At 51.4% G+C, this 57,671-nt stretch carries 39 protein-coding genes; 31 read left to right on the top strand and 8 right to left on the bottom strand.

The window, feature by feature from the left end; translation table 11 throughout:
* Positions 1–282: 282 nt before the first annotated feature.
* A complete protein-coding gene (locus CZ787_RS07450; protein WP_087107750.1) occupies positions 283–1,596 on the bottom strand; it encodes an MFS transporter in 1,314 nt (437 codons plus the stop codon).
* Between the two features lie 82 nt (positions 1,597–1,678).
* Between CZ787_RS07450 and CZ787_RS07445 the strand changes: the two genes are divergently transcribed.
* Together CZ787_RS07445 and CZ787_RS07440 are read left to right on the top strand one after the other, a co-directional pair.
* Positions 1,679–1,948 (top strand): SelT/SelW/SelH family protein, encoded by a 270-nt coding sequence (locus tag CZ787_RS07445; RefSeq protein ID WP_087107748.1) that lies wholly within the window; start codon positions 1,679–1,681, stop codon positions 1,946–1,948.
* Entirely contained in the window at positions 1,945–2,832 is an 888-nt protein-coding gene (locus tag CZ787_RS07440; RefSeq protein ID WP_087107746.1) for a DMT family transporter, read from the top strand. The genes CZ787_RS07445 and CZ787_RS07440 overlap by 4 nt, the downstream gene beginning before the upstream one ends.
* Positions 2,833–3,066: 234 nt before the next feature.
* Here CZ787_RS07440 and CZ787_RS07435 read toward each other — a convergent pair whose 3' ends face one another.
* The gene (locus CZ787_RS07435) at positions 3,067–3,738 is read right to left on the bottom strand and encodes an arylesterase (protein ID WP_087107744.1); all 672 of its coding nucleotides are present in this window, start codon (positions 3,736–3,738) and stop codon (positions 3,067–3,069) included.
* On the opposite strand from CZ787_RS07435, the gene CZ787_RS07430 reads away from it, so the two are divergent.
* From CZ787_RS07430 to aspT, 5 genes are all read left to right on the top strand, one after another.
* The gene (locus CZ787_RS07430; protein WP_176372189.1) at positions 3,737–4,561 is read left to right on the top strand and encodes an ABC transporter ATP-binding protein; all 825 of its coding nucleotides are present in this window, start codon (positions 3,737–3,739) and stop codon (positions 4,559–4,561) included. The two genes, CZ787_RS07435 and CZ787_RS07430, sit on opposite strands and share 2 nt — an antisense overlap.
* Entirely contained in the window at positions 4,558–7,137 is a 2,580-nt protein-coding gene (locus CZ787_RS07425; protein ID WP_087107742.1) for an ABC transporter permease, read from the top strand. Before CZ787_RS07430 ends, CZ787_RS07425 begins: the two co-directional genes overlap by 4 nt.
* A gap of 380 nt (positions 7,138–7,517) precedes the next feature.
* Positions 7,518–7,688: a hypothetical protein gene (locus CZ787_RS18825; protein WP_176372188.1), complete on the top strand. Its 171-nt coding sequence runs from the start codon at positions 7,518–7,520 to the stop codon at positions 7,686–7,688.
* Positions 7,689–8,442: 754 nt separating this feature from the next.
* Positions 8,443–11,139, top strand: a complete 2,697-nt coding sequence (locus CZ787_RS07420) for a decarboxylase (RefSeq protein WP_087107740.1) — start codon at positions 8,443–8,445, stop codon at positions 11,137–11,139.
* A gap of 77 nt (positions 11,140–11,216) precedes the next feature.
* On the top strand, positions 11,217–12,908 hold the full coding sequence (gene aspT, locus CZ787_RS07415; RefSeq protein ID WP_087107738.1) for an aspartate-alanine antiporter: 1,692 nt from the start codon (positions 11,217–11,219) through the stop codon (positions 12,906–12,908).
* 448 nt (positions 12,909–13,356) lie between these two features.
* On the opposite strand, the gene CZ787_RS07410 is transcribed toward aspT, so the two are convergent.
* Positions 13,357–14,790: a phosphomannomutase gene (locus tag CZ787_RS07410; RefSeq protein WP_087107736.1), complete on the bottom strand. Its 1,434-nt coding sequence runs from the start codon at positions 14,788–14,790 to the stop codon at positions 13,357–13,359.
* Between the two features lie 193 nt (positions 14,791–14,983).
* Positions 14,984–19,591, bottom strand: coding sequence for an ExeM/NucH family extracellular endonuclease (locus CZ787_RS07405; RefSeq protein WP_087107734.1), 4,608 nt, complete (start codon positions 19,589–19,591; stop codon positions 14,984–14,986).
* Between the two features lie 338 nt (positions 19,592–19,929).
* On the opposite strand from CZ787_RS07405, the gene CZ787_RS07400 reads away from it, so the two are divergent.
* The 23 genes from CZ787_RS07400 to glyA all read left to right on the top strand — a co-directional run bounded on the left by CZ787_RS07400 (position 19,930) and on the right by glyA (position 52,910).
* Positions 19,930–22,269 carry a DUF4214 domain-containing protein gene (locus CZ787_RS07400; RefSeq protein WP_087107732.1) on the top strand — a complete coding sequence of 780 codons (2,340 nt, stop codon included), beginning with the start codon at positions 19,930–19,932 and terminating at the stop codon, positions 22,267–22,269.
* Between the two features lie 122 nt (positions 22,270–22,391).
* Entirely contained in the window at positions 22,392–24,152 is a 1,761-nt protein-coding gene (locus CZ787_RS07395) for a type I secretion system permease/ATPase (RefSeq protein WP_087107730.1), read from the top strand.
* A gap of 1 nt (position 24,153) precedes the next feature.
* On the top strand, positions 24,154–25,533 hold the full coding sequence (locus CZ787_RS07390; RefSeq protein WP_087107728.1) for an HlyD family type I secretion periplasmic adaptor subunit: 1,380 nt from the start codon (positions 24,154–24,156) through the stop codon (positions 25,531–25,533).
* A complete protein-coding gene (locus tag CZ787_RS07385) occupies positions 25,533–26,984 on the top strand; it encodes a TolC family outer membrane protein (protein WP_087107726.1) in 1,452 nt (483 codons plus the stop codon). The genes CZ787_RS07390 and CZ787_RS07385 overlap by 1 nt, the downstream gene beginning before the upstream one ends.
* 57 nt (positions 26,985–27,041) lie before the next feature.
* Positions 27,042–28,370 carry an undecaprenyl-phosphate glucose phosphotransferase gene (locus CZ787_RS07380; protein WP_087107815.1) on the top strand — a complete coding sequence of 443 codons (1,329 nt, stop codon included), beginning with the start codon at positions 27,042–27,044 and terminating at the stop codon, positions 28,368–28,370.
* Between the two features lie 24 nt (positions 28,371–28,394).
* Complete coding sequence (locus CZ787_RS07375; protein ID WP_140398977.1) at positions 28,395–30,230, top strand: DUF6311 domain-containing protein; 1,836 nt, start codon at positions 28,395–28,397, stop codon at positions 30,228–30,230.
* Entirely contained in the window at positions 30,227–31,201 is a 975-nt protein-coding gene (locus CZ787_RS07370) for a glycosyltransferase family 2 protein (RefSeq protein ID WP_254908587.1), read from the top strand. Before CZ787_RS07375 ends, CZ787_RS07370 begins: the two co-directional genes overlap by 4 nt.
* Positions 31,185–31,559, top strand: a complete 375-nt coding sequence (locus tag CZ787_RS07365; RefSeq protein ID WP_176372187.1) for a GtrA family protein — start codon at positions 31,185–31,187, stop codon at positions 31,557–31,559. Before CZ787_RS07370 ends, CZ787_RS07365 begins: the two co-directional genes overlap by 17 nt.
* 56 nt (positions 31,560–31,615) lie before the next feature.
* Complete coding sequence (locus CZ787_RS07360) at positions 31,616–33,052, top strand: mannose-1-phosphate guanylyltransferase/mannose-6-phosphate isomerase (RefSeq protein ID WP_087107720.1); 1,437 nt, start codon at positions 31,616–31,618, stop codon at positions 33,050–33,052.
* Positions 33,053–33,276: 224 nt separating this feature from the next.
* Positions 33,277–34,494: a glycosyltransferase gene (locus CZ787_RS07355; RefSeq protein WP_087107718.1), complete on the top strand. Its 1,218-nt coding sequence runs from the start codon at positions 33,277–33,279 to the stop codon at positions 34,492–34,494.
* Complete coding sequence (locus tag CZ787_RS07350) at positions 34,475–34,723, top strand: hypothetical protein (RefSeq protein WP_087107716.1); 249 nt, start codon at positions 34,475–34,477, stop codon at positions 34,721–34,723. Before CZ787_RS07355 ends, CZ787_RS07350 begins: the two co-directional genes overlap by 20 nt.
* Entirely contained in the window at positions 34,720–37,620 is a 2,901-nt protein-coding gene (locus CZ787_RS07345; protein WP_087107714.1) for a glycosyltransferase, read from the top strand. Before CZ787_RS07350 ends, CZ787_RS07345 begins: the two co-directional genes overlap by 4 nt.
* Complete coding sequence (locus CZ787_RS07340) at positions 37,607–38,416, top strand: ABC transporter permease (RefSeq protein WP_087107712.1); 810 nt, start codon at positions 37,607–37,609, stop codon at positions 38,414–38,416. The genes CZ787_RS07345 and CZ787_RS07340 overlap by 14 nt, the downstream gene beginning before the upstream one ends.
* 11 nt (positions 38,417–38,427) lie before the next feature.
* On the top strand, positions 38,428–39,753 hold the full coding sequence (locus tag CZ787_RS07335) for an ABC transporter ATP-binding protein (RefSeq protein WP_087107710.1): 1,326 nt from the start codon (positions 38,428–38,430) through the stop codon (positions 39,751–39,753).
* Positions 39,750–41,201: a methyltransferase domain-containing protein gene (locus tag CZ787_RS07330; protein WP_176372186.1), complete on the top strand. Its 1,452-nt coding sequence runs from the start codon at positions 39,750–39,752 to the stop codon at positions 41,199–41,201. Before CZ787_RS07335 ends, CZ787_RS07330 begins: the two co-directional genes overlap by 4 nt.
* The gene (locus CZ787_RS07325; protein ID WP_087107706.1) at positions 41,198–42,244 is read left to right on the top strand and encodes a glycosyltransferase family 4 protein; all 1,047 of its coding nucleotides are present in this window, start codon (positions 41,198–41,200) and stop codon (positions 42,242–42,244) included. Before CZ787_RS07330 ends, CZ787_RS07325 begins: the two co-directional genes overlap by 4 nt.
* Before the next feature lie 687 nt (positions 42,245–42,931).
* Positions 42,932–46,390 carry a DUF4214 domain-containing protein gene (locus tag CZ787_RS07320; protein ID WP_087107704.1) on the top strand — a complete coding sequence of 1,153 codons (3,459 nt, stop codon included), beginning with the start codon at positions 42,932–42,934 and terminating at the stop codon, positions 46,388–46,390.
* Between the two features lie 136 nt (positions 46,391–46,526).
* Positions 46,527–47,276: a SapC family protein gene (locus CZ787_RS07315; protein ID WP_087107702.1), complete on the top strand. Its 750-nt coding sequence runs from the start codon at positions 46,527–46,529 to the stop codon at positions 47,274–47,276.
* Between the two features lie 146 nt (positions 47,277–47,422).
* The gene (locus CZ787_RS18820; protein WP_176372185.1) at positions 47,423–48,004 is read left to right on the top strand and encodes a hypothetical protein; all 582 of its coding nucleotides are present in this window, start codon (positions 47,423–47,425) and stop codon (positions 48,002–48,004) included.
* A 79-nt stretch (positions 48,005–48,083) separates the two neighbouring features.
* Entirely contained in the window at positions 48,084–48,296 is a 213-nt protein-coding gene (locus tag CZ787_RS07305) for a DUF6447 family protein (RefSeq protein ID WP_087107700.1), read from the top strand.
* 284 nt (positions 48,297–48,580) lie between these two features.
* A complete protein-coding gene (locus tag CZ787_RS07300) occupies positions 48,581–50,080 on the top strand; it encodes a M14 family zinc carboxypeptidase (RefSeq protein WP_087107698.1) in 1,500 nt (499 codons plus the stop codon).
* 223 nt (positions 50,081–50,303) lie between these two features.
* Positions 50,304–51,554 (top strand): O-antigen ligase family protein, encoded by a 1,251-nt coding sequence (locus tag CZ787_RS07295; protein WP_087107696.1) that lies wholly within the window; start codon positions 50,304–50,306, stop codon positions 51,552–51,554.
* A gap of 90 nt (positions 51,555–51,644) precedes the next feature.
* On the top strand, positions 51,645–52,910 hold the full coding sequence (glyA, locus tag CZ787_RS07290; protein WP_087107694.1) for a serine hydroxymethyltransferase: 1,266 nt from the start codon (positions 51,645–51,647) through the stop codon (positions 52,908–52,910).
* A 141-nt stretch (positions 52,911–53,051) separates the two neighbouring features.
* On the opposite strand, the gene CZ787_RS07285 is transcribed toward glyA, so the two are convergent.
* Genes CZ787_RS07285 through CZ787_RS07275 form a run of 3 tightly spaced genes read right to left on the bottom strand, consistent with a single transcriptional unit; the run spans position 53,052 to position 55,482 of the window.
* Entirely contained in the window at positions 53,052–54,128 is a 1,077-nt protein-coding gene (locus CZ787_RS07285) for a glycosyltransferase family 9 protein (RefSeq protein WP_254908586.1), read from the bottom strand.
* Between the two features lie 24 nt (positions 54,129–54,152).
* Positions 54,153–54,740 (bottom strand): FlgO family outer membrane protein, encoded by a 588-nt coding sequence (locus CZ787_RS07280; protein WP_087107691.1) that lies wholly within the window; start codon positions 54,738–54,740, stop codon positions 54,153–54,155.
* Positions 54,741–54,744: 4 nt separating this feature from the next.
* Positions 54,745–55,482, bottom strand: a complete 738-nt coding sequence (locus CZ787_RS07275) for a hypothetical protein (RefSeq protein WP_328514775.1) — start codon at positions 55,480–55,482, stop codon at positions 54,745–54,747.
* A gap of 107 nt (positions 55,483–55,589) precedes the next feature.
* On the opposite strand from CZ787_RS07275, the gene CZ787_RS07270 reads away from it, so the two are divergent.
* Positions 55,590–56,621, top strand: coding sequence for an OmpA family protein (locus CZ787_RS07270; RefSeq protein ID WP_087107689.1), 1,032 nt, complete (start codon positions 55,590–55,592; stop codon positions 56,619–56,621).
* Between the two features lie 328 nt (positions 56,622–56,949).
* Here CZ787_RS07270 and CZ787_RS07265 read toward each other — a convergent pair.
* The coding region (locus CZ787_RS07265; RefSeq protein ID WP_254908585.1) for a methyl-accepting chemotaxis protein at positions 56,950–57,671 on the bottom strand (722 nt) is incomplete at its 5' end.

The following is a 57,671-nucleotide window of genomic DNA, read 5'->3' as shown; positions in this document are numbered from 1 at the left end:
GGCAGGCCGGCGTCACGATGGCTTCTTTTGAAAGAAGCGCCAAACGCTGTAGCAGCGCCTAGCCGCTATATAACGCTACATGGGCTTAAGGTCAAGAGCTAGCTGTTAATTAATGAGTCCTGTGCTTGATGAGCGGTGTTATCACTGCTTTGTCATTCAGCCAAAGCCAGTTGTGCCTCCACGCGCTCAGTAACATCTTTTTGTACGCCGATGAAATACACCAGGTGGCCTGTTTCATCAAAAACGGGCGTTGTGGAGAGCGTTGCATTGCAATTATGTTTGTTATTCCACTTCTGGAAGTTTCAGCGCACTAAGCACCGCCCCAGCCGCCGTAAGCGCCAAAAGCAACAGCAACGCCGCACTACCTAGCCATTGAGCCAGCCCGCCAATAACGCCGCCGACGACGAGCATGAGCAGGCCGGTTAAGGTATTGGAAAGAGCAACATACAGAGCCCTGTCATCCTGACTCGCCATATCTACAATATAGGTTTTGCGTCCCAGGCGGACACCGTGGTGGACGATCACCAGCAACGCATACACCAAGGCATATGGCCAAACACTCTGAGCCCAGGTGCCGGGCAGCCAGGCCAAGCCAGCGCCCAGTAAACAGCAAGTAACGGTGCCAATAGCCGCATTACGCATTACACGGCGGCTGGATTGGTCGGCTAATTTACCCCAGATAGGGCTTGCCACCATTGCTGCAAGACCCGATACCACAACAAGCAGGCTTAGCCCGCCTAAATTAGTACCGCTTTGCTGCTGGCCGAGTAGCGCAATGTAGGGTAGCGCTAGTGCGCTGGAGAGCAGCAATGCTCTGGCAACATTGAAATGTAGAAACGTACGATCCTTTTTTAAGAGCGATAAGCCAAGCTTAATGCTGTCCCAAGCGCTCTCTCCGCCTTCCACTGCTCCTGGCACTTCTTTAATACGTGCAACACAGAGCGCGTTTAGTAGCCAACTGAAGGCGGCAACACTTAAAAGTACAGCCAGAGCTAGGTTGCCTGGTTGATTACCCAGCAACATAAGCACGCCACCCGCCGCCAGGGTTGCGCCGCCCGCTATGCTACCGCTCCACCCCATCAAGGAGCCACGGCGGCGTTTGGCAATGGTTTTACCCATGACATCTTTGCTAGCAATCGACGAAAGCCCACGTGCTAATGAAAGCAGTATCAGTACGCCTAACACCGCAGCGCCGCCCATACTGCCACTGCCCGTTAGCGCTAATGCGGCCAGCGCAAGCGCAGCAATTGCCTGAAGGGCCGCGCCTAACACCCAGACGCCTTTACGTTTAGGTTTTAGACGAATAAAGCCCGCCACGAATATCTGAGGTAACAGGGCACCAGACTCACGAATAGGCACCAATAGCCCCACCATCCAGATGGGCGCGCCGATAATCCCCATTAGCCAGGGAAGCACCAAGCGTGCGCTGGATAGCTCGTCTGCAAGCTTATTCCCCAGGGAGGCCCATAGGTGCAGAAAAAAATTACGTGGTTGTTCGGCGCAGGCCTGCTCCGGAATATCAGCACAGAGTCGACTGTCCTCATCGCCCGTCAGCCACTCAAAAACACGCGCTTGAGAAATGTTGGGTCCAGCCATTACAGCTCCTTGGCGGTTATACTCCTGGAATGACAAAATGCAGCGACAGAATGCCACCATTATATGGGTAAGGAGACCGAAAGTGTCACGGATCCAGATTCGCTATTGCACGCAATGCCAATGGCTTTTACGCAGTGCCTGGTATGCTCAGGAACTACTCTCTACTTTTGGGGAGGATCTAGATGAGGTAGCCCTTGCGCCTGCGCATGGCGGTACCTTTGAAATTTGGTGTGATGACACATTAATTTGGGAGCGTAAGCGTGATAGCGGCTTCCCGGACAGCAAAATGCTGAAACAGCGCGTTCGCGACCAGATCGAGCCGCACCGTGACCTGGGGCATATCGACCGATGAACCAGGATCGTCAGGCTATTCTTTACGGGCTAGGTGCTGTGGCACTGTGGTCAACGGTGGCGACTGCTTTTAAAGTCGGCCTGGGTTTGATGGGGCCGGTTGAATTAATGTGGCTTGCTGCGTTGGTTTCCTGGCTTTTAATGGGCGCTCTGGTGCTTAAACAAGGCGCTATGAGGCAGGCGTTAACCAGCGGATGGAAAACCGCCTTATGGGCGGGGATCATGAATCCCGTAGCTTACTACCTGGTGCTGTTTGCTGCTTATGATCGCCTGCCTGGCCAGGAAGCGATGGCGCTTAATTATACGTGGGCGCTAGCGATGGCATTTCTGGCGGTTCCCATACTTGGGCAGCGGTTAACCCGGGTGGATATTTTGGCAGGTGTGGTGGCCTATGCGGGCGTATGGGTAATTGCTACGCGGGGCGCGGTACTCAATGTGTCGTTTGCGGACCCTATTGGCGTGCTGTTCGCGCTTTCATCGACCCTGTTATGGGCGCTTTACTGGTTACTTAATGCACGTGACCGTCGCAAGCCTATCGTCGGGCAGTGGCAGAACTTCACCGTTGGACTACCGGTGTTAACCGTTTTATTGCTTATGGGGCCTGGGCTTCAATGGCATGGCTGGAAAGGTGTTGGTGCGGGGGTCTATGTTGGGCTGTTCGAAATGGGGATCGCGTTTGTTCTGTGGCAAATGGCCGTTCATAAGGTTTCGCGCACAGCGAAAGTTTCGACCCTGATTTTTCTTTCGCCTCCGGTTTCGCTGATGCTGCTTTATTTAGTGGTTGATGAGCCTCTGCTTTTCTCTACGTTTATTGGATTGGGATTGATTTTATTTGGGTTGGCACTTCAGCAGCTGCAGGTGAAGCCTGTCGCCGTCGAGCAATAAGCCCCATTTTTTATCGCCCGCTGCGAATGGGTTGGGTGCAGGAAAATCATGATGCGCCATCGAGCCGCTCTGTGTGTCGGAGCCTCTGGGTCCAGCGTAGCTTTTCCTTGATCACCTGGGCATCGGTTCTGATCGGCCACCAGCGCTTGGAGCACCGCCATGGGTCGCTAGGAAAGCGCTGAAAGCCCTAATGGAGTTCTTGTCGCAACTTGAGACGGCGAAGACCATTTGTGATCAGTTGGCCGATGCCTGATAACCGCCGCCCAAAAGCGGTTCAAGCTCAGGCCACACGTTATCCAGAATCATTGGCTGTGCCTCGGCCGTGGGGTGGATGCCATCCTCCTGCATAAGCTGTTCGTTAAGCGCCACGCCCTCTAATAAAAACGGCAACAGCGGTACGTCATACTCTTCGGCCAGGGAGTGGTAAACGCCGGTAAAGGCATCCCGGTAGGCCTGGCCATAGTTGGGTGGGATATCGATACCTAACAGCAGTACCTGAGCATCAACCTCTTGGCTTTGCTCAATCATACTGGCCAGGTTAGAACGCATCTGATTGGGTGCCAGCCCACGCAAACCATCGTTGCCCCCCAACTCCAGTAGCACGATATCAGGCTGCTGCTTCTCCAAAATGGCGCTAAACCGCTGTAATCCACCTGAGGTGGTTTCGCCGCTAATACTGGCATTGACCACGTCTGCTTGGCCGCCCAGACGCTCTTCTAGCAGAGGAACCCAGCCTTGCTCGTGCTCAATACCATAAGCAGCACTCAGGCTATCACCCATAACGAGTATGGTGGGAGGCTCACTTGCGTTGAGCGCAGGAACGCTTAAGGTGACTATCAGAACCACCAGATAGCCGGTTACCATACGGTTACGTTTTTGCCATGTCACAGGGATGCCTCGCTTCATGCCTCACTCCTCAGATAAAGCTGCATACTCGTCCAGCGCTGATGCGTCGCCACAAGCAGACAGTCACTCTATCACTGACGGTATTGCGCAGAACAAGGTTCCCCATGCTGCGTTGGGTCGGCCTGTGCTGCATGCAGAAATGCTATCGAAGAAAGTGACCAGTGGCGAACGCACGCTAACTATTCTGGATCAACTGTCGTTAAGCGTAGCAGCCGGGGAAAGCGTCGCCATTTTAGGTAAAAGCGGGGCTGGAAAATCAACGCTGCTAGGCCTGCTCGCCGGGTTGGATACCCCCAGCGATGGCGAACTCATGCTGTTTGGGAAGGCGCTGAGCCGTTTGGATGAGGATGGCCGCGCGGCGTTAAGAGCTGGGCGAGTGGGCTTTGTGTTCCAGAATTTTCAGCTGCTACCCACCTTAAGCGCGCTAGAGAATGTGTTACTGCCTTTGGAGCTTTCACCGCGTGCGGGAGAAGACCATATTGCCCAAACATGGCTTGATAAAGTGGGGTTGGGTGAACGTGTAGACCATCTACCCAAGCAGCTTTCAGGCGGTGAGCAGCAGCGGGTAGCGATTGCCCGGGCGTTTGTCACCGACCCTGAACTGGTGTTTGCGGATGAGCCGACCGGCAACCTCGACCCTGATACCGGCGCTCAGGTGATCGACCTGCTGTTTACCTTAAATCACGAGGTTGGAACAACGCTTATCCTGGTCACCCACGACCACGCTTTGGCACGCCGCTGTGATCGATGCCTGCAGTTAACTCAAGGCAAGCTATTACCCTTTGTACCTGCTGAACCCGGTGTGGCAGGGGATGGGCAATGAGCGATATACCATGGCGGCTGGCCGCCAGAAGCTTAAGGCGTGACTTACGCTCGGCGGATGTTCGTGCGCTCTTTGTTGCCCTTGTGCTGGCGGTTGCCGCCTCCACTATGATCGCTTTTTTTCTCGACCGGTTAGAGCGCGGCCTTGAGCGTCAGGCTGGGCAAATGCTGGGAGGGGATATCGTATTGGAGCAGCGCTCCCCTTTTTCAGAAGAGCTACGCACGACGCTGGAAGAGGCAGGCTTTACGCTAAGCGACCAGGTCGGGCTGGTATCCATGATTAGCTTAGGGGACCGTTTTCAACCAGCTAGCCTTAAAGCCGTGGACGACGTGTACCCGCACTATGGCGTATCGCGTGTCGATTTAGGGGAGGGAGCCGAGCAGATAGCCTCCGGGCCACCAGCGGGAGAAGCATGGGCGGACCCACGCTTGGCGCAGCTCATTGAGATAGAGCTTGGCGACCGTGTAAAGGTAGGGCGAGCCGAGTTAACCATCAGCGGGATTATCGAACGGGAAGCGGATCAATCCGCGGGCTTTAGTAATTTTAATCCCCGTTTGATGCTCAATACGGCGGACCTGGAAGCAACCGGTCTTGTTCAGGAGGGCTCGCGTGTCGAGTTCGAATTATTGGCGGCTGGGCCTCCTCAAGCCCTCGACACTGTGCAGGGATTACTTAACGAGTTGCGCCAGCAAGGGGTCGAGGTGCGTGATGTTCGAGTGGACCGGCCGCAGCTAGGTAACGCATTGCAACGCGCAGACAGCTACCTGGGGCTGGCAGGGCTTGCCGCCGTACTGCTGGCCGGAGTCGCGGTCGCCATGTCAGCAAAGCGCTATGTTGAACGCCACTTGGACACGGCAGCGTTGCTCCGCTGCTTTGGCGCCAGCCAGCAACAGCTTGTCATGCTGTTTAGCCTACAGCTTATCGGGCTGGCGTTGGCGGCTTCTTTGCTTGGCGCACTGCTCGGCGTGGCGGGGCAGGCGCTGTTGCTGCACTTACTCGCCAGCTTTTTACCTATAACCTTACCGCCACCGGGCATTATGCCGCTATGGCTAGGCGTATTAACAGCGATGGCTGTGCTTGTAGGGTTTGCCGGACCAACGCTATTACGCATCAAACAGGTAAGTGCGCTGAAAGTGCTGCGTCGAGAGTTGGACCCTTTGCCTCCTGCCGCCTGGTGGGTAGCCGGTGTTGCCGCTACCGTATTTGGCGGCCTGCTATGGCTCTACTCCGGTAGTGTGCCTTTGGCGGTCGCCCTGCTTCTGGGGGGAGGTATCATGCTCAGTGCGCTCTGGGGCATCAGCGCGCTGCTACTCAATGGCATTCTTCATGGCATAAAAAAGCTAACAGGCACAAGCGAGTGGATGCAGGCGCTGCGCCTGGGCGGGCGCCAACTGGCGCGGCGCCGCCAGGCAGGCGTGGGCCAACTGCTGGCATTCTCTGTCACGTTCTTTGCCATGGCGATGATCGTACTGGTACGTGGTGACCTGCTTTCAACCTGGCAGGCCCAGTTGCCCGATGATATGCCCAACTACTTCGCCATTAATATCCAACCTGATGAGCGTGATCCTTTTGAGCAAGCCGTGGCGCCCCGTATTGATATCCAAAGCACGCTGTATCCCATGGTACGTGGCCGTATTACCGCTATTAATCAGCAGCCTCCCATGGAAGCGGTACCTGAGGATGCCAGAGGCGACGGCTCACTGCGCCGCGAATTGAACCTGACCTGGCAGGCCGAACTACCTGAAGATAACCAGATAGTGGCAGGGGAGTGGTTCTCAAGTGAAGCACCCGTTGATGAACTACCTGTTGATAAACCACAAGGCTGGCTAGGCGCGGTTGATGCGATACCGGCCGCTACCGTCCCTGTTTCCATTGAAGAAGGCTTGGCTGACCGGCTGGGACTATCACTCAATGATACGCTCACCTTTACTGTGGGCGGTGATGAGCTGATCACACGTATCACCAGCGTGCGCAGCCTCAATTGGGACACTTTTAAGCCCAACTTCTTTTTGATTTTCCCGCCGGGCGTGTTGGAGTCGTTTGGACATAGCTATATCACCGCGTTTCATCTGCCTGACGAGGAGCAAGGCCTAATTCGCCAACTGGTGAGCGACTTCCCTAGTGTATCGTTGATAAACGTTGATGCCATTTTAGGCCAGGTACGTGATGTGCTAACTCAGGTAACGCGTGCCATCGAGCTTGTACTGGTACTGGTGCTGCTGGCGGGTGTCAGCGTGCTCTATGCTGCCTTGACCGCAAGCCAGCCGGTACGCGCCCATGAAAGTGGCCTACTGCGTGTCTTTGGAGCAGGCCAGCGAATGATTTCCCACGTCCAAGGGGCAGAGTATGCCCTGTTGGGTTTTACCAGCGGTTTAATGGGCGCTGTACTGGCCGAAGTAGCGACCGCCGCACTCTATCTCTACTGGCTAGAGCTACCGCCGCGCTTTCACCTCACCTTATGGCTAGCGTTACCCCTTGGAGGCGCGCTACTGATCGGATTTATCGGCCATGCGTTATCGCGGGGGCTACGCCGTCAGGCACCCGCAGCGAGCCTGGGGTTGCTGGGTGAGGCATGATGTGACCTTGTAGAAACAGTGGAGAAGGCTGGAGACTCCTTAGGGTTGAACCACAACCCATCGCTGGCTAAAGCCTGCTCCCACAATGTTCGTCGGCTGCTGCAATTTTTATCTACTCTCAATGCTAGGTCATCCTTGTGGGAGCCCCGTTCCACTGGGCGAAGGGGCCTCCCCTGTGGTCTCATCACCCAATCCCATCGCTGGCTGAAACCTCCAGGATAGGGCAAGTCTTGAGATGTTCGCCACCATGGGAAATAAAGCGGTTTTGGCAGCTTTTTTTAAGATTAAAGTTAATTAGTGTTAAATTATAATTAATAACGAAATAAAAATTTCTAGCAGTGCCTTCGGGTGTTCGCCAAGCGTTTGCTGGGGAGGATGTGATGCCAATACCAGAAAAAGAAGCACTCATCCGTGAGCTTGTCGATGTGATGGAGCGCTTTCATGCAGAGATCGGTCAGAAACCTGATCAATATGAAGCCGTTGTGAGTTATCCAAACGACGGTCATTTACTGATTAGGCTGCAAGCTGTAGACCGAAATGCAAATAGCTAAATGCGCTAGCCATTATCATTTCTACCAAGCGCGTAATGCTTGTTGAAAGGAGGTATAGCCGAGACGCGCTTGGCTCTTACACAGCCTGTCCTGCCACCAACCGAATGATCCATTGAGCTATGCGATTCTAACTCTAAAACGCTCTTAAGGAAGCTCACGCTCTGAAAGCTTAAGAGAAGCACGGCTTTATTCAAGTGTTGGACATAGCCGCCTAAACCTGTGGGAGTTGAATGATGCCGGGCTTCATTCTTATCAAGACGTTCGTCATGAGCGGCATTCATACAGTGCCTGAAGCGGCAGCCGCTAAGCATTATCTCCGATCCATTAGCGAATACTCAACGTTTCTATATTTTTATTAGGATAGTAATGTTACCACTCGAGTATACGTCCGACGTTATTAAACCACTGCAGTGACTGCTTTTTACAGTGCTGAAGAGGAATTGCGCAAATTGAAAAGATCGTTTACTTTTAGCTAAATGTGAATTTTTTCTAATGTTTGTTAATGCTATGAGCTAGTAGCTGAAGCGTATTAAAAAAACAAGAACATAGTAATTTACGTATCAAAAAAAAAGACGGGTCTTGCTTGAAGGATCATAAAGTTCAGTAAGCGGTTGATAAGTTAGAGTAAAGTTTTTAGGTGACAGTGTTTGTCTTGTTTAAAGATTTCTTATTCTGACGGGTCACGGCTTTTCTAGTGCACCCAAGGCACGAAGCGTATCAATACCTCAAACAAAGCCAGTAAGGGGACTAGAAAATGCATACAGATGTTACATACTCAAATATTGATCAAATTTTTACACTGAGTGGGCTGCGATCAGACCACTGGCGCGAGTTACTCGCGGTAGCACGAAAGTGGTCATCAGAAAAAGCGAGTGTCGATCAAGTGAAACGTGTGTTTGATCAATTGCGCGCTATCGAAATGCTACATGCCTACCCTGGCGCGCAATTAATAGAAGCGCTGGCGGCTTATATAGAGACCGACCAAAAGGAAGCATTTAACGCGTTAGTCGGGCGGATCTCTTTTTCAATTTTAGCTCGATATTACAAAGAAGACCCCCACGAATGGGAGGTGTTACCTCACGCTGAGAAAGATATTGACCGGAATACATCGTCCACAACGACAGCGGATCGCCCCTATTTTGAAGTATTAGTGGTAGCGCCTGACAACGGCGATCTCATAAATCGTAATATCAGGCTGATGCGCAGCCAGCGCCAAAAAGAAGATGAATTTATTTACGAGCCACTCGTTGTCAATAATTTTCAAGACGCATTTTGTGCTATCGCGGTAAATAGTAATATCTGTGCAGTCGCTATTTTCGACGGGTTTGATTTCGCGAGCCACCAGCCTGTACCGCAGCTAGAAAGAATGATGTCAGACCTCAATATACATGAGGATGACGATCATTTGGCGCTACAGTTAGCAACAACGTTGTCAGCACATCGGCCAGAGCTTGATATTTATCTGATGTCGGATCAACGTCCCCAAAATATTGCAAGTGACCCTCGTTCAATCTGTATACGTCGCGTTCTTTATGCGGTCGAAGAGCCTATTGAGTTACATCTAGCCATTCTTGAAGGTGTGCGCGTTCGCTACGAAACGCCCTTTTTCGACAATTTAAAACGTTATGCCCAACGTCCTGTTAGCACCTTTCATGCGTTACCCATTGCACGAGGTAAATCGGTTTTTCACTCCGATTGGATTCGCGACATGGGGCAGTTTTATGGACGCAACTTATTTTTAGCTGAATCGTCGGCAACAACAGGCGGTTTAGATAGTTTGCTAGAGCCAACCGGTAATATTAAGCGCGCACAAGAAAAGGCAGCAAGGGCGTTTGGGGCGGATCACTGTTACTTCATCACGAATGGCACCAGCACCTCAAATAAAATAGTACTAATGGCCGTTGCCCAACCAAGTGACATCATTATTGTTGACCGCAATTGCCATAAGTCGCATCACTATGGCGCTGTGCTAGGCGGATTACTGCCCTATTATGTCGAAGCCTTTCCCATGAAAGAGTATTCGATGTATGGCGCTGTTCCGTTACGGACCATCAAACAAGCGCTGTTGTCATTAAAAGCAGAAGGGAAGTTAGACCGTGTTCGTGTCGTTGATTTGACTAACTGTACATTTGACGGTCACGTTTATAATACACGACGCGTGATGGAAGAGTGTCTCGCCATTAAGCCCGATCTTGTGTTCCTATGGGATGAAGCCTGGTTTGGTTTTGCTCACTGGTCGCCTTTCTTGCGCCCGCGCACGGCGATGGGAGCAGCCAGCAATATCGAAGCATGGCTGGACGATCCTGCTTCAATCACCGCCTACGAGCAACAGCAGGAGGCACTAGGAGAGCAACCTAATGATGAGGCGTTGCTCAATACGCGTTTAATACCTGATCCTCGTAAAGTGAAGCTGCGTGTTTATCAAACGAACTCTACGCATAAGTCGATGTCAGCGATCCGACAAGGATCCATGATTCTTGTTAAAGATGTTGATTTCTACGGAATTGAACCCCAGCTGCATGAAGCTGTGTTTACTCATTCGACAACAAGCCCCAACCAGCAGCTAATTGCATCAATGGACGTTGCGCGCAGGCAAATGGAGTTGGAGGGGTACGGGTTAGTCAGTAATTCGATTCAAATGGCGTTGGATATTCGCAATCAAATTAATAAACATCCGTTAATATCGAAGTACTTCCGCGTACTAGGTGCCGATGAAATGATTCCGAGCGAATTTCGCTCGAGCGGTTTTGAGGATTTTTTAGCCCAAGGCATCAATTGGAGCGATGCAGTACTCGCCATTCGCGACGATGAATTCTTTTTGGACCCTACACGTATCACTCTAATTTGTGGCACAGCTGGGTTCGATGGAACACAGTTCAAGAGTTTGCTGGCCGATAAATATGAAATTCAGGTTAACAAAACATCACGTAACTCGGTGCTTTTGCAAACCAATATCAATAATACGAGAAGCGATGTAGCTCAATTGGTACACGTATTACTTGAAATTGTAACTGAACTTGGGAAGAAGCTAAGTCATTTAGGGGAAGACGGTAAAAAAAGCTTTAACGAACGCGTCTATAGTTTGATGAGTGATGTGCCTGACCTGCCTAATTTTAGCTACTTTCACGAAACATACCGAAACGACGTTGCAGGTGTGGCGGTTGAGGGAAATATTCGTGATGCATTTTTCAAAAGCTGGAGCCCCGAGAATTGCGAATATGTCGGTTTATTCAGCGACGAATGTGACCGTCGTTTACAAGATGGCCCGCCCATGGTGTCAGCGAAATTGGTAATCCCTTATCCGCCTGGTTTCCCTATATTGGTTCCAGGGCAAGTTATTAGCAAAGAAACAATATCTTTCATGCGTAAGCTGGATGTTAAAGAGGTGCACGGCTATGAAGCCAACAGAGGTCTTCAGCTTTTAAAGCTTTCTTCATCTGATACCCCCTAATATTTCTTCTACGTATTTCTTTGACTACGCCCCTTTCATAATAGATGAAAGGGGCGAACTTTCGGAGCTTGTTTGATATGGCGACTTGGGAATGGGTAGTAGCTATTCTAAGAGGAAGTCCGGAGCTAGCAATATTTTTAGCCCTAGCAATCGGTTATTGGGTAGGTGGGATTAAGCTTGGTAATTTCAGCTTGGGCGCTGTCACGGGAACGCTGCTAGCGGGAGTGCTTATCGGGCAGTTAGGTATTGATATATCCCCACAAATTAAATCCATCTTTTTTATTATGTTTCTCTTTGCTGTCGGGTTTGGTGTTGGCCCTCAGTTTGTACGCGGTATTGCAAGTGATGGACTTCCCCAGGCAATTTTTGCCATTGTAATATCGATGCTGTGCTTAGCTTCTGTATATATAGCAGCTTCTATTTCGGGGTATGGCCCAGGCTTGGCAGCAGGCTTGCTTGCAGGAACACAAACTATCTCTGCCTCAATAGGTCTTGCGACTAATGCGATAAGTCAACTTGACCTTTCACCTGAGGAAATTCAGCAGCAATTAGATCTCATCCCCGTCGCCTATGCCGTTACGTATTTATTTGGAACAGTGGGTACCGGGTGGATCATCGCTTTTCTGGGTCCAAAGCTTTTACGTATTAACCTACAGGAAGAGTGTAAGCGCTACGAAAAAGAGATGTCAGTCGGCGCTTCCGAAGATGGTATGCATTCCGCATGGCATAAATACATCATTCGAGCTTATGAACTTACCACGCCCGGCTTGATTGCCGGTAAAACGGTATCAGAAGCAGAAGCCAGTGTTGATGGGCGCCTGTTCCTGGAAAACTTGCGCCGTGGAGAAAAGATTATTCCCTTTGATGGCGATACCGTTCTACAAGTAGGCGATATTGTTGCTGTCTCAGGTAATCATGAAGCGTTAGTTGAGTGGAGCAATCGGGCTAAGGAAGTCGCTGATCCAGAGCTTTTGAATATACCTGTTGAATCGGTTGATGTTTTTATTACCAATAAAAAAGCAAACGGGAAAAAACTCATTGAGCTTGCTCAGCAGCCTATGGCTCGAGGTGTTTACGTTACACGTGTTCGGCGAGGCTCAATGGGCGTAGATATCCCTTTATATGCGCAAACTAAAATACATCGTGGTGATATCGTAACTATTAACGGTACGAAGAAACATATTGACGACATAATTGGTGAATATGGCTTTGCTGATCGCCCTACCAGTATTACTGATATGGTGTTAGTGGGTGCAGGTATCGTTTTGGGCGGATTAATTGGTGCTATAACTGTTCCAATCGATGGAATTCCGATCACGCTTTCCGTTTCGGGCGGCGCGTTGATTGCGGGTATTCTTATTGGCTGGTTACGTAGTTTCATACCGAAGCTGGGTACAGTACCAAGTGCAACGCTTTGGTTTATGAACTCGGTAGGTTTGAATATATTTATTGCTGTGGTGGGGATTACGGCGGGCCCCACGTTTATTGCTGGGCTTCAACAAGTTGGGTTCGAGATATTCTTTTGGGGGCTATTTGCAACCGCTGTCCCGATGGTACTCGGCCCATTGATTGGTAAATATATTTTTCGTTTCGATCCTGCTATTAATCTTGGCTGCTGCGGTGGGGCAAGAACGAGCACGGCATCTGTCGCTATGGTATCTGAACAAGCAAAAAGCAATGTGCCCATGCTTGGATATACCGTGCCCTACGCTGTCAGTAATACGTTCTTAACACTGTGGGGCATGGTTATCGTTATATTATTATCATAGCGACGACGTGGCCCTGCGCAGGGGGTGTGAAAAGTAGAGCTATATCGCTGTCGGATCTGTTAGAAGGTGTTAATTTTAATTAATATGCGGTGCTGCCAAGGCGAGTGGGATCTTTTGGCGAGTAACATGAAACGTCAACAATCCATAGTAAGAGAACTGACGAAAGCTCAACCCAGCAAAGCAATTGATCTAGTCGCCATGAACGGCATTCATGCAGTACCTGACGCGGATGCGATGAAAGTCACCTCAGGCTGCGTTATGATAGCGGTCTGATTTCTTTCATGAATTGAATTGTGGGTGATAAAGAACGCGACAGTGGTGTGTGGTCGCTGTCGGCTTTATAAATCGCTATACTGAACAAATGGTTCTCCGGCTATGGATGGCCGCAACGCGCGGGAGGCTCTAAGGAGCCTCTCTCGTTTTGCTTTCTTACTGTAAATCGATTGGCTTAAGCAAGGGCAGCGAGGCTAGCCAGGCTTCTCTGAACCAAGGCAGATGCTTTTGCCTGTGAGTCTGATTCACAGTAGCATCGCAGTTCCGGGGCATTGCCGGAAGGGCGCAAGTGCACAATATCGTTGTTTTCCAGCGTTATGCGTAAGCCATCAATTGTAGTTATATCTTTAATGGGCGCTGCGAAGCCTAAAGCTTCCTGCATCTCTTTAGGGGCTTCACGCCACGTTGCTAACAGAGCATTGCTCTGCCAGGTAGGAAAGCCCTTAAGTCGGTCGCTGGCGGTATATCGCAAAGGAAGGTTGGCAAATAACTGCGACAGCCTGATACCTTGTTGGGCAGCTGTTATCATCAAGGTTAACGCGGGTAAAAGTGCATCGCGGGTGGGGAGTGCTGCTAGTGCACGATTGTCTACTTCCAGCTCACTACCTAGCAAGAAGCCACCGTTGGCTTCAAAGCCTGCGACTCGATCAAACTGCTTGCTGAGCGTTGCCATGCTGGCTAATACATAGGGCGAACCGATGCGTGTTCGTTTAACCTTTTTAAACGCACCGCACGCTTCAATGGCTGTGTTACAGCTTACTGGAACAGCAAGTGCTTCAATCCCCAGCGCTCGCGCGCACAGTAAGCCCACTACATCACCACGCTGCCAAGTACCTGTTTCATCGCCGACCAGAGGCCTATCGCCGTCACCGTCAGTAGAGAGCAGGGCATGCAGCTGGTACTGTTTTGCCCATGCGCTGCCCTTTGCCTGATCTTCTTCGCTTACTGCCTCGGTATCCACTGGAACAAAGGTTTCGCTACGACCGAGTATAACGACATCGGCACCTAGCTCGGCCAATATATGGACGTTTAAATCACGCCCAGCAGCAGAGTGCTGATATAGCCCTATGCGCCATCCTTTTAGCGGCTCGCCGGTAAACCACGAGGTAAAGTGCCGGGCGTATGTCTCGCTGGCTGCATCAGAAACGACATTGCGTACTGGATGCACCTCTGCTGGCATTCGCGCAGTTGAGGCAAAGATCGCATCTTCATCCTGTTTGGTAATTTCGCCATCAGGCCGATAGAACTTAATCCCATTACGATCAAAAGGTATATGGCTACCGGTAATCATTATGCAGGGAATACCATCTGCCATGGCCTGCAACGCAAGTGCAGGGGTGGGCAGTACGCCATAGTCATCAACTTCAACACCCATTGCGTGGGCGGCGCCAGTGCACGCTGCTACCATGGCTGGGCTGCTGGGGCGGAGGTCCATGCCGATTGCAATCCGTTTTACGTCAAAGCTCGACTGCATGGCAGAAATGAACGCCACGCTAAATGCGGCACATACCTCGTCAGTAAATTGCTCTACCAGTCCTCGTGCGCCGCTGGTACCGAAGGCAATGCCGCTGTCAGCAATAATGGCCGCTGCTAAACGTGTTGAACTCAACGTGTTTCTCCAGAATTAAAAGCCGGTGTGAAATAGTAAGCATAATAAGTTTACGCAATGAATTTAACACGCTGTAAAGCCGGAGCCATGGATTACCTTTAGTCGGGGAGCTATTCGAAGGCGTAAAAAAAAATGGCCCCGCAAGTGGAGGCCATCAATAATGAGCTTTTAAGAATGGTTGTTGTGGAACTCTTTAGGCTTCTGCCGCACTTAGGTTTAAGCCCACCAAAATAGGGTCATGGTCAGAGCTGCGGAATGGGTCCGGTGCGTACAAGTTCTCGACCTGGCGCTCAGAGGTGTACTCCGTGTTGTAATCCAAGGCAGTCGCTTCGTCTGCATTGATATGCCAAGTCGTGGTGCCGGTAACCTGCTGGGCCAGTGATTCGCTGGCCAATGCATGATCCAGCGACCCCCAGAAGCCATCAAAGACATAGCTATAGTCGTCATCGAGCAGCTCAAACCCTGCTTCTTTCAGCGCCGTGATAGGGTCTTCCATGGCATAAGCGTTCAAATCACCCAGGATGAGTACGTCTTGATCGTCACTGCCTGTTGGATTGCTTTCCAGCCATTCAAGGAGCTCCTTGGCTGCTTCAACGCGTGTCGGGTTGTTGTTGCCTTGACCGTCACCAATGGCATTTTCGCCATTGATCACACTGCCCTTTGACTTGAAGTGGTTGACGACTACGGAGAACTGCTCGCCGTTATCGTCGGTGAAGGTCTGCATGACCGGAGGGCGGCTGCCATAGGCAAACGCGCCGTCGGTCTTGGTGGCAGCGTCACCGGCAGGTGTCACCGCTTGGCTGTTATAAATCACACCCACCGCTATAGCATCAGTACCAGGGCTTGCAATATTACCTTCAGCATCCTTGGGAGTGCTATAGTCCCATGTGACACCGTCAAGACCTTTTAGCTGGGCATCGGCATTCAAGGCATTAACAAGGGCCGCAATGGCGCTGTTCTCCCCGAAGCCGTTGTTTTCGACTTCCATCAGGCCCACTACATCGGCACCGCTGGTATTGATTGCGTTAACGATCTTGGCTTCCTGACGGGCAAACTCTTCAGCATTGTTGGCGCCACGCGGTGAGTGCTCAGTGCCGTCAAGGGTGGTTGTTTTATTGTTGTTCTCATCCAGAGTATTGAAATAGTTAAGTACGTTGAATGACGCAACCTTGATTTCAGCATCGCCCAAAGCATCGGTATCCGGTGTGGCGGGGCGGTCGGGGCCGTAAAAATCCAAGCCATCGACGTTTTGCACTTTCCACTCCCCATGGCTGAAGTCCAGTATACCTTCCAGGGTGTCCAGCTTATCGCCGCCGCGCAGAGGATTGGAGGCTGAAAGCTCTTCACCGTTACGGCCATAGATAATCGGGTCCGGGTTTTGCGACGAGTTGGCATCGTCGATCTTGATCGTGTGGGCTTCTGCATCCTCAAGCCAGGCGCTATAGCCTTCCACGCTTGGCGCGTTAACCTCGGTAAATTGCTCTAGACGACCGTTGGCAGAGAGGGTGACTTCACCGTAACGGCCCAGCTCGTAAAGCTCAGTAACCACTAACGGCTCGCCATCGAGCGCTTTAATGGCGACACGCATGCCTTCAAACGCTTCCATACCTTGCTTGTTTGCAAAAGGCAGTTTGATGACTTGGCTCTGGGGCAGCGGTTGCTCGCGAGCCAGAATGTCGAGGCTGGAACGGTCTGCAGTAAGCTGAGTCTTGTCATAAAATTCTGAAACGGTGCCACCAATACGAATCTGGTCGCCCGCAGAGAGCTGCTCAAGCCATTCACTGCTGCCGCTTCCGGTATATACGAATATCCCTTCAGACGTCAGCGGGTTATCGTCGTTGTCCTCGTCTTCTTCTTGCAGGAAGAAGCCATCCATGTTGGGCGTCACCATGGTAACGATCGCCTCCAGCGAGACGTTCTCGCCGTTTAGCGCGCTGGTACCACCTTCACCCTGAACCGTTGAGATCAGCGTAATTTCGGGCTCCGGTTTAATTGCAACGCCAGGAGAGGCGAGGGCGGGTACGTCGCCACTATTACCCCCCGCGGAAGAAGAGCTAGCTGCACCTTCTTCATCTGTCTGGGTGAAAGCTTGACGGTCCACGTTCCACGAAGCGGCGTCGTTATCTGACGTGTCGGGGTAGGCTTCAAAAGCGACTTTGTTGCCATCAATACGCGGGTCGCCCTGCCAGAGGGTGACGGCATCGCCACCGCTGCCCAAACCGGCGGCATTGTCGGCAAAGCCAACTTTCAGGCTGTCGATGTTACTGATGTTGCTCCAGGCCTCACGGAACTGGGCCACGGCATCAATGCCACCATCGACGATCACAATGGCGGATTCGCCCGGTGCCAGCGTGGTCAGGCCTTCGATAAGCACGGCATCTTGCGGGTTGGCGCTGTCGTCGTCGTAGTAGAGCGGAGATTCAGCAAAGTCCAGGGTATCATCCGAGCGATTGGTGATTTCAAACCAGTCTTCGGTGATATCCGTACCGGCTTGTCCTGGCCAGATCTCGGTAATGACTAGGCCAATGTCACTTTCACCCGGCACATAAGGCGCCTCCATCGTGCCAATACGAAATTCCATCGTTGCGTTATCGGGCAGGGCATTGCGCTCGAAGGTCCAGTTATCTGGATTACCAATCGCCGCTAAAAGCGCGTCTGCCGTACCGTACCCATCAGCGGTAAACGCCGCATTCCGCGCACTACCTACGGCAATGGCCGTCGTGCCATTTTCCAGGCCCGGCGGCAGGGCCGAGTTATTGGAGTTTGTGGCGGTTTCCTGCCACTCACTGCTATTGGTTTGAATGGCATAGATAAAAGTAGGGTTTGTATCTTCGCCTACAAACGCAATGACCTGATCGCCACCCACAGCAAGATTGAAGCTGCCATTACCTACCGCCGCGCTGTTGGCATTAGAGAACTGGTCGGCGTTTTGCGTGTGAGAAATCACCGTACCTGGGGCAACCCCGCCAGCAGGCGCTGTCCATTTCACCGCACCTTCATTGGCTCGGAAGCCATCACCCGCCCAGCCGGAATCCGTAAAGGTAATTTCTGCCCCTTCGGCGATACCGTGTAGTGCAACAAACTGAAACTCTTTGTCACTACCGCTAACGGCCGTAACGGCGATATCGCCCGCACGTGGGGCCATATCCGGCAGCGCGTCAAACATAATATCCGTACCGATAAACTGCTGCTGGCTATCTGGAAGGTCCTTCGAAGACCGACCATCATCAAACCAGTCGACCGTACCGCTATCAAAAAGCACGCTGGCTGAAATACCTGCATCGCTCATTTTTACGTCAAAAAGCGCTTCGGGCTTCGCGGTCAGCGCATCGGGGATGGTGTTTAGATCGATGCCGTCAATTTCGCGAACAGCATGGTGTCCGTTCCATAAATAGAGTCCAAAACCAGCGTCATCGCCATCATCTACAGGACCTGCCAGAATCAAGTAACCCTCATCTCCAGCTGACTCAATGGCGCGCACGGCCCGGCCATCAAGATCCAGCCGCAGCGGCTCGCCAAATGACGCTTGGGGAGCGCTGCCATTTACCAGGTCGATAGCGTTAGTGACTGGTAGCAGTTGGGCGAAACCATCGTCCAACGGCGCCCGCAGGCCAAGGTAAAGGGTCTCGTCGATAAACATCGCGCCTTCAACATTTATCCCCAGCTCCAGTTTGAGCGCGTTTTCCCCTAAACCGTGCTCGTTGTTCGCATCCCAGGCAGCGAGCTGTTTGGCTAGATCGGTAAACTGGCCGGTCACGCTGATATCGAATGTGTCAGCGCTATCACCGGCCACTTCTGTAGAGAATATCATCGAGCGCTGTCCGCTTTGATGCGAGCCTAGCCAGTACTGAACCCCCTGGTAGGTGGCTACGGCTTCGAGGTCCACTTCCTGGCTATCGCTGAGACCCAGCGCATCGTTTAGATTAATTGCCACAAGCGGCGCGCCGCCCGTTTCGCGGTCATAAAGGCGTAGGGTCTGATCTTCATCGTCCGCGACCAGCATTAGTTGCTCGTCAATGGCAACGGCTGCTGATGCGTCTGATGCGCCCTGGTAGTAGCGCTCGCCAAGCTGAAAATCGGGTTGGGGTGTTTTTCCCGGCTCAGGCTCTTGGGGCTGCTCCGGCTCTTGGGGCTGTTCCGGCTCTTGGGGCTGTTCCGGTTCTTGGGGCTGTTCCGGCTCTTGGGGCTGTTCCGGTTCTTGGGGTTCAGGCTGGGCTGCCTCGTCCTCAATTCGGTTAATCAGATTGCCTAGCAATGTATCGAAACTAGTACCAGCTGTATTGCTATCTTCACCCATGAGGGGTTGCAGCATCTTGGACGGCGCTAACTGTTGACTTTCGTTGCTCGCCTCAATGGCTTGTAGAATCTTTTCACGCGAAGCGCCAGTGGAAAGTACTCCCAGCCAGTAGTCAGCGCCAGCGGGCTCCGGCACGCGCCCCAATACCCCCTGATACGCCTGAGTAAGCCAGGCTGTATCGTCATACGTAGCAATCGTTTGGAACTCGGCAGAAGTCTTGAAGCTTTCAGTCGCCTCCTGCAGCGTTAATCCTTCACGCAGCGTGTTGGCCCAGTAGGTGAGGCCCTCTGTATCGGCAGGTCGCAACAGGTAAGTGGTATAAAGCTGGGTGATCGGTTGAATCACTTCGTTAAACTCGGCGCTGGCCAGCAGGTTGCGTGCAACGCCCTCGGCATCTATTTCACGGCTATCCAGTAAACCCGCCCAGTAACGCTGTCCTTGATCATCGGGTTGGCGTAACAGCAGCGTCTGGTACAACGAGCTAACAATGATCTGGTTATTCATGTCCATTTTCCGTCCGGGTAAGCAGTCATTCGTTTGTGGTTTGGGTCATGTATGCGCATGTTGCAAGCGACATGCATGATAAGGCCCTGTCAATATGCGGCGTCCATCGTTCGCAATATCACGTGATTACCTAACCTAACGTCTGGGTGTGTCATGATTATGACGTTTTAGATATCCAGATTGATGCTGCGATACAGGCCGTTGCCTAGGCATTGGCCTCTTGGATAAAACGATTTTTTGCGCGAATTTATTCAAAGTGTCATATAGCCGTCACTGTTAGCTCAGTAACATCCCTCATTGCTTGAAGGGTCGATTACTCAAAAAAGAAGGGGATTTCAATGAGCAACTTTCAGCTACAGCTTCTGCACGCCGCTGATATGGAAGGGGGTGGCGGGGACTTACTGAACGCACCCAATTTCGTTTCCATCGTCGACCACTTGGAAAACCAGTACGCCAACTCATTGTTTGTTAGCTCGGGTGATCTGGTGTTACCTGGGCCCTATTTAAGTGCCGCGTCTGAAGAGAGTCTGCAAGCTGCGTTCCAGACCGCCGTAGAAGATATTTACGGGCTGGAAGCGGGCTCCATGAGTGGCATTACAGCCGCCTCGGGGCGGGTTGAAGCGCTGCTGATGGATCTGGTCGATGCCGCAGCGGTGACGCTGGGCAATCATGAGTTCGATCTGGGAACCGACCTGATTGCCGACATGCTCGCGCCCGTGGTCAATGGTGAAAGTGCCGCCGACGTAGCGTGGCTGGGCGCCCAGTTCCCGTATATATCTGCCAACCTGGACTTCTCTGGGGATTCAGCGCTTAGCGGTCTGGCCACCAACGAGATATTTTCACACGATGCATTTCAGTCGACGCTTGAAGAAGTGCTGGCTGACGCGAACAAGCCCAAGCTTGCCCCGGCAGTCATTGCCGAGCGTGGCGGTGAAAAGGTTGGCATCATCGGTGTTACCACCCAGATTCTCGAGAGTATTTCATCGATTGGCGGTGTAGACGTGCTCTCAGGTGGCAGCAATGATATGCAGGCCCTAGCCGCTATCATTCAGCCGGTGATTGATGATCTGGAAGCGCAAGGCGTCAACAAAATCATCCTGAGTGCGCATTTGCAGCAAATTCAGTTTGAAGAAGAGCTGGCGACCCTGCTGGACGGCGTCGATATCATTATCGCCGGTGGTTCGGATTCGCTGCTAGCAAATGAAAATGACATTGACCGCGGCCTGTTTCCTGGCGCGGGCGAGCCGTATGACACCTACCCGATTCTCACCAAGGATGTTTCCGGTAATGACGTGGTAATCGTGAACACCGATGCCGGCTGGCGCTATGTCGCTCAGCTAGTGGTCGAGTTTGACGAAAATGGCCACGTCGTCACCGACTCGATTGAGCAGGCTACTTCAGGCGTTTACGCCTCGACGGATGAGCAGGTAGAAGCCCTGTGGGGCAGCCTGGAAGACGCTTTTGCTGACGGAACCAAAGGCCAGATTGCCCAAGATCTTGTTGGTGCCGTGGGTGAGTTCGTGGCCGACCAGGATGGCAATATTCTTGGCCTGTCCGATGTATATCTGGTGGGAGAGCGCGGCTCGGTGCGCACCGAAGAGACCAATCTCGGGAATCTCACCGCCGACGCTAACCTTTGGTATGCCCGCCAGCTGGATGGCGAGGTCATGGTCTCGTTCAAGAACGGCGGCGGCATTCGTGAAGCGATTGGCGAAGTCGTAGTGCAAGGAGGCGATAGTGAGCCCAGCTACCAGGCACCGCCTGCAAACGATGCCATCGGTAAACCGGCAGGTGGCGTGTCTCAACTGGACGCCGCTTCGGCACTGCGCTTCAACAATGACCTGACCATCCTGACGGTTAACCGCAGCACGCTGCTTGACGTGTTAGAGTACGCCGTAGCTGCTGCTGGCCCTGATATCAGTGCAGGCCAGTTTGCCCAGGTGGGCGGCGTTCAGTACAGCTACGATTGGGAGCAGCCCGCAGGGCAGCGCATTCAAAGTGCTGCCATTCTCAACGAAGACGGCCAGGTTCATGACGTGCTTGTAGCCAATGGGCGCTTGGTCGGCGATGCAGACGCGACCGTGAAGGTCGTTACCTTGGGCTTCATGGCCGACGGCGGCGACGGTTATCCGCTAGGGGAAGGTCGGTATCTTGAGCGTGTTGATCTGCTTGAAGCCTATGAGCTGGATGGCAAGTTCGACTTCGCTGAGAAGGGTAGTGAGCAAGACGCCTTCGCCGAATACATGGGTGCCATGTATAGCGAAACACCGTTCAGCGAAGCTGAAACGTCGATTAGCGAAGACCTGCGCATTCAGAACCTGGCATTCCGTGATGACGCCGTGCTCAGCGAGGCGGTTGATCCTCTCCTACGATTGTATGATGCGGCCTTTGATCGCGATGCCGATGGTACGGGGCTGGGCTACTGGCTGGACGTAAGCCAGAGTGCAAGCATTGACACTATTGCCAACAGCTTTATTGCCTCTGATGAGTTCAGCGAGCGCCATGCAGGCATTCAGGATGACGCCTTTGTTGAGCTAATGTATTCCAACGTGCTTGAACGAGCGGCAGATGCGGCAGGTAAGCAGTACTGGCTTGATGAAATAGCCAACGGCGCCGAGAAAGGTGCGGTAATGGTTGGTTTTTCCGAGTCTGACGAGAGCATGTTGCTATTTGGATGATGTTTTCGTTCTGAATATATAAATCCTGCTCTTGTAACGCCCCTACCCTTGGCAGGGGCGTTTCTGTTATGCTGCCGCGATTAATCTTCGCGTGACTTCTTTGATTCAACGGTGACCCCTCCATGGCAAAGCAACAGGAAGCAACGGATCTGCAGCGTGCATTGAGCGCCTGTAAGGGTTCGTTTGTATCGGTGGGTTTTTTCAGCATGTTTGTAAACCTGCTGATGCTTGTTCCCCCGATGTATATGCTCCAAGTATATGACCGCGTACTTACTACCCAAAGCCTCGACACTCTTGTCATGCTCACCTTGGTGGTTGTGTTCCTTTTTATGGTGATGGGCGGACTAGAGCTTGTAAGGTCGCGGATGCTGGTCAGGATTGGGAACCGGCTGGATACCACGATTAATCAACGCCTGTATAGTGCAATGTTTCGCCGCAGTATTGTTGCTCCAGGCACGCAAAGCGCCCAACCGTTAAATGATCTAACAAGCTTACGCCAGTTTCTCACGGGAAACGGCCTGTTTGCCTTTTTTGATGCTCCATGGGTGCCTATCTATCTTGGTATTTTGTTCATTTTTCATCCATGGCTGGGCATATTTGCCACCTGCGCTGGCATCATTTTATTCGTACTTGCCTTGGTCAATGAAAAATCAACAAAAGGCCTGTTAGCAGAAGCCAATAGCGAGCAAATCCAGGCGCAAAACCTGGCTAACTCCAACTTGAGAAACGCAGAAGTACTGCATGCCATGGGCATGTTGCCGGGCATCATGGGCCGCTGGTCCAAGCGCCACCATGAGTTTCTTGCCAAACAGTCCCAGGCAAGCGACCGCGCCGGTGCATTAACGAATACATCTAAAGTGATGCGTCTTCTATTCCAGTCCTTGATTCTTGGCTTGGGGGCACTGCTGGTGCTCAATGGTGATATGACGCCAGGCATGATGATTGCAGGCTCTATCCTTATGGGCCGTGCACTGGCACCTATCGACCAGATGATTGGTGGCTGGAAAGGATTTGTTGCCGCACGAGGCGCCTATAGTCGGCTGAATGATTTACTTACCCAAATACCTGATGACCAACGCCGCATGTCGCTACCGCCACCTCAAGGTATTATCGATATTGAAAACGTGGCTGCAGCGCCTCCGGGCACGCGTATGGCAACTATTCGTGGTATCAACTTCAGTGTAGCCAAAGGCGAGCATGTTGGCATTATTGGTCCTAGTGCGGCCGGTAAGTCCACCTTGGCTCGCGTGCTGCTGGGTATCTGGCCAACTCAAGTTGGCGATGTACGCCTTGATGGCGCTGAAATTAATCACTATAACCGAGACGAATTAGGTCCTTATATTGGTTACTTGCCTCAAGACATTGAATTGTTTGATGGCTCTATTAGCGAGAATATCGCTCGATTTGGCAATATTGATTCTGCGGAAGTAGTTGCAGCTGCGAAAAAAGCCGGCGTGCATGAGATGGTGCTGGAGCTTCCCAACGGGTACGACACTATTATCTCTTCTACTAGTGGCGCACTGTCTGGAGGACAGCGTCAGCGACTTGGTTTGGCTCGAGCGCTTTATGGCCGCCCCGTCTTGGTTGTGCTGGATGAACCCAATGCCAATCTGGATGAAGCAGGCGAGCGCGCACTAGGCCAAGCGATTTCTCATTTGAAAGCCGAAGGCACAACACTGTTTGTGATTAGCCATCGTACCAGTGTCCTCAAATCCATGGATAAGCTACTGGTCATGAAAGAGGGCCAGGTAAGCATGTTCGGGCCTAGAGACCAGGTGCTCGCCCAGTTTGCCAAGAAATCACGCCCCCAGGTCGCGCAGCAGAATGCAGCTCGCCTTTCCGCTATTTCCGGTGGCCGTAGCGGCGGCAGTGAGGAGTCGTAAGATGAGCAACCGTAAAGACCAACTTCCGGCTAAAGACGAAATAGATGTGACCCCGCAAGGCCCCGCCACCATTGACGGTGAAGCCCAGGAAGTGTTGCCTACCAGCGATAAAGGCTATCGCAAGCTGGGCTACGCGATTTTGGGTATTGCGCTAGGTGGCTTCATATTGTGGTCGGTGACCGCCTCCCTGGCCGTTGCCGTGGTTGCTCCAGGTAATGTATCGATGGAATCGTTCAAACGCACCGTTCAGCACCTTGAAGGTGGCATCGTACGCGAGCTGCTGGTGTCTGACGGTGACAAGGTAGAAGCCGGCCAGCCGCTGGTCGTGCTGAGCGACACCCAGGTGCGTTCACAGTTGGAAATTGCTCAATCCCAGTATTACATCAACCGGGCGATGGAAGTGCGCTTGCTGGCAGAGCAGCAAGGCGCCTCGTTGCTGGAAATGCCCGAAGAACTCAGCTCTGTCGACAACGAGCGTGTTCAGCAGGTGACCGCCGTGCAGCAAGGTCTCTTTCAGGCTCGCCGCCAGTCGCTTATCAGTACCTTGGAAGCCATGGATGAGCAGATCGTCCAGATGCAAGAGCAGATCGATGGCTTGGAAGCTCGCACTCGGGTTAATAATCAGCGCATCAGCTCGCTGCGCTCTGAAGCCGAAGACTTCCGTTCGCTCTACCGTGAGGGGCTGGGTGATAATCAGCGCCTTCGCGAGCTTGAGCGCCAGATATTGCAATACGAAGGTGACAACGCCGAGTTTCAGGCCAATATGGCGCAGTTGCGCTCGCAAATAAGCGAAAACCGCATGCAGAAAGAGACCACTCAGCAGGAGTTTCAGGCTGAAGTGGGTGAGCAATTGCGTAACGCTCAGTCGCAGATCGCCGAAGCGGAAGAGCGCATTACCTCACTGACCGATCAGGTAAATCGCACCGTGGTAAGCGCGCCCGTATCGGGCACCATTGTTGGTCAACAGGTATTTACCGTGGGTGCCGTTATTCGCCCAGGTGACTCTATCATGGACGTTGTGCCTTCCAATGACGGGTTTGTGGTCGAAGCTCGCGTGCCCACGCGCGATATTGATAACCTCTTTTTGGGGCAGCTTGCCGAAATTCGCTTCTCTGCTTTTAACCAGCGTCTCACCAACATTATTGATGGCGAAATCATTCACATAAGTGCCGACAGCTTTGAAGATGAGGCGACTGGGCAGCGCTATTATAAAACGCGCATACGTGTTACAGACGAAGGCCGCGAAGATATGACTGAGCAGATGCAGTTACTGTCTGGTATGCCTGCCGAAGTGATGATCCGTACCGGTGAACGTACCTTTGCCAGCTACATCGCCAAGCCTGTTACCGATATGCTGGCTCGCGCTATCCGGGAGGACTAATGACACGGACGCCACGCTTTACCTTAAGTGCGCTAAGCATTGCGGTTGCCTTGTTTAGCCATACGGTATTCTCACAAAGCGACGTGCCTGTTGATCAGCAGTCGCTGAATGAATTTGAAGCGCTAAACGATGCAACTGGCGAGCCTCAAACGCTGCCTTCGCTGCCGGGCTTGTTCGTTCGTGCCTTGGAACACGACTCTGATTTGTCACGCCAGCGGTTTGAGCTTGAAGGCACGCGGGAAGAGATTCCCATGGCGCGCTCACGGTTGCTGCCTCAGGTAACCGCTACGGGCGGATACATGTGGCAAGACTCAACCAATATTCAAACCGTTGAAGAGATAGACCAGTTTGGTAACACCCAGCGTCCCGGTGAAATAGACGAAGCATATTGGCAGGTCCAGCTACAGCAGCCGCTCTTTAGTCTTGAGCGCTGGCGTAGCGTCGATGTCGCGGGCGCCCAGGTAAGCGCCGCTGAACTTCAGCTAGCCGTTATTGAGCAAGAGCTTGCGATGCAAGTCAGCGAAGCGTACATAAAAGCTTATCTGGCAGCCCAGCGTTCAGGCTTGCTCGAAGCCCAGCAGGAGTCTCTCGATTTGCAGGTGCGCCAGGCAAGCCGCGCCTTTGACTTGGGCGTGGGGAACCGCGTTGACTTGCTGGAGGCTCAAGCCCGTTACGACCAAGCGGTGTCAGACGCGGTAGAAGCGGAAAACGAATTGGACAATGCGCTTAGTGAGCTAGAGCGCCTGACCGGAGTGATGCCTTCCTTTGCAAGCAGCCCGCCGAGCGAGCTATCCAGCGTAACGTTGGATGACGAGATGGGGGAGGCTGAGCAATGGTTAGCGCGTACAGGGCAAAATCTTAATGTCCTGCTGGCGACCGAGCAGCAAAAAATTGCCCAAGCGGATACCGGCGTCAGGCGTGCAGGTTACTATCCGGAGCTTAACCTGAATCTCAGTTACTCTGACCGCGTTAGTGATGATCTTTTGCGCGAAAGTGAGGATTACCGGGCCGGCGTTGAGTTAAGCGTGCCGATTTATCGCGGTGGTTATACCAATGCCAGCGTGCGCCAAGGCGAAAAACGCATCGAAGCAGGCCAGGCAACGGTTGATAACGAACGCAATCTGGCCATGCAGGAAGTTCGCCGCCGTATTCGTGCACTGAACGGCGGGCAGCGTCGGCTGGAAGCACTGAATCAGGCAATTGCCTCAGGCCAACTCTTCCTGGAGGCGGCTGAAAGGGGCGAGCAGCTAGGTCTGCGCGACTTGGTCGATGTGCTAGACGCACGGGCAAGCTTCTACGACCAACGTATCCAGTATGTCGATACGGTAGGCAATTATGCGCTGGACATGTTGGCGCTGCAATCAGCCGTGGGCAGTCTAGAGAGCCAAGACTTGGATCGCATCATGGCGCTACTGGCCTCGATGTCTACGTCAGTGCAGGTAGCCCGGTAGTCAGCAACTATGGCCGTTATAAAAACAAGTCAAAGCAACGAATGGTTGCGACGTGCCATGCGTTGCTTCGATGCAGCGATCGCTATAGGCGTTGCCCTCACCATTCTGTGGCTAATGCCACATGTTGTTGTAGAAGGCAACGACTATCTTTTTCTTATTCTGGTTGGCAGCTTACTGCTACCCGCAGTTGGGGAATTAATAGGACTCTATCAGCCTTGGCGCGGCCGCAGTCTTTACAACATGCTGGGTATTTACTTGGCCGCTTGGGCAGCCACTTTAGGGCTGCTCAGTCTGCTATTAGTGGCTGTTCAAGAAACTCAAAGCTACTCCCGGTTATGGATGGGCGTTTCGGCCTTGGCGATACTCACCGTCGGCAGCACAATGCGCACCTTGCTTTACATCTACTTAAAGCGCCTGCGTGCCAAGGGCCATAACCTTAAGCGCGTGTTATTAGTAGGTAAAAAAGACAATATTGCACTGCTGGAAGAGATGATCGTCAAAACGCCTCATGCGGGATATATCGTAATGGGCCATTATGTTGACGAAAATGACCCTGCCTTTTTTCACAAAATGGCGGTGTTTGCTAAGGCCAATATCTTTCAGCGTGAATTTGATGAGATATGGCTTGGGTATCCGCTGGTTCAAAGCAATCGGGTTCGTCATCTGATGCGGTTACTTGCCGGGATCCCAGCCAGTATACGATTTTTTCCTGACTTAACGGATATTCGGTTATTAAATCACCGGATCACGCAAGTTGCGGGACTCTATTCCTTAGAGCTTAACTACACTCCATTGAGTGGCCCCATGCGGCTTTTCAAAGCGCTGGAGGATCGCTTGCTGGGGTTCGCGCTGTTTATTGTGTTCAGTCCTGTCATGCTTGTCGTGGCGATTGCCATTCGCTGTACCATGGGCGGGCCTATTCTTTTCAAGCAGGAGCGTCATGGCCTGGATGGTAAACGTTTCAGAATTTATAAATTTAGAACGATGCACCTACATGAAAGTTCGGTCACCAAGCAGGCTTCACACTTCGATAGTCGTGTGACTCGTGTTGGCCGCTTTTTACGCCGCACTAGCCTGGATGAACTGCCTCAGCTCTATAATGTGCTTCAAGGCCGCATGTCGCTGGTAGGGCCAAGGCCACACGCTATGGATCATAACGACCATTATAAAGACCATATCGATATCTATATGCAACGACACCGCGTTAAGCCTGGTATGACAGGCTGGGCACAGGTAAATGGCCTACGGGGCATCACGGAGGATGTCAAGCTGATGGAAAAACGTGTGGAGTACGACCTGTATTATATTGAGAACTGGTCGTTGGGGTTTGATCTCAAAATTTTAGCGATGACTGTAGTGTGCGGTTTCGTGAATCCACAGCCCTGACAAGACAAGCGCTAAAGGAAGTATATGAAAAGGATGACTTGGAAACATTCGGCGCATGTGCCTGAGTGTTTTCCCGCGATTGTCGCTGGAGTACTGCTAGGAGGATTCGCCTGGTACCTTCATAATGGAATGATTGACCCACTTAACACGTACTGGTTATTACGTGAGGGTGATTCTTTTCAGCATTTTATAGGTTGGCATTTTTATCGCCAAGAGGCCTGGCAATGGCCATTAGGCGCTATTAGCACACTGGCAACAGATCTGACAACCAGCATTGTCTATACAGACTCAATTCCACTTTACGCGATACCGTTAAAATTAGTTAATAGTTGGTTGCCTCCATTATTTCAGTACTTGGGCTTAGCGCTGTTTATTAACTATATCCTAAACGGTTATTTTGCATGCCGTTTGCTGCTCAAGCTCAATGTGCCTGCAGTGGCGGCAGTAATGGGCGCAGTTCTAATGGGTTGTTTACCTATAGTAACTGCTAGAGGGTTAGGGATTCATGGCCATGAAGCGCTAACGGCCCACTGGCTGATTTTTATCGCGCTTGAATATACCTTACTGATAAGAAATACAACTTTTCGCTCGGTTCTGAGTTGGCTTGCGCTACTGCTAATTGCTGTTTTAATGCATTTTTATCTGTTTTTTATGGTTGGAGTGTTTTGGACGGCATGGTGGTTGCGACAGGCTTGGTGGCAATGGCAGCGTAGTAGCAGTCTAGAGCAACTCGTAAAGGGAAATGTTTTAGGCTGGGGAAATGCACTAGTTACGCCGGGCATCGTTCTGCTATGTATGTGGAGTGTCGGTTATTTCCACTTGGGCGAGCAAAGTGCTGCATCGGGGGGTTACGGTTATTATTCTGCTGAGCTACTGACCTTTTTGAACCCCAGTTCGTCGGCATGGTTTTTTGACGATAACTTCCCTTCGATGTCATCACTTTTTTCTGGTTGGACGCCTGCCATTGAAGGGCAGTATGAAGGCATGGCTTACATGGGAGCAGGTCTATTACTTCTGTGTAGTGTCGCCGCTGCGCTGTATATCAAAGGCCTGTTTGAGGAGGCCCGTCAAGCAGAAAGGCCATTTCATGCTAACGTTCAACGGCCTGATTGGACCCCGGTCGTCATTGCATCAGTAGGTTTATTTCTATTTGCATTGGCAGGGCAGGTAGCGTTTGGAGGTGAAGGGGTAGCGCTACATTACGATATTCTATTTGCTCCATTTCGAGATTACTTGCGTTCTAGCGGACGCATGGTTTGGCCATTGCAATATGTACTGATTATTGCCGCTTTAATAATAGTCACGAAACGATTAAAGACAGGTATTTGGTTGCCACTGTTAGTGCTTACCGTGATACTTCAGCGCGAAGATTTACGTGGATGGCATGAATTTATACATGATACGGTGGCAGACCGGCTGGCCATAAGCTACCAGGAGCCACTTCCTTACGGTGTGCTTAGAGATGATTCTTTGATACCTGTTTGGGAAAATAGTCAACGATTTATCGCATTTCCTGCAACGTATTTTAACCCGCTAAGGCCCTACCTGTGGACCGCTGCGGAGTATCAAATCCCGGTGAACGTTGCATATTTAGCGCGTGCTAATGATGCGTTGATTGAAAATGTAACGGCAGCACATCAGCACGCCCTCGAACAAGGCCGACTATTTCCAGGTAACACCTATTTAATTACTGATAATGAATTGGGGCGGCAAGCCTGTATATTGCAAGAGTGGTCATGTAAGAGGCACCAAGACGTCACCATTGTCTGGCATAGCAGCCTTATTGAGGCGAGCTCACAAGCAGATGGACGAAGCCATACACAGAATGATCTGAACGCGCTTAACGAGAGTACGCTGTGAAACAAAAAACGCCAACTGATATTGCTAAGGTCGAACTCGCACTTGTCGTTCCGGTGTTTAACGAAGAGCAGACCATAGAATTGTTTGTCCAGCACGTACATCAAGTATTGGCAGACGTGGAATGGCAGTGGAATGTTCTTTTTGTTGACGATGGTTCATCAGATCAAACGCTTACGATTCTTAAACAGATAGTTGAGCGCTATCCCCGCGTGGGCTATATAGCGTTAAGCCGTAACTTTGGTAAAGAGGTGGCGCTCTCTGCAGGATTGCTAAATGCCCGTGGAGAAGCAGCAGTTCCCATGGATGTGGACTTGCAAGATCCACCAGAGCTAATCATGACCTTTGTTCAATGTTGGCGTGAGGCTCAGGTTGATATGGTCTATGGTGTGCGCACTAACCGCCCTGAGGATACGGGGGCCAAGCGCCGTTCAGCCAGCTGGTTTTACCGTCTTTTCAATCGAATTACAGAAACTCCTATTCCTGAAAATGCTGGTGATTTTCGATTAATTGACCGACGTATGATAGAAGCGCTGCGCCAATTACCCGAAAGAAATCGCTTTATGAAAGGCCTGTACGCATGGGTGGGTTACACAAGCTTAAGCGTTCCCTATAGTCGGCCTGCTAGGGTCGCGGGGGATTCAAAATTTAATTATTGGCGGCTCTGGAACTTTGCACTAGACGGCATTTTTAGCTTTAGCACCTTGCCCCTGAGGGTCTGGTCCTATATTGGTGCTCTTATTGCAGGTATTTCCTTTTTATATATTATTGTCATTATTACTCAAGTGATATTTTTTGGGCGCGATGCCCCAGGCTACGCCTCTTTGATGTCCGCCATTCTTTTTTTTGGCGGTATGCAGTTGCTATCTATAGGCGTTTTAGGAGAATACGTAGGCCGGCTGTTTATCGAAAGCAAACAGAGACCGCTCTACTTTGTCATTGACACTAGCGATGACTATGTTGACATTCGCTGAGTTGTGGCAAATCACCCGTTTTGGGATTGTTGGCTTGACAGCCAGTGCGGTACATATTGCCACTGCGGCAGTGCTTCTGAAGTTATGGCCAGCAACGTACGAACTTTGGGCCAATTTAGTGGCCTATAGTATAGCGTTTACGACTTCGCTGCTGGGGCATCAATATTTTACATTTCGGCGACGTGCGCACTTGTTACGTTTTCTGGTGATGTCCCTGTGTGGTTTCGTGCTGAATAATGGCGTGTTGGTTATTGCATTATGGGGTGGGTTGGCCGGTATGTGGGCAATAATCCCAGCTGTACTGGTGGCCGCTACTAGCAGCTATCTTTTGTCGCGCGTTTGGGTATTTAGCAAATAAAAGTTCACTGCATTAGTGAGCATAAGTTTTTATCTAGCAGCCCTTTTGGGGGAAGAATGATTATTCCGGTTATTTTATCCGGAGGTTCTGGTTCGCGTTTGTGGCCGGTATCTCGTGAGCACTACCCAAAGCAATTTTTGAATTTGCATAATGAAAAACTCAGCTTGCTTCAAGAGGCTGCGCTCAGGTTATCCGATATTGACGTACAGCCCCCTTTGATTATTTGCAACGAAGAGCATCGCTTTCTCGTTGCAGAGCAAATGCAACAGGTTGGTATTAATAAGGTTGGCATTATTTTAGAGCCTTGCGGTCGTAATACGGCGCCAGCCCTTGCTCTAGCAGCGTTAGCTGCTGTCGCGGATGGTCGTGCAAACGCTCAACTGCTCGTTATGCCCGCCGATCACGTAATAAAAGATACTCATGCCTTTTCTCAAGCCATTGTTCTTGGAAGCAAGCTGGCTGGTTCAGGCAAGCTAGTTACTTTTGGTATCGAGCCTAGTGTTGCGCATACGGGTTACGGTTACATTAAACGGGGTCAACCTCTGGCTGCCGGGTTTATCGTGGATAGCTTTGTCGAGAAGCCTGACCTTACCCAAGCCCAAGAGTACCTAGCAACTGGCCAATATCTCTGGAATAGCGGTATTTTTCTAGTGGAAGCAAAAGTGTACCTGGAAACGTTAGCTACCTATGCCAACGACATACTAGAGGAGTGCCAGACAGCGTTTGCTAATCGCAATGAAGACCTTGATTTTATTCGTGTTGATGTTGAGGCTTTCAGTCGGTGTCGCAGCGAATCGATTGACTATGCAGTGATGGAGCATACTGATCAAGCAGCAGTGGTTCCCATGTCGCCAGGCTGGAGTGACATTGGTGCATGGGACGCATTACACGAACTGTCGGCAGGGTCCAGCATCGACGGCAATGCGTTAAGAGGCGACGTCCTTCTTCATGATACGCATAATAGCCTTGTGCATAGCGAATCGCGTTTAGTGGCTACCGTTGGTGTTGAAAATCTCGTTGTGATTGAAACCGAGGATGCCGTTCTTGTTGCGAGTCGGGAGCATGCACAGGCTACCAAGCAAATAGTCAATGCCCTCAAAGCAGGGGGGCGAAAAGAGTATCAAAGCCATCGGCAAGTTTATCGCCCCTGGGGACACTACCGTACACTGGTGCTAACCGGTGGCTTTCAAGTGAAAGAAATCGTGGTGAAGCCAGGTTGCAAACTCTCCCTGCAAATGCATCATCATCGTGCAGAACATTGGGTAGTCGTTAATGGGACAGCTCAGGTAACGCTAGGGGACGGTTACGCCAATACTGACAATTTGCGCAGTTTTATACTAGCCGAAGACCAATCGACCTATATTCCGCTAGGCACGATCCACCGCTTGGAAAACCCGGGAGCTATCCCTCTTAAGCTAATTGAGGTGCAAACCGGCGCCTACCTTGGCGAAGACGATATCGTCCGTTATAGCGACGATTATGGGCGTCAGTAAGCGCGCATGGTAAGCAAGGTCAGGCCAGTTGATGTGCACGCGTGGCTTTGTTCACGGGTGATTGACTCACTGGAGCCAGCGGAACAGTTGCTTTAAGCTATGCCGTCTTATGCAACAAGTGCCAGCCAAAAGCCCGGTAGATAATTTTACGTATTTGTGCGTAATGCCTGGACATCATTAGGTGTATCATGCTTTTGGCTGGCTCTCTATTAGAGTCTTAAAAGATGATGCCAGGAAATTCTCTTGCTGCACTGCACACGCGCTATCAATCCCAGCGGGTTGCCATTGTTCATGACTGGTTAGTGGTGAACGGGGGCGCTGAGAAAGTGCTGCATGCGCTGGTAAAGGCGTTTCCTCAGGCTGAGCTGTTTACAACTGTTGATTTTATGCCCAGGGAAGCAGCTCCCTGGTTAACATCGCACCCCATACACACCAGCTTTCTTCAGCGCTTGCCGTGGGCGCGTCGTTATTATCGCCACTATTTACCGATGATGCCCTACGCGATTGAGCAGTTTGATTTGCGTAGTTTTGATCTGGTAATTTCCTCAAGTCATGCGGTTGCCAAAGGTGTACATACACACCCAGATCAAACTCATATTTGCTACTGCCACACCCCGATGCGCTATGCCTGGGACATGAAAGAATCATATTTGGAAGACGCTAATTTTCGCATACCGTTCATGGAGACCTGTGTCAGAGTAATGCTCAAACGCTTGCGTCAATGGGACTATTTCAGCGCCACTCAGGTCGATCACTTTATGGCTAACTCGCATAATGTGGCCAAACGAATTGCGAAATACTACCAGCGTGAAGCCAGTGTTATTCATCCACCCGTGGATATAGAACGCTACCAACTCAGTAAACAACCACGTGAAGACTACTATTTGGCAGCGTCGCGCCTTGTGCCTTATAAACGCCTTGACTTGATTATTAACGCCTTTTCCGCAATGCCCCAGCGTAAGCTAAAAGTCGTTGGTGATGGTCCTGAAAAAGCCCGGCTGGCTCAGCTGGCGGAGGGGTGTCCCAATATTGAGCTTTTAGGTTACCAGACCGATGTTCAATTAACGCAGCTAATGGCCAAAGCTAAAGGCTTTGTATTTGCGGCCAATGAGGATTTCGGCATTCTTCCCTTGGAAGCCCAAGCCTGCGGAACACCCGTCATTGCCTATGGAAAAGGCGGTGCGCTTGAAACTGTGCGCGGCGATCCAGACAGCCCTTATGCCACAGGCCTCTGGTTTAAAGAGCAAACTGCCGCCAGCTTGCAAGCGGCTATCGAACATTTCGAGATGCTCACGTTTTCACCCGAGGCATGTCGCCAACATGCTGAGACGTTTAGCTATCAACAGTTTTGGTGCGCGTTAGCTTATGAGCTAGACAAGCGATTCAACAAGGATGGTCAGCCACTGGCAAAGGAGAAGCAACGTGATCAAGGCCCTGATTAAAAAAACGCTGCGTTATGTACTTAAAAAACTGGTTGTTTACCCTGGCATTCGCCGGCTTGGGCATAAGGTGTTGGCACCTTTTCCAAACCTCAAAGGGCGCATTATCCGCTTACTTCAGGCAGGTCGGTTCATCAATTTCACCGTCGAAAACCCCGTCGAGGGGTATGGTGAGCACCAACAGCGTATAACGAATGGGCTCCAGCAACGCTGGAAGCGTGATAGTCAATGACCACACTTTATTTAATCGATAAGCGTAATGCTCACTTGCCCGCTGACGTACAGCAATGGCGAGAGGGACTAATTCATCAATTGAAGGATAAATCACACGCGCTCAGCAATATCTACGTGCTATTGGTTGGATTCAATGAATGTGAACTAATCGAGTGGCGGCGCATTCTGCATACGCAAGGAGTAGCGGAAGCTCATTGCCATAGTGTACTGCCGCATACTGCTCAAACGTTGACCGAGTACGATACAACACTGGTCGACTTGCTTATTGAGCATGCTGTCCAGGCTCACGCACCTGCCACAATAGTAGAAATAAGTAATGGCTTAGCAGCACGAAAAATTGAATGTAGAGGAGTAGTTTTAAGCGAGCGCCCCACCCTTGCTTTTGTATCGCCCATGCCGCCTCAGCCCACTGGAATTGCCAGTTACAGCGCCGAGTTGCTGCCTTATCTGGCCATATATTTTGATATTACGGTGGTGGTCGATCAGCCAATAGTTTCGCCAGACATTACCGAGCACTTTAAGGTCATTAATGCCGCCACGTTTAGCCAGCAAGCTGAGCAATACCAATTCACGCTCTATCAAGTTGGTAATTCGCTTTATCATGCTTATCAGTTCGCACTGATGCGGAGCTACCCAGGCACGGTCGTGCTGCATGATTACTACTTATTCGACGCAGTCTGGTGGCTGCAGGAAAGTAACTTGCTGCCTGAAGCGCTACCCAAAAGGCTTTATGCTGACCACGGTTACCCGGCGCTGATTGCTCTTGAGCATGCAGATCCAAGCTCGCGCGGTCCAGAGTACTATCCGGTCAATGGCTTAGTAACGGACCTGGCCGGAGGGATCATTTATCATTCTGAGCATGCACGAAGCTTGGCTAGCCAGTGGCACAAGGGAAAGCTTGAACCAACCTGTATTATTCCGCACCTGCGAGAACTGCCTCCATGGCCAAATAAACAAGTGGCACGTCATGCGCTAGAGCTGGATACACATAGTCATGTTGTGGCCAGTTTTGGTGGGATTAACCCCAAAAAACTGACGCATAAGCTAGTCGAAACCTTTCTGGAAAGCGAGCTGGCCACACAAAATGTCAAATTGGTTTTAGTGGGGGCTCAGCATGGAGGTGACTATGGGAGTGAGCTTAACCGCTACATAAAACAGCATCAAAATGGCCGTGCCATTATTATTACAGGCTACGCTGATCGAAGTACCTATACACATTGGCTGGCTGCTGCCGACCTGGCAGTGCAATTACGCACCCAATCCAGAGGGGAGACCTCCGGTGCTATTTTCGATGCGATGGCCTACGGCTTACCGGTAATTGCCAATGCACATGGCAGCAGTGCTGAGCTGCCTAAGCAAACGCTGCAGCTTCTACCTGACAGGTTTACTCACGAGCAACTGCTTGATGCAATGCGTGAGCTCATCAGCTCCCCGGCCAGTCGTCAAAAACTGAGTCGTGAGGGGCGCGACTATGTCGACCAGGTGCTTAATCCTGCGCATATCGCACAACAGTATGCTCAGGCAATTACGCACGCTCCAGCCCTGTCAATGCGCTATCGCTTTGAAGGATTATTGGATCAGTTGGCCAGCATACCTGCGTTAAAGCACACCCTGGCAGCGCCAGATACGCCGCAATCCCATGCATTGAGTAAGGCGTTGGCTGATGCTGACTACACACCGACCGAGCAGCTTCCGAGGCTACTAATAGACGTAAGTACGATCGCCTGGGAAGACTTGAAAACCGGCATTGAAAGAGTGACAAGACGTATTGCTGACCACTTATTACGTCACCCCCCTGAAGGGTGGCGAGTAGAGTTGATTCGTTGGGGAGGCGATGACTTCTACCTGGCGCGCGGCTTTGCTAGTCAGCAGTTGAATATTTCTTCTCCTGGGCCCGACTGCCCAGTAGAAGCAAGGGCAGGAGATTGCTACGTAACGCTTGAATGGGCACCTAACTTGCTGAAGCAAGCAGGCCACATTATGCAGCGTATGCGGGCGCAAGGCGTACGCTTCTACTTTACGGTACATGATTTATTGCCGCTTTCTTTACCAGCGTGTTTTCCAACGGAAACGCCACAGGTCATGCGCGAATGGTTTGAAGCCATCATTCCCCTGGCGGACGGGATTACCTGCGTATCACGCTATACCGCAAGTACAGTAGAAGCCGAATTGGATGCCATGGCGCAGCAAGCTTGCTTGCACCATCGCCCCTGGGTAAAGCATTTTCATTTAGGTGCTGATTTCAAACCTGACAATTCAGCGAGTGCCCAACCCTACACGAAGGATAATAGCACTCAGCAAATCGTCAAGCTGGCTTCGCCAACGCTACTTATGGTAGGCACACTAGAACCCCGCAAAGGCCATCAGCAAGTGCTTGATGCGTTAGAACAGTGCTGGGCCAACGGAGAGCGCATCACATTGGTAATCGTTGGAAAGAAGGGGTGGCAGGTTGAGAAACTGGCTCATCGAATAGAGCGCCACCCGCAGTTTGGGAAGCAGCTGTTTTGGAAGCAGGGCGCTAGTGACGAAGTGCTCAATACGCTTTATCAACATAGTGATGTGTTAATCGCCGCTTCTCAAGGCGAAGGGTTTGGACTGCCGTTAATTGAAGCCGCACACCACGGAATAGCAATACTGGCCCGTGATTTGGCGGTATTTCGTGAAGTGGCAGGTCAACATGCCCGTTACTTTCATGCTGACAAGGCCGAACAGCTCGCCACTGCTATCCGTGAGTGGGTGGCCGCTTGGGAGCAAGGAGAGATAGCATCGTCAGCCAGCATGCCTTATTTAAGCTGGCAGCAAAGTGCTCAGCAATGGCTTAACTGTGTACTGGAAGATCAGCCAGGCACCCATTCGTACGCCCCATGGATAAGGACGCTATATGACGTTGGGTAATTTACCAAAAAAAATCAAAGCACAGTTGCCGCTTATATTACTACTGACCCGACAAGAGCTGGTTGACCGGCATAAAGGCTCTATCCTGGGGCGCTTATGGACCATGTTAGCGCCGCTCATCAACATTCTGGTTTTTGTGCTGATTTTCTCGACCATAATGGGCGCCCGTCTGGAAGGCTTCGGCGTTGAGGTCGATCAGTACACCTATAGCATTTACCTTATCAGCGGCATACTTGCCTGGACAGCGTTTGCAAAAAGCATTAGTACGATCACTAACCTGTTTATTGAACGCGCTTGGTTAATAACAAAAGTACGTCTTTCGCTGCCGCTATTGCCGTTTTCGGTATTGCTGGCTGAAGGTGTCATTTATGCCATTGGAATGCTGTTTTTTGCCGTTTTTCTAATACTGGTGGCGTTTCCGATTACTGCCTGGTGGCTATTTCTGCCCCTCATCTTTGCCCTACAGCTGATGTTTACCTATGCCTTGGGATTGGTGCTAGCCGTATTAGCGGTATATCTCAAGGATGTGCGTGAGGGCGTTGCAGTGTTGTTGCCGGTATGGTTTTGGTTAACACCAATAGTCTACGTCAGCGATATTATCCCAGCTAGTGTGCTCCCGTGGATGCAGCTTAACCCTCTCTTCCAGATCATCAACGCATACCGTGAGTTGGTGTTGTACCAGCGTATGCCTGACCTGGGAGGATTGGCTGGTGTTATGTTACTCAGCTGCATACTGCTAGCGATAGCGCGGTGGTTAATTTTACGTACTGAAAAAGACCTGCGTGACGCGCTATAAGGAGGCATCCAATGAAATCGAATGCATCTACATCATCCCTTTCGGCGTTGGACCCTGCCGTATTAAGTAGCGATGCTGTGTCGCCTCAGCCGCTTGCCATTGATGTTCAGGGGCTTGGTAAATCGTTTAAGCTTTTTGCCAAGCCTGCTGATCGGCTACGTGAAGCCCTAACCGGAAAAAATCGCCATACGGCCTATCAGGCATTAAGTGATGTCAGTTTCAGTGTTGCGGCAGGAGAAGTGCTCGGCGTACTAGGTAAAAATGGAGCGGGTAAATCCACGCTGCTTAAACTGCTAACCGGCGTGATTATGCCTGACAGCGGCAGTATGGCCATCAATGGCCGGGTCACAGGGCTGCTGGAGCTTGGGACTGGTTTTAATCTTGAGCTAAGCGGCGCAGATAACATTACTGCCAATGCTCTGATGCTAGGCATGACGCACGCCGAAATCGAGCAGCGGCGTAATGCGATGATCGAGTTTTCTGAGCTAGGCGATTATATTCACGAACCGCTGCGTACCTACTCATCCGGAATGGTGATGCGCTTGGGGTTTGCCATTGCCATACATGCAGACCCCGCCTGCCTACTGGTAGACGAAGCGCTGTCGGTAGGCGATGGTTACTTTCAGCAAAAATGTATGCAGCGCATTCGCGAGTTCAAACAGCAGGGCGGAGCAATCCTGTTTGTTTCCCACGATCTCAACGCCGTGAAAATACTCTGTGACCGTGCCATCGTGCTAGACGGTGGTAAGGTTGTGACACAAGGCTCACCGGAAGATGCGGTTAACATTTACAACCACATCATGGCCAGGCAGTCCGAAGAAGAAGAAAACCGTCATTTGGCCCGCCATGCCAATGTTGCAGGTACGCATCAAGTCGTTGTAGCTCATGCGCAGGCCAAAGGAGAGTTGAGCCAAGCGGAAGTGATTACCAGTGGCGAAATGCTGTATCTCACTATCACGTTAACTGCCCAGGAAGCGGTTGATGATATGGCGCTAGGCCTGCTGATACGCGACCGTTTCGGACAAGATATTTTCGGTATTAATACCTATGAGCGCCATGGCCCAATCCAAATGGATAAGGGGGAAACCCGCACATTCGACGTTGCTATTCATGCAGTAATAGCACCCGGAAAGTATACCGTCACGTTAGCAATGCACCCTGGCAAGGATCATCTTGATGCCTGCTATTGGTGGCAGGACGGTGCTTTACAGTTTGAAGTGGCTGGTTTCATTGGGCCTACGTTCTCAGGTATTTGCGAGCTTCCCTACACACTCACGCCTCATTCAATTCAATGCGAGCCTGGCGTATCAACAAGTGCAAGCAAGGAAACCCCATGAATAACGTCCCGGAGAGCGGTATTGCCGAACTAGAAGCGCGGCTGCGCCAGGCGGCCGCCGAAGGCAGCTCACAGCCGTTAGGCGAACCGCTGGGCGATTGGCGGCATCGGCTGCTCAAGCATCAAGTCAGGTATCAACATGCTCCCTACCTCATACTCTTAAATCCTGGTGCGCCCAGTATGATTGAGCTGCTGGCCTACGACCAGGATGATGAACACTTTCTAGCCGCGCTGTACCATCACTTGCTAGGCCGCGAAGCCGACCCCGAAGGGCAGCTCTACTATCTTCAGGAAGCGCAGCAATTTGGGCGTCTCTTTGTGCTGCTTAATATGCTCAATACAGAACCCGCTAGCGCCTACCTAAATGAGCAGAAGGTTCAGATATCACCGCGCCTGCACCGATTGGCAAACCTGCATAAAAAAGCTAATCGAATGAAGTGGTGTAATCGGCTATGGCAAAAACTACTTCCTAAATGGGAGCGCTGTTGGCAGCACCGATTCACGCACCATGCCGAATTCCGGCGTGCTATTGCCCTACAGCGTAGCCAAGCGATGCGCCAACACCTGTTAATTGATGCCGTGGCGGAACTCGACCAACGCCAAATGCAGCTGCAACAGTGCCAACAGCAGATGCTCACCAGGCATCAAGGTATAGGGCAGCAGTTGGCCCATCTGCATCGCCAGCAAGCGCAACCGGCTGGCGCCCCAGTGAATGATGCGTCATCCCTGGAGCAACAAGATGATGCTCCAGGGATGACATCGACCATTAATGGCCAGCTGGACGCTTATTATTTAGCATTTGAAGACACCTTTCGCGGTGAAGAGTCAACAATTAGCGCCCACCTGGAACGCTACCGCTCAGTATGGGTAAGCGCGCGCCAAGCGGGGGATAGAGCGCTGGACTTGGGCTGCGGCCGAGGAGAATGGCTGCGTATGCTGACTCAAGCAGGCTATCAAGCCTGCGGTATTGACTTAAATTCTACCATGGTTGCGCACTGCCAAGAGCAGGGGTTTAACGTAACCCACCAGGACGCCCTGGCCGCGTTGCGTGCACAACCTGATAACAGCCATGCCCTGATTACCGGCTTTCATATTGCTGAACATCTACCGTTTAGCGTTCTATTTGAGCTAGTGGGTGAAGCTTACCGAGTATTGGCGCCCGGCGGCCGTTTAGTGCTGGAAACCCCAAACCCGGAAAATCTCATTGTGGCCAGTTACAGCTTCTACCACGATTTGACCCACCGTAACCCACTAACGCCGGTCACACTTGAGTTTCTATACCAGTTCCATGGGTATGCGCCGGTAGAAATAAAGCGCTTCAATCCACCACCTGAAGAAACGCGCATCCCCGAGGAGACACCCACTGCAGAGCGTCTTAACCACATGCTATGCGCGCCCATGGACTACGCGGTGATAGGGGTCAAAGCGCCGATGAAGGTGGCGGTATGAAAATACTGTTAACGGCCAACCAAACTCCCTTTATTGCGGGGGGGGCCGACCATCATGTGCAAGGGGTATTGAAAGCGCTATGTCACCATGGCTACCAGGTTGAATTGATGCGTTTGCCTTTCCATTATGGGGAGCAGCATATTATCCACCAAATGCGCTACGTTGAGCAGCTGAATGTGCAAAACCCGAATGATGTTTCTGTGGATCGAGTTATCAGTCTGCAGTTTCCTGCCTACGGCGTCGCCCACCCAGAGCACGTTGTATGGCTAATGCACCAGCACCGCGCTTGCTATGAGCTATTTGACCCTGCGACTGCCAGCCCTGCGCAAGCCGAGTTGAAGGCCCAGGTCGAGGCTTTCGACAATCGGCATTTACGCCAGGCAAAAAAGTGCTTTGCCAACTCTGCGCGCGTAGCCGAGCGGCTGAAGCACTATAATCAGCTAAACGCCGAGCCGCTGTATCATCCGCCTTACCAGGCTGAGCGTTTTACCTGTGCCGATGATTGGGGATACATTTTCTACCCTAGCCGGTTGGAGCCGCTAAAACGCCAGGCACTGCTGATTGAGGCAATGCACTACACGCGCACGCCAGTAAGCCTGCTGCTGGCTGGCGAGGGAAGCCAGTACGAATCGTTGGCCGCTCTAATTGAGCAGCATGGCCTGCAAGACCGTGTGCGCCTGTTGGGCTACTGTAACGAAAATGAAAAGCAGGCACTGTACGCTCACAGTCTTGCAGTAGCTTTCCCTGCCTTTGACGAGGATTATGGCTATATTACCTTGGAAGCGATGCTGGCGGCTAAGCCAGTGATTACCTGCACCGACAGCGGCGGCCCAACGGCCTTTGTTGAACCAGGCCAAACGGGGTGGATCGTACCTCCAGAAGCGCAGGCATTGGCCGATGCGATGGATGCAGCTTATGCTAACCGGAAAAAGGCACAACAGTGGGGGCAGGAAGGCCGTATACACTACCAGCAGCAACATATTTCATGGAACAGGGTCGTAGAAAAGCTTATGGGCGCGTTTGAGGGTAAAATGGCGTCGTAAACCAGAGCAGCGAATGATAGCGACGTTTATCACATGATGTGCCATACAGTAATGAGCAACGATCCCTTTCTAACCATCAATGAGGGCGAGCTTTCGCCAAGTAGCCTGTCAAGGCTTTTCTACGCTTTGACCACAGCCTGTCGCTGAACGCCAATCAATGCATGCCAAGCTTGCTGGATGATGGGGGTAAAAAAAACGCCACTTTACGGCGTTATTCTTGTTCAGGCGCGCTCCTTGGGTCGAACCACTTCTGGTCTTGGGAACGGCTTATTTACTGTCAATAGAATAATTGTTAACGCCCGTTTCTTTGTAAGAGATTTCTTACAAAGCATGTCATGGCTGACAAGATGTGTTTTGTAAGTCATTGAATTATAGGTTTTTTGAAGACTTTCTTCAAAAAAGGATTGCAGTGGACGAAGAAAAACAGGCCAATCTTCTTTGTGTCCTCTGTTAATCATGTTTAATATGTTGATAGATGGTAAGAATGTTGACTTATGATCAACGCTGCTATTACATTACCCTTGTTCCAGCTAGGTAATGTTAATACGTGTTGTTAGCTAGCCACCTAATGCGAACTAACGACTGTATTGCATTGAGGGAACAAGAAAGATTACCTTGAGCGCTCAAGGTCGCTAAGAGCCATCCACTGTGGGTGGTATCTTTTTTAAGCAAGGAGACTATAGTCCCATGGCAACACAAGAGAATTTAGATCTGGCTCAAACACTTTACGTAGCCTATTACGGTCGTCCGGCCGATAAAGCAGGCCTCGAGTTTTGGGCGGATGAAATTGAAGCTTCTGGCGCAGCAGCTGTGGTGAGCGTATTCGGCAACTCTGATGAGTATGTTGCTCGCTTTGGCGATCTTGGCTCGGTAGAGCTGATTAACAGCATTTACCAGCAAGCGTTCAATCGCGATGCCGATGAAGGCGGTCTGGTTTTCTACGCAGAGAAACTTGAAAGCGGTGAGTTGGACCTCGCGACGATTGCGTTAACGATTGTTGAAAATGCATCCAATGATGATGCTCAAGACGCTACCGTTCTGGGCAATAAGGTAGCGGCAGCTGACGCATTTACCGCAGCAGCTGGCAGCGATTACGCAGGCAACGATGCTGCTGATTATGCCGCTGAGTTCTTGGCGAACGTTGGCGAAACAGCTGTTACCGAGCAGCAGATTGCTGACGCGGTAGCGGGTATCCCACAGGGCGGCGAAGAGCCGACTGAACCTGAAGTGCCGGCCACTCCGGGCGAAACTTTCGTCCTGACTGAAGGTCGCGATAACGTGACTGGTACTGCTAACGACGACACCTTCGTAGGTGACGTAGGTCAGAACCAGAACGGCGCGATTTCTAACGCCCTATCTACTGGCGACCGTTTGGACGGTGCTGGTGGTCGCAACACGATTGAAGCTTCTTTGATCAACGACAATGAAGTTGATGACGGGACGACACAAGCCCCACGTCCTATTACTCAAAACATCCAGGAAGTATACATCGAGGCGTTGCAAAGCAACTCTACCGATGGTGGTAACGCCACTCTCGACGTTACTCGCATGGAAAACGTTGAGCAATACTGGTCCGACTTTAGCCGCAGCGATATGACGTTCTCAGGCGTCAATCTGAACGGCAGCAATCTGAATATCACCAAAGACGTGACATTCGGTATGCGTGACGTGGATTTCGACTCTGGCCTGCGTGCTATGTTCGAAAGCCAATCTCTGGTTCGTGCGCCGGCTACCCAGTTGAACTCTCAGCTGCTGGTTCGTATTGCTGATGTTAGCACCGAGACCCCAACTACGCCGCTGGCGAATGTTGACCTCAACTTGAGCTTCGATCTTGGCGGTGAGACGGTAACACTTGATGGCATTCGCTCTACTGACGGCACTTATGCTGGTCTGGTAGAAGCGCTGCGCGCTGAGTTAGCTGAAGCCGGTCAGGGCGACGTAGAAGTTGCTTTGTCAACCCCTTACGAGCAAGTAACGGTGGCTGGTAACACGGTTAACCTGCCGTTCACTGCACAAGAAATCCTGATCACTGATGCTGCCGGTAACGAGTTCAGTAACGTGAACTTTACTCAGTCAGCTATTGAGCCGGTAGCGGACGGCTTCCTGGTAGCGGGTAATGCTCAGCCTGTTGATCCTGCTGTTAGCAGCAACCTGATCGAAACCAACCTTGTTCTTGACAACGCTGGTCGTGGTTCCGAAGCTGGTGACGTGACCATTGGTGGCATGTCTAATTCAGGCACAGTAATTGAAAAACTGAATCTGGAAGTAGACCGTAGCAGCAAAGTTGACAATGTGTTCTCTGCCTACGGTATGGGCCACGGAGTCGTTAGCAACACCGAAACTAAAGTTGCCTTCGAGCAAATTGAAGTTACTTCTGGTGCTGCCCAGGGCGACCTATCCATCGCGAATGTTGGCAATGTCCACAACTTCGATGCGACTGCATTTGAAGGTGCCAACTTGGCTGTTAACGGTTTAGCTGGCCTCAATAACGCTGGCTCCGATAACTTTGGCGATGACTGGGAACCGAATGCTGACGCGCGTGCCCACGTTTACAACACAGCTAACGAAGCGGGTAGTAACGACACTATTAATGTTACCTACTCTCTTGATAAAGCAGCTGAGTTCAACGGTTTCTCGCTGGGAATTAACACGGGTGCGGGTGATGACACCATTCACACTATTTCCGAGAACACTTCAGGCAACAACTTGCTGAACCAGCAAGATCTGCAGCCAAACGTTACCATCAATGCAGGCAGCGACAATAACACTGTCTGGACTGAAGGTGCAGGTGGTGTATCTATCACTACCGGTACTGGCAACGACGTTATCTACACTGATAACAGCGGCTTGTCTCAGATGAATAGTGATCTAGGCGCAACTTGGCTGGTGAATACTGCTAATACAGAGTTCACTGATCTGCGCGGTACTATTGCTGGCCTGTCTTCCGGTCAAACGACGCCTGCTGGTAATGACATTCCTGCGGTACTGTTTGGTGCCCAGCTGACTGTTACTTTAGCCGGTGCACAAACCGGTGGTGAAGTTACTAGTGGTGCTGCTGCTGCCTTTGGAAATGGTTTTGAAGGCGTTATCAACATGAATGACATTCTGGGAGACCGTATCTTCGGTGACCAGAACGACGTTAATGCTGCCATCATGCAAGTGGTTAACAACCACAACGTTCTGAGCAAGCTGTTGGTTGCTGAGAACGGTCCTGATAACAGTCTGGTAATTCGCTCACTGGTTGATGGCACGTTTGCCGCTGAAGACCTGCAAATCACGATGCTTCCTGCCGGTGTAAGTGGCATGAGCTCTTCCGATAAAGGTCGTCTGGAAACTGCCATTCGCCAAGAAGCTAATGACTCTAGCTTTGACGGTACTGATGCTAACCTGCAAGCAGTGTTGACTGGCTCCAGAACCGCTGTTGATACTATTGAAGGTATCGGTACAGGTGGTGGTGTTCTGGCTACTGACAATGGTGCTGATCTGACTGGTTTGGCCTCTACCAATAACAACACTGGCAACATTGTTAATGCGGGCGCTGGACGGGATGTCATCGTTCTATCTACCGACGCTAACAGCAATGAGACCGTTGTTTTTGAAAATGACTTTGGCCGTAACACCATTGTTAACTTTGACGCCGATGGCACCAGTGCTGGCGCTGACGTTTTAGACTTCACTGCCTACCTGACTAACGAGCAGTTCCAAGGCGGCAGCACTTCTGCTGAATCTCGTGACGCGTTCGCAACAGTTGGTTCTAACGGTGGCGGTACTGTTACAGCTAACAACGTGATTACGCTGAACGACTTTGTTGCCGGCACTGGTAATAACTCTGGCCAGACTTGGGGTAACCTGACTGCTGAGAACTTGCTGACTGCTATCCAGAATGGTGGAAATAGTGCTGACTACGGTAGCCTGCAGTCTACCACTCTCGACGTTTCTGCTGATATTACTGGCCTTGTTGGTAACTCCATCAATGCGATTGTTATGATCGAAAATAACAACAACGCAGGTGAGTACAAAGTGTTCGAACTGACCGGTTCTGGTGTCAACGACGCCAATACCGCCAATGAGTTCACTGGTGCAGAGCTGGTTGGCATCGTTGATTTTGGTAACACTGTTGATGCATCTGCGGTTGACCTTGCTTAATCGTTGAGAAATACTGGTTGTCATTGGATTCTTTTTGACAACCAGCTTCCTATCGATGATTTTTTAAGATCGTCTATTAGGAAAACAAAACCCCAATCTTCGGATTGGGGTTTTTCTTTTAATAGGGGGAGTCAGCATGTCTAAATGGGTTACTCTTTCGCGCCAGCAGCACTCAGACCTCTTTTATTTGCCGCGCCAAAACTATCGCTTTACTGCCACTTATGCAGTTGTGCCAATTCTGGCTGGCGAACTGAGGCAAGCGGTCACTCAGTTCGTGATGGGCTTTATCAAGCGTGGAGAGCGGTTTACCTTGGTTGCGCTGCTTGGTCAAGGTGAATCCTCACATCATTATATACATCCTGAAGACGGCCGCTGGTTAGGGGTCTATATTCCTGCTGTTTTTCGTGGGTATCCGTTTGGGCTTGCCAAGCAAGAAACAACCGGAGAAATGGTCTTGCAAGTTCATGCCGATCACTTGTCGCATGAAGCAGGAGAGCCTTTATTTGATGATTCAGGCGAGCTTAATAACGCGGTAGCCCAACAATTGAGTTTTTTAGGTGAGTGCGAAAAGAATCGACAGCAAACAGGTGAGGCATGCCAACGGCTAGCCGAGTCGGGTGTTTTGCAACCGTGGCAAACTGGCAAGGATGGGCCTAACGCTATTGGCCTATATCAAATTAATGAAGAAATGCTGAATAAGTTATCGGAGGCAGATTTTTATCAGTTGCAGGGCGTGCCTCTCGCTCTAGCGTATGGACAGCTGTTTTCTATGGCTCAGCATGAGCAGCTTTCTCAACGTTCAGAGTTACACGCTAAGCTAAGTGTGCCCGAGTCTATTGATGAGCTATTTGCAGATAATGACGATGATTTGCGGTTTGATTTTTAATCGCTGTCTACTCAGTCCATGCGAATGAGGTTTCATTCTTCAGCTTTTGCACGCGTTAGCTGCCAAATTAAGCAAAACAGTTTTTACCGCATGATGCGAATTCAGTAGAATAGCGCGCTTATTTATCGCAACGAGAGTGGAGCATAATGTCTACGCTGCCCAAAAGCGTTGTAGTGGGAGGTCGCCGGTACCCTACCTGGGCGTTAAGCTCAGGGGCCCGTCAGCAGTTGACGAATTTAGAGCGGGTGGATGCACATATTGCGCAGTTGAAGGATCAGTTGGCCTACTACACAGTGGCTCGAAAGCATTGCCTGGGTAGTTTGAGCCAAGCACTGCCAGTTCGGCAGCCTCCCACGGTACGGCGCTATTACTGGCAGATGGCATCCCCTGAGTGGGCGCAGCAGTCATGGACAGCTGAAAATGTTCCACTGTTGATGCGTGACTTCGACGCGAGTGAACGTTCCCGCGAGGGTGACTGCCTACTGATATATGTAAAAGGTTATGGCTTCTGTGGCTGGGGAGAGGTGTGCTTGAAGAGCCACTCGACACAACACTTATTTGTCTGGCGGAGCAGGGTCAAGGCATTATCTGACGCGTTACCGGCCAAAACGTTAAAAGAATATGCATTACGTCACCCTACGCGGGCATTCCAGCGCTTACCCGAAAATGCTCATGTTGAAGCTTTGTTAAGTGCGTTGGAAGCTCGAAGTAGTATGGGCGCATTATAGTTGTGAAGACAGCTTGATGACACCAAAACTGCTACACTATGTAACTGATATTTTATGATTAATTGACAGGGAGCCTAGTATGGCAAAAGATGAAACTCAATATGTCACGATTGATGGGCATGAGTATATTTTATCTGATCTATCTGAGAATGCGCGGAATCAACTGATTAATCTACGCGTGACGGACCAGGAAATTCAGCGCTTAAACCAGCTGTTGGCGATTGCTCAAACAGCACGCACTGCTTATGCGAACGCGCTGAAGGCTGAGCTGCCTGAGAAAAAAACTCACTAAAGGTGAGTGCGCTTGTAAAGAAGAAGCAGGATTGATGTGAGCACGGCTTTTTAGCCGTGCTTTTTTATGGTGAATCAAATGGAGTGTTATAACCTTTCTTAGTGGCGCCCGCGGGGTAATTCATTGACACAGCCACAAGAACTAAGCTATAGCTGAATCAGCTGTTGGTTAAGCGACGATACACAAGCACGGCTTTGAGTAAGCAGTACGAAGATACTGCCCTTTAAGTAGCGTTGTGGCTGACAGGCGACAGGGAACGTAATGGATGATGTCAGGAGAAAAAAATGCTAACGCCATCACAGCAGTTGCAATCGTACTATTTGGCAATGTTTGGCCGGGCCGCCGATCCGGAGGGATTTGCTTACTGGTTCGATAAGTTGAGTACTGATACGTTAACGCTTGAAGGCATCGCCGAGCAGATGCTGCAGTCCGAAGAGTTTGCTTCACAGCGTGAAGTACTTGTTCAACTTGAGGATAACGGCTGGGTCAATGAGGTATACCAGCGCTTGTTCGCACGTGAGGCAGAAGCTGAAGGGGTGTCCTATTGGTCTGAGCAGGCTCAAAATGGTCACTCTGCTCAGGCGATTTTGCTTGATATGATGAGTTTTGCGAAAGACACCGATGCTGAGGCATTAAACGCCTACGCCTCGGTGGCAGAGTTCTACTCCTCAAGCGTTTCAAGTGAAGACTACGACCCCCAGCAAACGTTAGTCCAAGAGGGCTTCAGGTCAAACCAGCAGCTTTATCAGGACCTCGAAGCGTTGGCGGCAACGTATGATACGTTAAGCTTGGCACAAGCAGGCGAGTCTGTAGAGGGGCGTCCGTTATATAGCGCAACGGTAGGTGAAGGCTCGCATAAATTAATGATTGTGACCCAGCAGCACGGTGATGAGCCTGTGGGAACGGAGTCGGCGATGCATCTGCTAGAGTGGATGAGTGGCGACAGTGAGGCAGCGCAATCGTTGCGAGAGCAGGTCACATTGACCGTTATGCCCAGGGTTAATCCCGACGGTTTTGAGCGTTGGGAGCAGTTGGTTTCTGGTAACAGCGACCCAGAGACAACACTGGACCCGCGTCGTAACTCAGCAGATATTGATCTCAACCGTACCTGGGATTCAGGTGAAGCTATCGACCCGGCGTTAATTCCTGAAACCCTGGCCGTACGCAACGTACTGGCAGCGTTTCAGCCGGACTTGATTCTTGATTATCACAACCAGAATAACTACCTCAATGAGACGGGCGAGCTGGAGACAATGTCGATTCTCTGGCCAACCAGTGACGGTGTCGAGCCTTCTATCACGGCCACCGCTCAGCAGGCGGCTATAGCACTTGCCCAGGGCGTTGAACTGTTCGATTACGGCTATCTCTCTTTATTCCCTGGCGGCGATGCGGCGAATATAGGCCGTAATGGCATAGCGATGGATGGTACGCCTGCGCTTTTAATAGAACAGCGTGGACTTGAAGAGTTTGAGCTAAAAGCGCTGGAAGGATTAGCGCTTGATTTTGATGCCGTAGCAAGCGCGTTAACCCTTGAGGGGGTTCTGAGCATGGTCGGCGTCATGCAGGCGCTTGGTAAGGATGGTTTTGAAACCATTGACCCAGAGTTAGCGCTATTGCTCCCTGAGCGGGGTGAGCGCACGCCCTTCGATGAGCTTTATGCCGAAGAGATCGAGGGGGAAGTCGATGTCGCTGCTGCCCATAGCATGCAAAATATGCTCGACCTTGACGCAGTGCCAGTGACCGGTGTTGCTGAGCCTCTATTATCGGAATTTTTAGCCGCGTAACAGGTGTTGTAGCTTCGACCTGTCTGAGATGCCCTCATTTTAACAGTGAGGGCATTTTTCATTTCCAGGCCCTTGCCGCTTATATGCACATTGGCCCAGCTTCTGTCGGAGAGTTGCCGAGCAGGGAGGGCGTTCAGCGGGTCCTGGGCATATGGGCGCCTCCGAGCCCCCTTGGTGAGTTGTGCTACTATCTTCGCTCTTTATTGTCCGCTGGAAGCGTTAAATGGTTGTTACAAAGCCTCTGAATCAAGTGACAAGTGGCATCGTGTTTTTAATGGGCGCTTTGGCGCTAATTGTGCCCTCGGGCTATTCAATTGGCCCTGTAATGCTATTGTTGCTCAGCGGGCTACTGTTGGTTAAGCCTCTGCCATATAAGCTTGCGCCGCGAGACCTATGGGTGATAGCTGCATTGAGTAGTTATGGCCTTGTCGTGGGAATGTTTTCTCTGCTTGAGCTGAGTACGCGCGAGCTTGACCGCCCAGTGCGTTTTTTATTGGCGGTCCCCGTATTGCTGTTGATTCTACGTGTACCTCCGCGCTTGTCGTGGCTGTGGTCGGGTATTGCAGTAGGTGCAATTGGCGCCGGGACATTGGCTGCTTGGCAAAAACTCATTGAAGATGTTGGGCGGGCGGATGGGTTTCTGCATCCCATACAGTTTGGCAATTTAAGTATGCTATTGGGAGTGCTATGCCTGGCAGGCTTGGGCTGGGCTGCTGTGCAACGCTTTCGTTATACGTGGATGGCGCTCTTATTAACAGGCGCGCTTTGCGGCATGTTGGGGTCGTTATTTTCGGGTAGCCGAGGAGGGTGGGTCGGCTTGCCCATTATAGGTCTGGTGCTGTACCGCAGCTATGGCCACTGTTTTTCTGTGCGCGTTAAACTCAGCATGGTCGGTTTTGTAACACTGCTTCTTGCAGCGCTTTATATGTTGCCTGAGGTTGGTTTGCAGAAGCGAGTACACGAGGCTGTCAGTGATATCAGCAGCTATGTCACGGGAGAAGAAAGGGATACCTCGCTTGGGCTTCGTTTTGAAATGTGGCAAGGGGCAACGCAGTTGATCGCAGAGCGTCCTTTATTGGGTTGGGGGGAAGCGGGATACCAGGCTGCTATGCACAAACTGGGCGAGGAAGGTGATATTTCATTGGCTGCTTCTACGTTTGATCATGCGCACAATGACATTATTGATGCGTTTGCTAAGCGTGGGGTGTTTGGGGTGGCCGCATTACTATGTTTGTATTTAGTGCCGCTGCGCATGTTTGCCTCAGGTTTGCAGCATTCCAACCTTGAAATTCGGGCGTTGGCCGTAGCGGGTACGTTATTGTCCGTTGCTTATATAGATTTTGGCCTCTCACAAACGTTCTTTGCGCATAACAGTGGCGCCATGTTCTATGCGTTCTGGCTAGCTGTACTATGGGGTGTTTATAGCGCGCAAAGCCGAGCAACCCGTGATGAGCGGCATTCATGCAGTACCTGACGCGGATGCGATGAAAGTCACCTCAGGCTGCGTTATGATAGCGGCCTGATTTCTTTCATGAACGATCCTTATCGACGAGGTTTCCCGCCAATGTTCAGCCGTGATATGACAATTGCCGGATTTGACGATGCGCTGTTTGACGCCATGCAGAAAGAAGTGGCCCGTCAAGAAGCCCATATTGAGTTAATTGCTTCCGAAAACTACGCAAGCCCCCGCGTAATGGAAGCGCAAGGCAGCCAGCTGACCAACAAATACGCTGAAGGTTATCCGGGCAAGCGCTACTATGGCGGCTGCGAGTTTGTCGATATCGCTGAAAACCTCGCGATTGACTACGCAAAAGAGCTGTTCGGCGCAACCTACGTTAACGTTCAGCCGCACTCCGGCTCCCAAGCCAACAGCGCGGTATTTTTAGCGCTGGTTAAGCCGGGCGACACCATTTTAGGCATGAGCCTGGACGCAGGTGGTCACTTGACCCACGGCGCCAAGCCTAGCTTCTCCGGCAAGCAGTACAATGCGGTTCAGTACGGCTTAAACGAGCAAGGCCTGATTGATTATGATCAAGTGGCGGAACTTGCCCGCGAGCACAAGCCGAAAATGATCATTGCTGGCTTCTCTGCTTACTCACAAATTGTCGATTGGGCTAAATTCCGCGAAATCGCCGACGAAGTAGGCGCTTACCTGCTGGTGGATATGGCCCACGTAGCGGGCTTGGTCGCGGCAGGTGTTTACCCAAGCCCCTTGCCTCATGCCCACGTTGTTACCTCAACGACACACAAAACGCTGCGCGGTCCGCGTAGTGGCGTGATTCTGTCGGCTGAAAACGATGCTGATATTGAGAAAAAGCTGCAGTCTGCTGTGTTCCCTGGCGGCCAAGGTGGCCCGTTGATGCATGCTATTGCGGCAAAAGCGGTCTGCTTCAAAGAAGCCATGGCTCCTGAGTTTAAAGCCTACCAGCAGCAGGTCGTTAAAAATGCCAAGGTAATGGCCGGTGTGTTTATGGAGCGCGGTTTTGATATCGTTTCCGGCGGCACCGAAGACCACCTGTTCCTGCTCTCGTTAATCAAGCAGGGCGTGACCGGTAAAGATGCCGATGCGGCACTAGGTCGTGCGCATATCACCGTTAACAAAAACGCCGTGCCTAACGATCCGCAAAGCCCGTTTGTTACCTCAGGCCTGCGCATCGGTACGCCAGCAGTCACGACGCGTGGTTTCGGTGAAGAAGAGTGTCGTCAGCTGGCAGGTTGGATTTGTGACATCTTGGATGTGCTTGCCAAAGGCGAAGACACCAGCGCCATTGAAGCCCAAGTGGCTGAAAAAGTGGCAGAGGTATGCGGCCGTTTCCCGGTTTATAAGTAACGTTGTGATAAAGGGTTGCGTGAAGAGCCAGGTTAGCCCGTAAGGCTCAACAATTCACGCTATGTTTGAAAAAAGGCCTGCACGTTAACATCGTGCAGGCCTTTTGGTTTTAGCGACGCGTAAAAGTAAAATTATGCATGCTTACTCAGGGTGGGGGATAAACGACTCCATCGCTTCGAGCATTTGATCAACGTCGGGGATGCGTCCGTCCTGGTTAAATAAACACCTGTGCTGTGGCTCGTACCTGGGCCAATAGCGGTAAGGCAGCGTCGAATAAAAAATGCCTAAAGTGGGCGTGTGCGTGGCCAGTGCCAGGTTTCTTACGCCCGTATCGCCACAAACAAGCAAGTCTGCCCGGGCCATGGTGTGCGTAAGCTCATTCAGGGGAAGTTTGTGCTGGATCGTAATGTTGGCGTGCTGCGCTGCCTCGGCGAGCAGGAAATCCCCTTTTTCACTCTCGTTGGCCCCTTCCAGCAAAATATGCTGATAATCAGGAAACTGTGAGGCGGCACGTAAAATAAGCGTCTTCCACACGTCCTGTGGAACAGATTTATTGGTTCCAGACGCGAAGGGGAAATAGTAGATAACGCGAGTACTCTCGCTTGGGGAGTGAACGGGCAGCGCAAAATCGAGCGGGTACGAGGGCTGGTTGCCGAATACGTTTAAGAAGTCGAGTAAGACCTCGGCTTCGTAATGGTAGTTTGAGCGGGGCAGGGTAACGTCATACAGCCATCGGTTGTACCAGGGGCGATATGGAAACCCCATTTTTAAATGCGCACTGCTCAATAGCGTGAGTGCCCTTGAGCGTGAGGTATCCGCAAGATCAAACACAATATCGAACTTACCAAGCGTTTTAAGCGATGTGTACTGTTCTTTAATGCCGGTTGATGTGTCATGGATGAAAATGTCATCGACCAGGTCTTCAGGCACTGCATAGCGATATTTTCTGGTGGTTGCCAGCGTCACGTGCGCGTGCGGGAAGGTCTTTTTTAATTCAACCAGAAAGGGGCGAGCCGCCATATAGTCGCCAAAAGCACATTGGCGTATCACTAAAACACGCTTGATATCCTCATGGCGTGTTTGGTTGGTCCACTGTAGTGATTTTTTCTTGAAATAACCTGATTTATCTTTCCATATCTTCATACTGCCGAGCCCGATAATAACGATTAAAACGACACTGCCGGTGAGACATACAGGGCAGTTGAGTAGGTGGCTCATAGAGAGTGTTCACTATGGGCTCGCTTACCAGCCCCCTTGGCCTTCCAGCAAGCTACGCATGTTATTATCCAGCTTTACTTGGAAATCTGCACTGCCCAGTACCATGGCATCGCTTGAACGTACTACGCGGGTGCTTACGTAGAGATAATCCTGCCCTTGAGCATAGGTGCCCATCAAAATAGAGCGTGCATTATATTCTGAACTTAAGCTCTGTACCTCGCGGGAAAGAATCAACTCGCCCACTTTCTCCTCAATAAACATGCTGTGGCGCATTTTGACTTCACGCACCTGCATACCCTGCTGCGCAAGGGCTGAGGCCATGATTTCCGAACTGATACGCCCAAACGTGGAGGATTGCGTGAGGTTGTCGATGTTGACAAAGGTAGCGGCAATCATGGGGTTGTAGCGCGTGATATCTGGGTTGCCAGCCACCATCTGTTGAGCGGCTTTATGCGCCAGCTCAGAAAGGTCGGGCTCTGGCGGACGCGGCTTGCTGTTAGCACTGTTCGCGGCACAGCCCGTTATGAAAAGCAGCAAAAGGCCCATCAATAACAGGCGGCTAGTCGCTAGAAACGTGTGCGGATGCGGTGATGTCGACGGTATGAAATGCATGGCGTTACCAGGTACCTGTTACCGGGATAGAGGGGACAGCCGGCGCTTGCGGAACGCGATGCGGCGCATATTGGCGGCGGTCGCCTGCATTGATGTAATAGATATTCGATGAGGAGTAAAGAATACGCTCATCGTCGGTTATCTGAATGGTGATAATAACCTCTTCATTGCCTGTAGAGGTCCAGCTACCGCTAACGACGTCGGCAGCAATCCCGGCGGGTATTAATCCAAGCGCGGGTTCTGTCCAGTGATTATACGGAATAGTCGCGACCGCAATGCCTGCTGTTAGCGCTGTAAAGGTACCGACTGGCGGGCGAATAAAGCCCCTGTCTCGGTGTTCAACTATTTCCACGCCGATATGGATGTCGGCGGTGTTGGCCGTTGGCACCGTAGTGAGGTTGGCACCACGCGAAACGAGCTCGCTGGTCAGTAGCGTGCGAAAACCGCGTTCAAACTCGCCGCCGCTATACGTATTCAGGCCTTGGTGGTCAGGCTCGGTAATATATAAATCCCGAAAACGAACGCGCTCACGCTGTAGAATGCGGTTGGTTTCATAGCGCGCCAGTACTTCCCAGTGATGAGCGGCCTGCATACGTTGCTGCTCAGTATAAGGGTAGGTGGTGGCGATGGGGGCCTGCGAGGTATTGGCATAGAAGCAGCCGCTTAGCAGTAAGCTTGCAAACCCTGCACAGGCAAAGCGAAATAATGGGGTCGTTAATAAATGGCTCAAGCAGCTCTGCACCAGAGGTTCCTTATCGTGTCATAGGGTCTTTGATAGACTTGTCTAGTTTTACCATGCTTGGTAACCATCGGCCACGGGATTGAAAACTTGAATGAGCGATAACACGCATGCTTGAAGATCATCGCGGCGGCTCGCGCCATGATACGCTAATGTCAGCCTATCCTGCCGATGAAAGTGGTAGCGGATGGATGATTAGCTACATCGATATTATGACGCTGCTGGTGGCGCTTTTTGTCATTATTGTGGCAGCAGCGGGTGCCAAGGCGCCTGAACTGTTTCAAGCATCCTCAGAAGAGGCGGCTCAAACGTCAGACCCTACACTTGACATACCGCTTCCAGAGTCAATGGAGAATGTACGGCAACAGCGTACTATTGAAGAGTGGCGGCGAGGGCTGGACCCTCATGCGCTGAGCGCGGCACTTGGCGTTGCCGGGTTGCCCAATCGTATTGCTGAACCTGATGCTACACCCGAAGCGCCGCCGCTACTACTGGCACTTTCCCCAGTGGAGGTTTTACCGCCAGAAGAGGTTGCTGAACCGTTAGCGTGGATGCCTCCTGTGGTGCTGCCCACGCTGTTAATGCGCGTGGATGATGAGGCATTAGCGGCGCCCTTGGCCGATTATATGGTGCTACTGACAGACCATCCTCCGGTTAATGTTCAGGAAGTATCAATAGATGCGATCAATAGTTCCCAGGTACTTCAAGCCTCCCTGGTCGAGCGTGTTGATGTCTCCCCCTATTTGCCCGACCTGGAAGGTGTTGAGGTTTCCCGGGTGGCGGAGGGGATTAGTTTGCGCGTTCAGGATCAACTGCTGTTCCCTTCCGCTGCGGCGGAGCTCACCAGTGGAGGAAACTCACTGGTCGGCAGCCTGCTGGAAACCATTCAGCGATACGAAGGGGAAGTGTGGGTAGAGGGCCACTCAGACAGCCAGAGTATTAGCACCGAGGAGTTTTCTTCAAACTGGGCGCTCTCCAGTGCACGGGCCATTGCCATTGTCGAAGCACTAGAAGCGGAAGGTGTCGCGCCTGAGCGCCTAAGAGCGGTTGGACTCGCCGACACTCAGCCGCTTGAAGATAACAGCACGCCAGAAGGGCGGTCACGCAATCGACGCGTCGAGGTCGTCATTCATATTGAGTAAAAAGGCCCGCCGGGGGAGGGCGGGCAAAAGAGCTTGGCTCGAAGTAGCTCGCTAGCCTCAGGGGAGGGGGGGAATTGCTAGCGAGTACAATTTCAGTATAGTTGTAGTGTAGGTTTTTCCAAGTTTTGCCGAGCGTTTAAAGGCGGCTAAAGGGTCCTAAAGAGGTTCACGTTTTTATAACCTTACTGAGAGGCACCACAACAGTGCGTTTAGCTGGCGCTGTTTTAAATATTGCTTGAATAAATTGTGGGAGCAGGCTAATGCTCGCCCACCCCCGAAAGCTTGATAAACACTGTGGGAGCAGGCTTCAGCCAGCGAATGGTGCTTGTTAGTGGTATTGTGGGAGGGTTGCTTGCGCTTCTTCGCCGTTTTGATCTACATGGAAGTGGGCAACTTTCTGGCGCAACTGAGTACTAAGCTGCGCTAACGTTTGGGTGGTATGGGTGCTCTGTTGCACCAGCCCGGCATTTTGCTGGGTCATCTGGTCCATCTGGGTTACGGCCAGGTTGACCTGTTCAATGCCGCTGCTCTGTTCACTGGTGGCTGCGGATATTTCCTGTACCAGCGTGCTGAGCTGTTGGATATCGGTGACCACGCTATTGATAATGTCACCGGTATTGCGAACTTGCTGGCTGCCTTCGGCGACTTGAGCGCCGGAGTTTTCAATCAGCTTTTTGATTTCCTGAGCAGCCGATGCCGAACGGCTGGCAAGCTGACGTACCTCATTGGCAACCACCGCAAAACCACGCCCCTGTTCACCTGCGCGTGCCGCTTCCACCGAGGCATTCAGTGCCAAAATATTGGTCTGAAACGCGATAGCATCAATGGTGTTCACGATACTGCTCATTTCTGCCGAGCTTTCGTTAATCGTGGCCATGGTGCTGACCACTGTGGTCATCGCGTCGCTTCCGCGCTGCGCATTATTCGCCGTGTTCGTGGCCAATTGGCGGGCATGCTCGGCATGGTCAGCATTCTGTTTCACGGTGGCCGTGAGTTCTTCCATGCTGGAGGCTGTTTCGGCAAGGGAGGCTGCCTGCTGTTCGGTGCGCG

The organism is Halomonas citrativorans (genome assembly GCF_900163645.1).
Lineage (GTDB): Bacteria > Pseudomonadota > Gammaproteobacteria > Pseudomonadales > Halomonadaceae > Vreelandella > Vreelandella citrativorans.
Note: the sequence above shows the minus strand (reverse complement) of the source record. Positions and strands in the feature narration are given on the sequence as shown.

What these genes read in the sequence shown, in the direction of transcription:
- CZ787_RS07450 (WP_087107750.1), bottom strand. Translation starts at nt 1,596, where the DNA reads ATGGCTGGACCCAACATTTCTCAAGCGCGTGTTTTTGAGTGGCTGACG.
- CZ787_RS07440 (WP_087107746.1), top strand. Translation starts at nt 1,945, where the DNA reads ATGAACCAGGATCGTCAGGCTATTCTTTACGGGCTAGGTGCTGTGGCA.
- CZ787_RS07430 (WP_176372189.1), top strand. Translation starts at nt 3,737, where the DNA reads ATGCCTCACTCCTCAGATAAAGCTGCATACTCGTCCAGCGCTGATGCG.
- CZ787_RS07435 (WP_087107744.1), bottom strand. Translation starts at nt 3,738, where the DNA reads ATGAAGCGAGGCATCCCTGTGACATGGCAAAAACGTAACCGTATGGTA.
- CZ787_RS07425 (WP_087107742.1), top strand. Translation starts at nt 4,558, where the DNA reads ATGAGCGATATACCATGGCGGCTGGCCGCCAGAAGCTTAAGGCGTGAC.
- CZ787_RS18825 (WP_176372188.1), top strand. Translation starts at nt 7,518, where the DNA reads ATGCCAATACCAGAAAAAGAAGCACTCATCCGTGAGCTTGTCGATGTG.
- CZ787_RS07420 (WP_087107740.1), top strand. Translation starts at nt 8,443, where the DNA reads ATGCATACAGATGTTACATACTCAAATATTGATCAAATTTTTACACTG.
- aspT (WP_087107738.1), top strand. Translation starts at nt 11,217, where the DNA reads ATGGCGACTTGGGAATGGGTAGTAGCTATTCTAAGAGGAAGTCCGGAG.
- CZ787_RS07405 (WP_087107734.1), bottom strand. Translation starts at nt 19,591, where the DNA reads ATGAATAACCAGATCATTGTTAGCTCGTTGTACCAGACGCTGCTGTTA.
- CZ787_RS07400 (WP_087107732.1), top strand. Translation starts at nt 19,930, where the DNA reads ATGAGCAACTTTCAGCTACAGCTTCTGCACGCCGCTGATATGGAAGGG.
- CZ787_RS07395 (WP_087107730.1), top strand. Translation starts at nt 22,392, where the DNA reads ATGGCAAAGCAACAGGAAGCAACGGATCTGCAGCGTGCATTGAGCGCC.
- CZ787_RS07390 (WP_087107728.1), top strand. Translation starts at nt 24,154, where the DNA reads ATGAGCAACCGTAAAGACCAACTTCCGGCTAAAGACGAAATAGATGTG.
- CZ787_RS07385 (WP_087107726.1), top strand. Translation starts at nt 25,533, where the DNA reads ATGACACGGACGCCACGCTTTACCTTAAGTGCGCTAAGCATTGCGGTT.
- CZ787_RS07380 (WP_087107815.1), top strand. Translation starts at nt 27,042, where the DNA reads ATGCGTTGCTTCGATGCAGCGATCGCTATAGGCGTTGCCCTCACCATT.
- CZ787_RS07375 (WP_140398977.1), top strand. Translation starts at nt 28,395, where the DNA reads ATGAAAAGGATGACTTGGAAACATTCGGCGCATGTGCCTGAGTGTTTT.
- CZ787_RS07365 (WP_176372187.1), top strand. Translation starts at nt 31,185, where the DNA reads ATGTTGACATTCGCTGAGTTGTGGCAAATCACCCGTTTTGGGATTGTT.
- CZ787_RS07360 (WP_087107720.1), top strand. Translation starts at nt 31,616, where the DNA reads ATGATTATTCCGGTTATTTTATCCGGAGGTTCTGGTTCGCGTTTGTGG.
- CZ787_RS07355 (WP_087107718.1), top strand. Translation starts at nt 33,277, where the DNA reads ATGATGCCAGGAAATTCTCTTGCTGCACTGCACACGCGCTATCAATCC.
- CZ787_RS07345 (WP_087107714.1), top strand. Translation starts at nt 34,720, where the DNA reads ATGACCACACTTTATTTAATCGATAAGCGTAATGCTCACTTGCCCGCT.
- CZ787_RS07340 (WP_087107712.1), top strand. Translation starts at nt 37,607, where the DNA reads ATGACGTTGGGTAATTTACCAAAAAAAATCAAAGCACAGTTGCCGCTT.
- CZ787_RS07335 (WP_087107710.1), top strand. Translation starts at nt 38,428, where the DNA reads ATGAAATCGAATGCATCTACATCATCCCTTTCGGCGTTGGACCCTGCC.
- CZ787_RS07330 (WP_176372186.1), top strand. Translation starts at nt 39,750, where the DNA reads ATGAATAACGTCCCGGAGAGCGGTATTGCCGAACTAGAAGCGCGGCTG.
- CZ787_RS07325 (WP_087107706.1), top strand. Translation starts at nt 41,198, where the DNA reads ATGAAAATACTGTTAACGGCCAACCAAACTCCCTTTATTGCGGGGGGG.
- CZ787_RS07320 (WP_087107704.1), top strand. Translation starts at nt 42,932, where the DNA reads ATGGCAACACAAGAGAATTTAGATCTGGCTCAAACACTTTACGTAGCC.
- CZ787_RS07315 (WP_087107702.1), top strand. Translation starts at nt 46,527, where the DNA reads ATGTCTAAATGGGTTACTCTTTCGCGCCAGCAGCACTCAGACCTCTTT.
- CZ787_RS18820 (WP_176372185.1), top strand. Translation starts at nt 47,423, where the DNA reads ATGTCTACGCTGCCCAAAAGCGTTGTAGTGGGAGGTCGCCGGTACCCT.
- CZ787_RS07305 (WP_087107700.1), top strand. Translation starts at nt 48,084, where the DNA reads ATGGCAAAAGATGAAACTCAATATGTCACGATTGATGGGCATGAGTAT.
- CZ787_RS07300 (WP_087107698.1), top strand. Translation starts at nt 48,581, where the DNA reads ATGCTAACGCCATCACAGCAGTTGCAATCGTACTATTTGGCAATGTTT.
- CZ787_RS07295 (WP_087107696.1), top strand. Translation starts at nt 50,304, where the DNA reads ATGGTTGTTACAAAGCCTCTGAATCAAGTGACAAGTGGCATCGTGTTT.
- glyA (WP_087107694.1), top strand. Translation starts at nt 51,645, where the DNA reads ATGTTCAGCCGTGATATGACAATTGCCGGATTTGACGATGCGCTGTTT.
- CZ787_RS07285 (WP_254908586.1), bottom strand. Translation starts at nt 54,128, where the DNA reads ATGAGCCACCTACTCAACTGCCCTGTATGTCTCACCGGCAGTGTCGTT.
- CZ787_RS07280 (WP_087107691.1), bottom strand. Translation starts at nt 54,740, where the DNA reads ATGCATTTCATACCGTCGACATCACCGCATCCGCACACGTTTCTAGCG.
- CZ787_RS07270 (WP_087107689.1), top strand. Translation starts at nt 55,590, where the DNA reads ATGCTTGAAGATCATCGCGGCGGCTCGCGCCATGATACGCTAATGTCA.